Here is a 57,671-nt window from a genome sequence, read left to right on the forward strand (position 1 = left end):
CAAATGCGGCTTCAACTGCATTACCGATACTGTTCGACTGAACACCCGGAAGCAGAACACCACAAGCAAAGATGGTAGCGATAGCGAAAATCCACGCGTACCACTTCTGACCCATCGCTTTTTCGATGTAGTAAGCGGGTCCGCCACGGAACTCACCTTCATCTTCTTCTTTGTATATTTGTGCCAGAGTGGATTCTGCGTACGCAGTTGCTGCGCCTAGGAACGCTACAACCCACATCCAGAATACGGCACCTGGTCCACCAAAACCGATCGCTGCGGCAACACCCGCAATGTTACCAGTACCTACACGACCAGACAGTGATACGGCCAAAGCCTGGAAGGAGGAGATACCCTTAGAAGAGCTTTTCCCTGATAACAGAAGACGCCACATTTCAGCGAAATGGCGTACTTGCACGAAGCGTGTAGTGATGGAATAGAACAGACCTGCACCCAGACACAAATAAATCAGTGCCGGGCTCCATATTATTCCGTTAAGAAAGTCGACGAGTGACTGCATGACTCTTTCCCTATTTTTGATGTTGTGTTTGTGTAAAAAGCGAACAACATATTAATCCCGTATGTAATCCGATTGTTAATATTTTTGGTTTGTTCGTGTTTTTACCGTGAAGTAGAGCACGTACCGCTAGGAATTTGAGTTTTTTTGGCTAAAAATTGCGCGAAATTAGAGCGTGATGTTAATTAATTTTTAATATAAATAAAGTTACCGATAATGATCTTGTAATTGGCAAAGAAAGATTGTTCGACTTTATGCTGATTTGATCGCATTTGGCGGAATTATTGAACATATCTGAAGTAAGAGAGATCATCATGCTGAATATCCGCTTTTTTCTCTGCCACGATATCTGCGAGTAACTTTCCTGAACCACACGCCAGTGTCCATCCTAAAGTGCCATGTCCCGTATTGGTGTATGCATTACTTAACGGTGTTTTACCGATAACTGGCGTGCCATCTGGGGTCATGGGCCTTAGCCCTGTCCAGTATTCTGCTTTTGAAACATTACTGGCCTTTGGAAACAGATCGGTCAGTACCTTGCTTATGGTTCTGGTTCGTTTGTGTGGCAGATCCTGACTAAAGCCTGCGAGTTCAGCTGTACCGGCGACGCGAATCCGATTTTCAAACCGTGTAATCGCGACCTTGTATGTCTCGTCCATCACCGTTGATGTTGGCGCATTATCACTGTCTTCAATAGGTACTGTGAGTGAGTAGCCTTTCACAGGGTAAACCGGCAAATTAATGCCAAGGGTTTTTAACCAAGTGGCGGAGTGGCTTCCCATTGCAAAAACGTATTTGTCGGCAACAAACTTCTGCTTATCCGTGACCACTTTTGTGACCTGTCCGCTTTGGTGCTCTATCTTTTTAACCTGATGGAGGTAGTGAAATTCAATGCCCGCTTTGCGACATTCTTGTTCCAGTTGCTGGCAAAAAAGATAGCAGTCACCAGTTTCATCGTTGGGGAGATACAGCCCCCCGGTCAGCTTTTCTTTTACAGCCGCGAGCCCCGGTTCTTTCTGAATACACTGCTCCACATTGAGTAGATGATGCTCAACACCACTTTGCGCCAGAAGGTGCATGTCTTTGCCAATGGAATCAAGTTGAGAAGCGTGGCGAAATACCTGAAGCGTACCCAGTTCTTTGCCTTCAAAATTCAGAGGGAGACGATCTTTTAACTCGCTGAGGCAACTTTTGCTGTAATTCGCCAGTCGAAGCATTCGGGATTTGTTTTGCTGGTACTTTTCAGTATTACAGTTAGCCAGCATTTTCAGGCTCCAGCCAACCATTTCAGTATTCAAAGGGGGAGAAATCTTGAGAGGAGCATGTGTCTGAACCAGCCACTTCAACGCTTTTTGGGGCACACCGGGCGCTGCCCAGGGCGCTGAGTACCCATAAGACAACTGCCCTGCATTGGCATAACTGGTTTCTAATGCTGCTTGAGCCTGTCTGTCTATTACAGTCACATCAAACCCTGCTTGTCTTAAATACCAAGCACTGGTTAAACCAATTACACCACTACCAATCACAAGCGCTTTCATTGTCTTCTGCACCGCCACAGTTTTCATTTCCAAGAATCGGTGGATAGTGTCTTTTCTTTACATCTGATTAACAATCGATAAATATTACAGCTAGCCTGTAGAAAAACTAAAAGCAATTGATAGAGAAAAGCTAATGGAACTTGTGAAAAGTAATGTGCTAAACCATTTATCAACATTTGAAGTTGCCGCAAGAGAGGGCAGTTTTACTCGCACTGCCAGAGCTCTCCATAAGACCACGGGAGCCGTCAGTCAGCAGATCTCCTTGTTAGAAAATGCTTTGGGAACACCTTTATTTAAAAGGCACTCGCGAGGTATTGAGCTCAATGAGAATGGACAGGTTCTGTTTGAAGCCGTTCAACAGGGATTAAGCCACATTCGTCACGCCATAATAAGCATCCAAACTGATCTCAATCTGGAACAGGAAATTCGTCTTAAGCTTACCCCTTCTTTCGCCTACAAATGGCTGATTCCCAGATTGCAGAAATTCTATAGCGAGTATCCTGAGATTCAAATTCAGAGTTATGCCGAGGCTGCCATTGTTGACGCCTACAGTGGGGATTTTGATCTGGTCATTGACTACGGAACCATTCCTTACAGCGACAGCAAAGCCAAATTATTGATGAGAGAGGCGCTATTGCCAGTAATGTCTCCGGCATTAATGCGTCAGTATGACTGGGGGAATGATCCTGACGTCTGGAAGAAGGTCATGTTGCTTCACGATGCAATGGCTTGGCGAGATGCTGGCAAAGATGTGGAGTGGCAAATGTGGTTAAAACACAACGGGATAAAGACCTCTGAACTTAAAGGGCACTTTTTTAGCCGTGCGGATATGGCAATGGCAGCGGCAGAAGCAGGAGTCGGGGTTGCCATGGGGCGGCGTTCGCTAGTGGATGAAGACTTTAAGCATCAAAGGTTGTGCAGCCCTTTCACTGAAACACCTGTGGATGCGGGCTATTTTCTTATCCAGCATCATAAGAGTGAGATTATCGATAAATTTGTTCACTGGTTAAGACAGGAGGCAGAAACCCAATAAATTAACCTGCCACATTTTGTGACCTCAGAAATCCCCTCCTACACTTAAAAAAGGTGATGCATATCTCGTTTCTTTTGCGAGGCAGGGGTTCCTCGCTTTTTTAAGGCGTATCTCAATGACAAAAAAAAGAACATGTAAGTATTGCAGTCCAGACGGGTGGCAGTGTGACGAACCTGCTGGCGAGTCGGGTCTGTGCTATTGGCATGATCCAGACATTGATAAAAGCAAAGATGAAGATGTTAAATATCGGGTTGAGCAGTGGGCAAAAGATGGCAAACCTCTGGATGGGTTTCAGTTGTCACGAGCCAAACTGGAAGACATTAATCTGGTCAATCGAGGCTGCAGGGAAGGGTATAAGTGTCGGGACGTCGACTTTTATCGTGCCGATCTTCGTAATGCGCATTTCTTTGGGCTCGATCTTAGAGGTTCATCTCTGATGAAAAGCACGTTGGCAGGCGCAAACCTGCATTGTGCCAAACTGGAAAACTGTAATTTGCTCGGTGCCGATCTCAGTCGTGCGCGGTTAGAGAACGTGGAGTGGGGCGAGCAATTGCAACAAGAGCGCAAAGCCATGGATGCGATCAGTGCCAAAGACACCAAGAAAGCGGTTGAATTGTGCCAGGAAGCAGAAGAAGTCGCCCGCTGTATCCGCAAACAGTGTGAAAAAGAGGGGTTGTTTGAAATTGCAGGTCACTTCTTCAAAAAAGAGATGATCTTCAGGCGCTATCAAATGCCGCTATACAGCTCTAAGCGTATTATTTCCAAAGGCGTCGATTTGTTTTGTGGGTATGGTGAATCGCCTATACGTGTGGTGATGTTTTCGGTTTGCCTGATTTTTATGTGTGCCTTGGCCTACTTCTTTTTAGGCACGACGGCTTCAAATCCCATTTACCCAGACGTTCATGGTTATAAAGCGACGTTTTTAGAGTTCCTTAACGCGCTATACTTCAGTGTGGTGACGTTCACAACATTAGGGTACGGTGACATTTCCCCCATAGGACTCGCAAGGTTTATTGCTGCCTTCGAGGCTTTCTTAGGGAGCTTTACCATGGCGCTGTTTGTGGTGGTATTTGTTAAAAAGATGACCCGTTAAAACGCATATTAACAATAGTTAATGAGTCGTAACCCAGCGCCCACTATAGTCCTTTTGGTTTTTATAAGGAGGCACTATGCGCTGGAAAGTCTGTTCATTCGAACAAATTACTAATATTGAGCTCTATCAACTGCTTAAGCTTCGTGTAGACATTTTTATTGTTGAGCAAAATGCACCGTATTCCGATCTAGACGGCAAAGATCATGCGGAAGGCGTGTTGCACGTTTTAGGTATTGAAGGAGACGAAGTGGTTGCCTATGCGCGGCTGCTGCCAGAAGGGGTGGGATACCCAGTTGAAGTGCTTCCTTTTCTAGATGGCAGTGAGAAAGAAACCGCGATTGGGCGTGTGGTGGTGAAAGCCTCACACCGAGGAACAGGTGTTGGACATGAACTGATGCGTGTTTCACTGAACGCGATGAAAGAACATGGTTTTTCTACACCAGTGTTTATTTCTGCACAGTCTTATCTCACCGATTATTACCAGCAGCATGGTTTTTCTGTGTTCACACCAGCTTACAGCGAAGACGGATGCGATATGAGGGGAATGCGCTCCGAATCACTGGTGGTTTAAGGGGTATCAATGCTCGGCATTTGCCCAGCTGTGGTACCAACGTAGCAAACTGTCTACCGGTTTCGGCGTACATATTAAAAATCCCTGAATGTGCATGTCTCGGTAGTTGTGTTCGAGATAATGCAAGTCCTCGATGGTCTCCATTCCTTCAGCAATCAAGGTTACGTTCAGCTTCTTGGAAATGTCAGCCAGCGAATTCACCACCACCTGATTAAATTGATCGCAGTGGATGTCGGTAATCAGACTGCGGTCGATTTTAACTTCGGTGAAAGGCAGGTTTCGCAGTTGCTGAAGGTTGGTAAAGCCCGTTCCAAAATCATCCAGAGACAAACCAAACCCACGAATCCGGAAGCGATTTAGGGACTCCAACTGCTCAGTGCTTTTTAACGCAAATTCTTCAGTGATTTCCAGAATAATCTGAGATTTCTCAACACCACGCGCCGTGACCATATCATTCAGTGTATCGGGGTACTTAGGGTCGATCAGTTGGTTAGGAGAAAGGTTCACACTCACTCGTACGTTGTTACCAAATTCTTTACACAACATGGGCAAATCATCCAGCGCCTTTTCCAGTATCTGGAGAGTTATCTCATCGAGCATGTTGTAGCGCATTGCAGTAGGAATAAACTGCCCCGGAAGAATGGCTTTAGGCACGCCAGGTTTGCAGATTCTTGCCAGCACTTCGACCCCATCGACTTTGTGTTTGTAGATGTTCACTTTTGGCTGGTAGTAAGGCGTGATGAAACGGGCATCGAGACAGGCACGCAACTCCTCTCTGGACATCTTCTTGTAATGGACGAAATTACGTTCTTCCATTTGCTGAAGTTTATCTAAAGCACGTTTTAAGCTGTTGAGATCAATAGGCTTTGAGATATTGCCGAGCAGGCAGACTTCATGCTGCCTGGCAATGTCTGCCGCCAGTTGAATGATGCGCTTCTCCATGTCCGAAATGATGCACACCCCCCCGGAAAACCGGCTTTCTCCTAACTGGCGGATCACTTCCATTCCGTCGATATCCGGCATATTGAGATCGGTGAAAACGGCACTGTATTTTTCGGGATGGTTACGGATTAAATCGAGTGCTTTTCGTGGGTTAGAAGACGTGACTACATTTGCGAATCCCAGTTCCAGCAGCATGGTTTTCATGACCATAAGAATGGCTTGGGAATCGTCGATCACGACAATTTGTTTCTCTTTCATTCACATACCTTTAGCCAACGAGTTAGGTATTCATTGGCTAGAATTATGTTTTTTAGTGCCAATGATAAGTTGTGCGGTCAAATAGCTCAGAGTCTATTCTCCTTATTTTAAAAACCTAGTAGAACTAAGGGAATTATCAAGGAGAGGCTTCCTTTTTGAGCTCTTTTTTTATTCAATCGATGGAGTATTTAGGGCGGCTGGAAAAACAAAAATCTGAAAACGACTCATCAAGGCGTATTAGATGTAAAACTGTCAGCAAGTTGCGAAGCAGTAACGTTGCAGTCATACGGTTTATTGTTCAAGATTAACTAGGGTCAAAGATCTTAGGATGCGATCAGACAACATTCAGGGAAGGATGAGGAAAACAATGCTTAGCTACCAAGTTTGTCGAGACATCGAAATCGACACCACACCAGAATCACTCATTGAATTCATCAGTGACTTTAAAAACTGGCCAGAATGGTCTCCGTGGTTGATCATGGAACGAGGCTGCCCTCTGATATACAGCGGAGAAGCCGGGCAAGTCGATTCAGGCTATGAATGGAGTGGTAACCTGGTCGGCGCTGGTGGCATGGTGCTAACCGAAAAATCGCCGACCAGACTGGTCATGGCATTGAGTTTCTTCCGCCCTTTTAAATCCACAGCAACGGTAAAATTTAACGCCGAAAAGACGGAGACCGGGGCAAAGTTAAGCTGGATTATGGAAAGCAAAGTGCCGTGGTTTTTGTTTTTCTTAAAGAATATGTTTAAGTCGATGATTGGGATGGACTACGATCGCGGTTTATTGATGTTAAAAAGCCAGATTGAAACAGGAGAAGTCCATTCCGAGCTGAAACTGGTAGGGGAGAGCAACCTACCCGAAACTCATTACATTGCTTTGAAAAATGATGCCGGAATGCAGGACATGGGACCGACCATGCAAGATGATATCGTTAAGCTGGATGAGTTTATGACCGAGCGTGGCATTGAACCATCGGGCGCTATGTTTGCGCTTTATGACTCCATGGATATGGCAACCATGCATTTCGATTTTCATACCTGTTACCCGATTTGCGAGCCGATTGACGTGCCCGAGCCGTTTATTTGTGGGCATTTAAAAGCCAGTGACACATACGTCGTCGAGCATATCGGTGCTTACCACTTTCTTGGTAACGCCTGGTCAATGGCGAATATGGCAGCCAGGCATAATAAAGTGCCAGTAAAACGTAAGCCGCTAGGGATCGAGCTTTATGTCGACAACCCTAACGACGTAGAAATTACTCAGTTACGCACTCAGATACTGCTGTTTAAAAAGTAGGGAGGGTTATTGCGTTGCCAGCATGTAGCCCTTGCCACGAATCGTGACCAGAAGTTCGGCATGAGAGCTGTTGGCTTCCAGCTTCTTTCGGAGGCGGCTAATAAGCATATCAATAGAGCGGTCTGTTGGTGACCAGTTCTGGCTTTTTGTTATCTTGACCAATTGTTGGCGGGTGCATACTTTTCCGGCATTTCCTATCAGAAAAAGCAGCGCTTGATTTTCGGCATCCGTCAGGCGGAACTCACGTCCGTCTTTGTGAAGCAGCAGTTTATTTTCCTTGTGTAATCGGATCCCCGGATACACATGAATGTAAATGGATTCCTGATCATGCTCATGGGACGGTATATCGTTTCGACGTAAAACTGCCTGCACTCTCAGCAATACTTCTACCATATTCAACGGTTTAACAACGTAGTCGTCTGCGCCACGAGCAAGTCCCTTAATGCGATCCTCGTCAGACTTTCTACTGGATACCAAAATTACTTTGCATAATTTTTCTCGGGAAAGCGTATGGGCAATTTCCGTTCCATCTGCTTGAGGCAAAACGACATCACACAAAACCAGGTCGATTGGTGGATGGCTATTGGTCACTTGCTGGCAGACGTCTTCCCCCGTGATATTTACGAGGACATCGTAGCCTTGAGATTGTAATGCTTTAACCAGAGATTCACGAGTTGGAGCGTGATCTTCGACAACTAAAATACGGCGATGAGGCATGAGAGCGAATTTAACCCTAGGTTGATATGCAGTTTAGTTCCTATTTGTTAAATATTTATAAGGAGTATTTCCTAAAAAAATGAAACAACCCATCAAATATTTAAATAGTTTATAATAATTCGCTCGAATTAAAAACTATCAATTGTAAAGTTCCATGTCGCACTTTTATTCAATTTTGCTAAAGTTCTGCTGTGTTACATTTGTTTTTCTAATTAGCTCATTCTGGAGCTTGGATGGTTTCGCACATCTAAAGAAAACGAACATTCCAATCAGCGAAGTGAGTGTGCTGGAAGATCAAAATGGCATATTGAATATTGCAGATGTACTTCAGGCGGAAAATTCGCAGTGGCAAGCCTTAGCGCCGTCTCTGGAGAACATCAATATGGGGTATAGTGACTCCACCTACTGGTTAAAAGTGGTGATCGACCAACCTAAGAATGACTGCTGCATTCTGACGGTGGCGTACACGCCTCTGGATTATCTCGATTTCTATCAATTGATTGATGACGCGCGACTGGAACATCAGCAATCCGGTGATCGATATCCGTTTAGTGTTCGACCTTTTCACGATAGAAACAACACGTTCCGAGTTGTGTTAAACCCAGACAGACCAACGGTGTTTTATCTTCGGGCACAAAGTGAAAGTGTTCTGAAGTTGCCGTTAGAGTTGTATAGCGACATTGAATTTGCTCAGACTCTCGGGCAGGAAAATTTCTTTATTGGCTTGTTTTATGGTGGGTTGTTGCTGATTGCAGCTTACAACGCCTTTGTTTTCTTTCGATTGCGAGACAAGGTGTACGCTTACTACCTGTTCTTTGTCATCAGTGCCGCGCACAGTGCCGCCTGCTGGGATGGTCTGGCATTTCACTACCTCTGGCCTAACTCCCCCCTTTGGGCAAGTAAGTCCATTCCCATTTCGACAGGGTTGCTGACCTTCTGTACTTTGTTGTTTAGTCAGGAATTACTCCAAACCAGAAAGAACCTTCCGTGGATAAATGCGATCATTGAGCTGATGAAAGTCGCCGCATTGTCTTTGATTGTCCTGACTTACCTCGTGCCTTATTCCACTGTAGGAAAAATGAGTATTTTCATAGCTTATGGTTACGGAATCATAGGGTTAGTGATTGGGGTCGCCTCGATGCATCGCAAAGTAGAAGGCTCTGGTCTCTATTTGTTTGCCTGGTCGCTGCTCTTTGTTGGGGTGATAAGCAATACCGCTGCGAATATTGGCATTCTTCACAGTAATATGTTTACCAGCCATTTGATTCACGTTGGTGGTGTGGTGGAAGTGTGTCTGTTTTCTGTGGCTCTGGCTAACCGGATCAAGTTGCTTAAGCAGGCAAAGCTGGATGCCGAAACCCGAATGTCTGTCGAACGGCAGATGGCACAGGACAAAGCCAACACATTAGCGGTGATCAGCCACGAATTACGAACTCCTATGAACGCTGTGCTGGGGTTTGTTTACCTCGCGAAACAAGGTAAAGGGCAGCTCAGTACCAGGGATTACCTGACCAAGATAGAGCAGGCATCCTCAAATTTAGTACAGCTGATTAATGACAGTCTGGATTTTTCTAAGCTGGAACAGAAAAAGCTGAGTCTGAAAAGCGAAACTTTCAGTCTGGTTGATGTAGTAGACCATGTAGCTTCTGTTTCCACACCTGCACTCGCAGGTAAGCCAGTTCAAATGTATATTCAGGTCGCCCCAGATGTGCCTTCTCATATTCGGGGAGACAGGGTGCGTTTGGAGCAAGTCATCATCAACCTGACCAACAACGCCATTAAGCACACCGAAACCGGATATGTAGGGCTGGCGATATCCGTCATCCGACAGGCTGGGCATGAAGTGGTACTGGCATTTAACATTTCTGATTCAGGAAGTGGTATTTCCCAACAATATCAGGACAAACTCTTCAAACCTTATTCGCAGCTCGAAGATCATCATAAAGGGACCGGGCTAGGGCTTTCCATCAGTCAGAAAATTGTGCATCTGATGGGGGGCAATATCGAGTGCGTCAGTGAAGTGGGGCGTGGCTCGCTTTTCTCTTTTGATCTGGCATTTCCTCTGGTATCACAGCCAGCGAATAACTCGGACGGTGCTCATATTCTGCTGGTTTGTGAGGATGAGACCTTTGGAGAAAGTGCAAAGCTAACACTGCGCTGGCTTGGCATGGAATGCGATTTGGTTACCGCATCTCAGGCATTGGAGATGACCTGTAATTACGATCTCATTTTGGTGGATCATGCGTTAAAGGGCATTTCTGGTGAAACCTTTATCGATATTTTACGTGCGACCGACTTTTCCCATATTCCGGTTGCCATGCTCTGTGATATCGATGATATCGAAGGATCTGAGAGTCAGGTGGAGCACCTGAGTAAACCGATTCGGGTGGGGGATGTATTCCATCTGGTCAATAAAGTACACGGTAAAGAAGTGTCTGAGCCGGAAACGTCCTCCTTTGCCGACTACGCGCTGAGTGGTTTAAAAGTGCTGGTGGCTGATGACAACAAACTCAATCAGGAATTCATCAGTGACATGCTGACGATGTTTGGCGCAGACACCGACATAGTGGAAAACGGGCGTCAGGCATTAGAAGCCATGAAAAAACACAATTACGATGTGTTGCTGCTGGACTTGCACATGCCTGAAGTCGACGGTATTGAATGCGCCATGACTATTCGCCAGACTCCTGAGCTCCAACAAATTCCAATTTTTTGTACCAGCGCCAGCCCGGGCATTGTTTCTCAGCATATGGATGTGTTTGATGACTGCATTGCCAAGCCGATCATCGCCAGCCGACTGCTTAAGCTACTGACGCCCCTTGCCACGCAAGAGCTTTCGCCACACGCTCTGCCAAAGAAGGGACAGATTCGCTGGTTAGCGGATAAATCGTTGCCTGAGATAGAGGGCATTAATATGTCGTTCCTTTATGAACAGTGTGCTTACTCTGAGACCAGAGTAGAGGGAAAACTGGATGCATTTGTTGCCATGGCAGAAGAGTTTCTCACAGCACTGAATCAGACATCGGAGTCGGATTATCGCGAAAAGCAAAGGTTGTATCATGACTTTGCAGGTACGGCGGGAGCCATCGGAGCGAAAGACATTCAGGAACTGGCGTTAGAGCTGGATCTGGCATGGCAGAATGAGCAGCCCGACGAGTCTGTGGCTGCTGAACTGGAAGAAAAAACTCGGGCTTTGTTAGACCGTATTCACGCTGTGCCCATCTCTTCTACTGTGGTCTGATGAACACTCACAATGTGGCGCAACATGGCTTGCTCGGCAGCGTCTGCGTCCCTTTGATTTAAGGCATTAAAAATGTCCAGATGCTCCATGTAGCTTTGCTCAATGGAGCCTTTCTTGCTCATCACCTGGCGTCGGAACTTCAAGCCAAAAGCATACAGTTCGTCTGAGTAGTTGAGCATTATCGGGTTCGCGGCTATTTCTGCGATTTTGAGATGAAACTGATGATCAGAGAGCTGAAAACGCACCGGATCTGAAAACATGGTTGCTTGTTGCTTCAGCAAAGAGTCCAGTTCTTCCAGCTGTTTGTCGTTAATGTTTAAAGCGGCTTGCCGCGCAATGGCCGACTCAATGATTTTTCGACTTTCAAAAACGGTATCAATGGAATGATTGTTGATTTCGAGGCTGGAGGATTCTGGTAGCCAGTCGTTGCGTTTCAGAATCGCTTCGTCGCGGTTGACCCGAGTCTTTGACCCGTGAGAAACATGGATCATGCCGTATGCCTGAACAATCCCCAATGCACCTCGCACCGTTTCCCGGCTGACGCCAAACATGCTACTGAGCTCGCGTTCACTGGGCAGTTCATCCCCGTCTCTGAGTAGCCCAGTGACGATCATCTCCAGTATTTTTTCCGCAAGAATGTCTTTTTTGGTTTTGTTTTTGAGGGCTTGCTCAAAGGCAAAAGCAGCGCGAGTCATAGGCGCTCCCATTTCAGTGAATTCTGTTAACAATTATGCGGACTGAGCAGAATGGTTACAAGTACGGCAAAATTCTTAAAAATGGGAAGTGGGGAGAAAGCACAAATACTCATGGAAGCAATGGACTTAGCTAACCTAAGCGAGCACTTGTGGGTTTGACGGGCAGACAAACGCTGCCTGCACATCAGAGGGTGGAGGGATAGCTCCACCACTTCCCTAAATCATGGATACGTTAGCCGTAAACCCAGTCCACTAGCCCCAGCGTGATAAACGGAACATAAGTCACCAACAAGAGCAGTGCGATCAGTACGCCAATAAATGGCAGGTTCGCCCGCGTTGTTGACCAAATATCCACCTTGGCAATGGAACAGGCAGTGGCAAGCACGCTCGCCACTGGAGGGGTTTGCTGACCAATGGCAAGGTTCAGTGTCACTATCAGCCCGAAATGGATTGGGTTAATGCCAAACTGAAGTACCAGTGGCAACACCATAGGTACCACTAATATGATGGCGGCAGCGCCATGAAGGAACATACCTAATACAAAAAACAGCACATTCAGCAGCATCAGCACCACAATTTTACTCTCAGTAAAGTTGAGGATGGCTTGCGCCATTTGCTGTGGCAGTCTGACTTCGGTCAGGAATAGCCCAAGTAGCGCAGAGGTAGCAACCAGCAACATAACCGCAGCAGTCTGAACGCTGGCACGCACCATACACTTATAAAGGTGTGCCAGAGTCAGTTCTCGATAAATCACAAAACCAATCACAAGAGCTGCAATCACCGCCAAGCCTGCCCCTTCGGTTGCGGTCACAATGCCACCGAAGATACCGCCCAAGATGATAACGGGTAAGAAAAGTGCCCAAATCGCGTCTTTGAACTTCTGCTTCAGGTTCTTCCAGCTAAACGCTTCTTCACGTGGAAGGTTGTAGCGGATGGCAAAGTAATAAGAAAGCGCCATCATCATCGCACCGCCCAGTACGCCCGGTACGACGCCCGCAAGGAACAGTTTTACGATGGACGTGTCAGCAATGGCACCGTACAAAATCATAGAAATTGAGGGTGGAATGATGATCGCAAGGGAAGCTGAGGAAGACGTAATAGCCGCGACAAAGGTCGGTTTATAACCGCGTTTTTTCATGGCTGGCATCAGTACGCTGCCTGTTGCCGCTACATCGGCAACCGCCGAGCCTGAAATCTCAGCAAAGAACATGGACACCCCAATGTTGACCATAGCAAGACCACCACGCACGAATCCGATCATGGCTGAAACCAAATCGATCAGGCGCTTGGAAATGCTCGAGGTATTCATGAGCTCACCCGCCAGAACAAACAGAGGAATGGCGAGTAATGGGAATTTGGTTGCCCCTTCGTACAGAGTAAGAGGCACGTTGAGCATGGCATCGCTACCAGAGGTCAGAACCATCCCGCCAACTGCAACCACACCAATGGAAACAGCAATAGGGACGTTTATCATCACCAGCGCGAGCAAACCACCAAATAACAACAGGTAAATCATGAGTTTGCCTCCATGCTTTTATTCGAATTTGATTTCTGACCAACAGGGTAGAGTTCGTCGGTATCGATGCCGCATTCTTCGGCGTATTCTTCCAGCTCGGCTCTGTCGTGATCGCGCCCTTCTCGCATATCACTCAATGCCTGAGGGATGGATAAAAGTTCCGCCAGAATGAACAGTAGGGAACCAAAAGGAATAACTGATTGAACAAAAGGCACGGGCACCCAAGGCAGGCTGATTAGCGTTTCGCCTTCAAAATACTCCAGCACGATCCAGCCGTAGTAAGCGACCAGAATAAAAAAGCCGATCACTATGACTTCTGAAAGCCAGAATAAGGCGGTTTGAAGAGATCCCTTTAGGCTGTAAAGCAAACCACTGAAACCGAGGTGGCTACGTTTGATTGCTGCCGTTGCGGCACCGTAGTAGGTAACCCAAACCAGCAAGAGGGAAGCGACTTCGTCATACCAAATTAAGGATGACCCCGTTTTGCGCATGATGACGCCGAATACAATGACAAAAGTCATCGACAACACCAGGAATACAGAGATCCCTTCCAACAGCTTTTCCAGCCAGTTTGCCCATTTTGTAATCATGATACTCCTCCTGAGTGAGGGCATTTCTGCCCTCTCCCTTCACTACACGCTAGTTAGCCAATGACAACGCTTTGTCTAACATGTCTTTACCGCCATCCACTTTGCTGGCGAACTGCTCATAAATGGGTTTACTGGCGTCCACAAAGTCCTGATAGCTGGCTTTGTTTACTTGCATACCGCCGGCTTTCAGTTTGTTTAGCAACTCCTGCTCCTGACTGTCAGACAAGTCGTACATCCAAGGTTTGATCGCATTGGCAGAGTCCTTGATGATGGTCTGAACATCGGCTGGCAATTTATCCCAGGTGCGTTTACCTGCCACCAGATACGACGGGCTATACACGTGATTGGTCAAAGACAGGTATTTCTGTACTTCATTAAATTTAGCGGCATAAATGTTGGTCAGAGGGTTTTCCTGCCCATCAATAACGCCAGTTTGAAGCGCAACAAAGACTTCAGAGAAAGACATTGGGGTAGGGTTACCGCCCCAGTTACGGAACATACTGACGCGCCATGTGCTGTTAGGCGTACGAAGCTTGATGCCTTTTAGGTCCTTTGGTGTCGTGATCGGTTTGACATTGTTCGTGATGTGGCGGAAACCGTTCTCCCACATACTCAATACCTTGTAGCCTTTTTTATCGGCTGTCGGTGCAATGCTTGGCCAGAATACTTCGGATTCAATTTTTGCCAGATGAGCACGGTCTTTAACAAGGAAGGGCATGTCGAACAGCGCGAATTGCGGTGTCACTTTTGCCATGATGGAAGAGGGCTGACTAAAGTGAACCGTGCCTAGCTTGAGTTTCTGCATCAGTTCTTTGTCTTTACCCAGCTGCCCGTCACCAAACAGGCTGATGGAATAATCTGAACCTGCCGATTTAAGAGCCGCATTCGCTTCGTTGGCAAACTTCTCTGCCGTTTTGTACTGCAATGACCCCTGTGCAGCGCCAATGGCGAAAATCAGTTCTTTCGCAATGGTGTGTGGGGCGGCAAAAGCCAGTGAAGCTACGGTTGTACTAATTAACATTTTCCGCATAGTTTTGATGTTCATTTCTGCGTTTCTCCGTTAATTTCAATGGTCGTCATTGACCGTCTATAGTCCTTAAAATCATGCTTACCATCTCAAATCAAAAGACTGGTTGGTGAGCACTTGTGGGGTAGTCTTATTAACGCTGATCACTCAGCGAATTTTCCTCATCGCTGAGGCGGTGGTGCAGTAGACACTGTTGAGGTGATCCATCATGGCTTTTTCTGCCAGCTCCGGATTGCCCTCTTCCAGCGCCCTGTATATCTCCCCGTGTTCTCTGAAGCTTTTTTCTATCGCTCCTTCTTGTTCCAGAACACTTCGTCTGAAATTCAACCCGTAGGTGTAAAGCTCGTCGGCGTAACCTGCCAGAATGTCGTTGTCGCTGTAATCTGAAATCAGCTTATGGAAACGCTGATCGGAAATTTGAAAGTGAGCCGGTTTATCAAACAAAGATGCCTGCTGATCCAGTAAATACTTAAGTTCGTCCAAACCCGCTTGATCGATGTGAATAGCCACACCTCGCGCAATGGCAGATTCGACGACCTTGCGGCTCTGATAAACGGCTTCAATGTCGTAGTTGTTAATGGTGAGGTTTGAAAGCTGTGGCAGCAGTTCAATGCAACGCTTGAGCAGTTCATCATTGCGGTTAACGCGGCTTTTAGCACCGTGCGACACGCTGATCAGCCCATAGGCGGCGATCATCCCGATCGCACCTCGAACCGTTTCCCGGCTTACGCCAAACATGGCACACAGTTCCCTTTCGCTGGGTAATGTGTCTCCGTCTCTCAACAAACCAGAGAAAATCATCTCCAACAGTTTGCTGGCAAGAATGTCTTTCTTGGTTTGGTTTTTAAGCTGCTTTTCAAACGCAAATACATTGGCTGCCATGGTATTCCCTCACCTTGATTTTCAGCTCTGCTGATACTTCCCGTTCACCAACTGCATGCCTGAATGCTCGTCCCTGAGCGATTGAGGAAGCAGCGAAGCGGGTGTGTTTTGATAACAGACTGGGCGTAAAAAGCGTTCAATCGCATTGGAGCCTACAGACGTTGTTCTGGAATCAGAAGTGGCCGGAAACGGACCGCCGTGCACCATGGCATGGGATACTTCAACACCAGTTGGGTAGCCATTAAACAGAACCCGACCCACTCTCAGTTCCAGATGATCCAGAACTTGCTGAGTGTCTTGCGTGGTGTCGTTACTGCCTATGTGAATGGTTCCGGTAAGCTGTCCTTCGAGCGAATCAATCACTTCCAGTAGCTGTGCCGAATCTTTGCAGCGTACGACTAAAGAACTGCTGCCGAAAATTTCTTCACGAGCCTGCTTTTCCTGCAGGAACACATCAGCGCTGGTGCTGAACAGATAAGGCGTACATTGGTTGTGATCCCCAGATATTTCGCCTTCACTTACCATGGCAATGTCCGGATTTTCCACCAGTGCGCCAACGCCATTTTGATAGGCAGCGTGAATGCCCGGTGTCAGCATGGTCTGGCTGGTGGCTGAATTGATGATCTCAGCGCACTGATTAACAAACTCATCCAGTTTTGAAGAGTCGACAGCCAATACCAAACCGGGGTTTGTGCAAAACTGACCGGCACCCATTTGAAGAGAGGTGCAGAACCCGGCAGCCAGCGTACCAATGTCGCTGCCAAGCGCACCCGGCATAATCACCACAGGGTTAATACTGCTCATTTCGGCATAGACTGGAATCGGCTCTGGGCGATTTTGAGCGGTAGACATCAGAGCCAGCCCGCCAGCTCTCGAACCGGTAAATCCAACGGCTTTAATATTGGGATGAGCAACCAGCCCCTGACCAACAAGGCTTCCGGAACCAAACAGGAGTGAAAACACGCCTTCTGGCATATCACAGCGCTTAGCTGCAGTGATGATGGCGCTTGCAACCAGCTCCGCAGTACCCGGATGGGCAGAATGTGCTTTAACGATCACCGGGCAGCCTGCTGCGAGGGCAGAAGCGGTGTCACCCCCTGCAACGGAAAAGGCCAATGGGAAGTTACTGGCTCCGAAAACAGCCACCGGGCCAAGAGGCAGATAAGACAAACGCAAATCCGGTCGTGGTAGCGGTGTACGTTCTGGTAAGGCGGTATCAATTTTGGGTAGCTCAGTCAGCCCGTCACGTAAGTTGGAAGCAAACAGGTTGAGTTGCCCAACGGTTCTCCCTCGTTCACCTTCAATGCGCATTTGAGGCAGCCCGGTCTCTTGCATGGCTCTTTCAACGAGCGCATCACCGAGCGCCATGATCTCTTCCCCGATAGCCTGAAGAAAGTCCGCTCTCTGGTTTGAAGAGGTTTTCCGATAGCGCGCAAAAGCCTGATGGGCGAGAGCACAAGCTTCTTCCAATTGTTCTTGATTGGCTCCCGCGTAGGGTGGGTCGAGCACTTCATTGGTGTGCGGATTGATAGCATGAACGACTTTTTGGTCACCCATGATCTTTTTACTACCAATGGTCATTTTTCCTGTGAGTGTCATGGTAAATGCTCCTATAGCGCCTTGACCGTAATGGATTGCTCTGGTGCTTTGGCTAACGTGTTACGCAGCGAACGACCAAACGCTGGAATGGAAATTTCAAACTGATCACCAACCTGAGTCTGCACTTTGTCGGCAAAGCTGAGTGTGGCTGTGCCCATGTAGTGGACGTGCAAATCGCCGGGTCGACGGAACTGCTCGTACTTAAAGTGGTGGTGTTCCAGATTGGCGATGGTGTGCGCCATATTGGCTTCACCGGTTAAAAAGGTTTTGCTCCACAGACGTTCGCCGTTGCGATGAATGGTACTGATGCCTTCGAGGTTTTTCGGAAGATCACCAATCAAAAGTTCTGGTCCGTAGCTGCAAGAGCGGAGTTTGGAATGTGCCAGCCACAAGTAGTTAAAGTGCTCGGTTACATGGTCGGAAAATTCATTACCTATGGCGAAACCAATTCGGTAAGGCTGACCATCGTTGCCTATCACATAGAGTGCAGTCAGTTCAGGCTCTTCTCCGCCATCTTTGGCGAAATCTGGCATGGTGATTGGCTTTTCCGGTGCAACAACGCATTGACCGTCTCCTTTATAAAACCACTCAGGCTGAGCTCCGGTTTCCCCCGCATTGGGTTTTCCGCCTTCCACACCCAGCTGGAACATTTTCATTGAATCGGAAAGCTCTTCATCGCCTGAAAGTTTGGCGTGCATTTCTGCACGAGCGTCCGCACTGCCCAGATGGGTTAGCCCCGTTCCGGTGACCAGCCAGCGGGATGGATCTTCATGAGTGATGGGCGGCAGCAGTGCCTGACTATCAACAAGAGACTGGTAACTCAGTGTTTCGTCACTCAATCTGGCATCGATCACTGCCGCTAAAGGTTTCCCCGACTCAATGGCTTCCATCACCAGTTGGTAAGTGCCACCGGTGGTGTTAATAACCCGCACCTGATCAATAGATTCGACCACAGCGGCTTTCAGGGTGTTTTTCTGAGTGAATTGTATGACTCTCATGACGTGCCTCACTCAATCACATTGAACTGATCCAGATGCTTGTCGCTGATACTCAGCCCAAGCCCTGGTGTGTTTTCGTCTAGGTCGATTGTGCCGTTAACCGGAGTTGGATCGCCTTCGAAGATGTAGTAGAACAGCTCGTTTCCGATTTCCACGTCATGCACAGGGAAGTATTCCGACATAGGAGAGGCAAGCGTCGACATTGTCAGATGGTAGTTGTGCATCTGACCTGCGTGCGGAATTACCGGAACACCAAATGATTCAGCAATGGCATTAATTTTGTGGGCAGCGGTGATGCCGCCGACGCGGTTGGTGTCGTACTGGATAACCGAAACTGCACGCTTTTCTAGCAGTTGACGGAAACCATAGCTGGTGAACTCGTGCTCACCTCCGGAAATAGGAATGCTGGTCAGTTGGTTGAGTTCTGCGTAGCCGTCGATGTCGTCTGCAATAACAGGCTCTTCAAGCCAGCGAGGCTGAAACTGTTCCAGTTTAGGCAGAATTCGTTTGGTGTATTCGAGATTCCAGCCCATGTAACATTCGAGCATCAGGTCAATATCTTCACCGATCACTTCGCGAACAGCGGCTACACTGTCGAGATTCTTTCTGACCCCCTGCGGTCCATCCTTTGGACCATAACCAAATCGCATTTTCATCGCTGAAAATCCCTGGTCCAGATAGGATTGAGCTTCGCGCTGCATCTCATCCAGATCCGTGCGATAAAGCTTAGAAGCGTAGCAAGGGATCGTTTCTTTCGTGCGTCCACCAAGGAGTTTGAACACAGGTTTATTGGTCGCTTTGCCCATCAAATCCCAAAGGGCGATGTCGATGGCAGAAATCGCCGCCATCCCCACACCCTTACGACCCCATGCTAGGGTAGAGCGGTACATGCGTTGCCATAGGTATTCGTAGTCAAAAGGATCCTGACCAATAACCAGCGGCGCCAGATATTGATCGATGATCTGCTTAGCAATACGGGGCGCGAGTGCCACGTTGCCAATGCCTACTAAACCGTCGTCGGTATACACTTCAACAACAGTCCAGCCGTGGAATCGGAAGGTGCCCATGGAGTCGCCTCTGTCCCAAAGCAGATCCATCGCATTGGAACAAAAGTTGTTCTGAGGCTCTACGGTGTGTCCATTCCACTCAAATACACGGGCTTGAACTTGGGTTATCTTCATTGAAACGTCTCCTGTTATTGAGCTTGCTTGCGATAGTTGGTGCCCATGCGGCAGGCAATATTGAATGCTTGAATGGTGGCACTGACATTGGCCTGATTTTTCCCGGCGATGTCGTAAGCGGTGCCATGTGCTGGCGTGGTAATGGGAACGGGTAAGCCTCCCTGAACCGTAACGCCTTTTTCGAAACCCATCAGCTTGATGGCGATTTGACCTTGATCGTGATACATGGTGACGATCGCATCGACTTCTCCATCACGGGCTTTCAGGAAAATGGTGTCAGCAGGGAAGGGACCCAAAATGGGGTAACCCATCTCGTTCAGTTTTTTCACGGCAGGTTCGATGATCTCTATTTCTTCACGACCACAGACTCCGCCGTCTCCACCATGTGGATTGAGCGCCGCAACCGCAACGCGAGGAGCGTCAAAGTCTGCGGATTTGAGCGCCTGATAAATCAGTTTGCTGGCTTCGATGATTCGTTCTTCACTGAGAAGGCTGACCACATTTTTCAGAGGAATATGCGAAGAGATTCGGGATGTCCATAGCGTGCCTAATGTGTTGAACTCACAGAAAAAAGAGTCAACATTCAGCTTGTCGGCAAAGTAATGCAATTCGTCTTCAAATGGCATCCCCGAGCGAATCATTGCCTGCTTGTTTAAAGGAGCGAAGCAAATGGCATCAATGTGATTCGCCACAACAGCATCGAGGCACAAATCCAATACCGTCAGCACCGAGCGCCCTCCAGCAGCATTGGCTACACCCATTTCTACTTCATCTGAATTCACGGAATCGACAGGGACATACAAAATATCGCCACTGCCTGTGTGTTGGCGTGCCGCACTGAGGCTTTCGATTTCTTTTACATCAATGTCGGTGTTGGCGATGCGCTGTCCCTGCTCCCAAAGCCAGTTGTCGCCAATAAGTACGATGTTGGCTTTTGAGGTGACATCAGGTTGGCTGAGCAGTTTGGCAATAAGCTCTGCGCCGATCCCGGAAGGATCGCCAAGAGTGACGGCAACAGTGGGCAAAGTGCTGGGCATAGGATGTCCTTATTCTGTTTGTATGCTTTTTGGTCTACTGGTTCGGAAACAATACCACTAGACCAGTAATTGACAAGAGTAAAATTAACAATAAAGAAACATAATGAATTAAGGATAGAGCGCGTATCGGCTTCTATCTCTTGTAATTAAAGGAGCTTTGTTGAATTTGACTATGTTTAGAAATGGTTAATATTTGTGATCTTGTTCAATTTTTAATCTCGATTTGTTCATAACTAATGCTTATAAACAAAATAAGTTTCTCCGATTAGATCATTCGTTATCGATGGCGCAAGATGATCTCAAACCCAGTTGCCGAGCAAACTTATGAAAAAATCACGTACATTGATTAAATCAGCGTTAATTGGATTAACTCTGATCAGTCTCGCTGGATGCGCTTCTCCTGAATTTGATTCAGATAATGAAAATGCCGCGCGAAATCGAGGTGCCGCAGGTGGTGCATTGCTCGGTGCGACGGCTGGCTTATTGTTAGGTTCTCCAGAACTGGCGGCAAAAGGTGCCATTGCTGGTGGTGTGGCAGGTGGAGTGAGTGGTTCGATGAAAGATTTGGACGATTCACGAAGTGCAGACAGAAATCAGGTAATGGCAGATGGTGTTTCTCAGGACACTCGATCTGACGCTGAAAAGCGAGCGGCGGAGCTGGAAGCTGAGCTGCGTATTCTGGAACTTGAAAAGCAACTTGCTGAACTGAAAGGCGAGAAAACAGAAGAGAGCTGAATGTTCACCAGCCGTTTTACTAATAAAAAAGGAGCCTAAGGCTCCTTTTTCGTTGCTGAGCAACCGCTATGCCGATTTTTCTTCCATCTCGATACGGTAACGAACCATATCTTCAATCGTTAGTACAGGCATGTTGTGGAGTTTCCCAAAAGCTACAATTTCAGGCGTTTTTGCCATGCTGCCATCTGGGTTAGCTACTTCACACAGAATACCGAAAGGGGATAGCCCCGCCATTTCCATCAGGTCTATTGTTCCTTCGGTATGACCTCGGCGCGTCATGATTCCACCTTTGCGTGCGCGAAGCGGAAAAACGTGTCCCGGTCGCGCCAGATCGCTGGCTTTGGCATTGAAGCGAGATGCAGTTTTAATGGTGGTAACTCGGTCAGCAGCGGAAACGCCAGTGGTCACACCTTCTCTGGCTTCAATAGACACGGTGAAAGCCGTTTGGTTTTTGCTGTCGTTATTCTCCACCATGGGTGGTAACTCTAGCTGATTTGCGTGCTCATCACTCAGACACAGGCAAACAATACCGCTGCATTCGCGAATCATAAGCGCCATTTGTTCATTGGTAAGGTGGTCAACAGAATAGATAAGATCGCCTTCGTTCTCTCGATCTTCATCATCCAGCAGCAAAACGCCGCGACCTTGTTGCAGTGCCTGAAGTGCTTTTTCAACACGTTCGAAAGGTGTGCCAAATTCTTCTAGTAAGGAAGTTTGGTTCTGATTCATGGTAGTGACTCCGTAAAAATTTACCAGAATCAGGGCATACGTGAAGGGGGCTTGCGGATCATGGGTAGCGAAAAGCTTCCTGGTGACCAAATGCAAACCAAAGTAAAACCCACAGCATATCGCAAAGCGAATTTCTGCTGTGTTTTTATCATCCTCTCCCATCCGGACTATTACCGTCGGCTCTGGCTTCTCACCAGATCTGCTGACCTTAAAACGTTATGGTTTTAAGCGCTCGCGGGCTCACCAAAAAAACTGGCATACCGCCGGTGGGGAATTGCACCCCGCCCTGAGAATAATGTTGTTTCACGTTCATGTAGAACGCGGAAGAGATGATATCGTTTTTTTATTTAGAAGGTAATCACTAAGTGATGAAATGGCGTAATTTCGAATACAAAAGGCGCGAAAAATACAATTTTTGCGCCTGATTGGATTCTAGAAAAAGAAACCATTAGGAATAAAGTTGCCCATCTACAACCACTGCCTGGCTGTTATGGTTCCCATCCAAAATGGTCATGGCAGCCAGAAACCCTCTTTTGAGGTAGCCCAGCTTATCCTGATGCATTGCTTTTGCCGGGTAGGTGGATGCCATTTTTAAGGCTTCCTCTTCCGGAATGCCCCATTCAATGAGTTTAGCCACCGACTGGTCCATGCCAATATGTGCGCCAGCAAGGCTACCCTGAGCATTGACCAGCTTGCCGTTGACCACTTGTACGGTCTCATTGTTCAGGGTAAACGTATCGCTTTGGCTGCCAACGGTCGCCATTGCATCCGTAACGACAAACAGCTTGCCAGCAGGTTTACTGCGGTGTGCCAAAAGTGTGCTTTCTTTCGATACATGAATGCCGTCAGTGATGATGGAACACCATGTATTGTCGCTGAGAAGAGCAGTGCCTACGACTCCCGGTTCTCTACCTTCTAGTGGGGACATGGCGTTATATAAATGAGTAAACCCATCTATGTGGCGAATTTTTTCGGCACTGAGCTGTGCCTGACTGGCGTTGCTGTGTCCGCATGAAACGATGATATTTTTCTCTGACAACCAGCCTAGAACTTCTACGGGGATCATTTCCGGTGCGAGCGTAACCAGCGTTGAACCGGAGGTCAGCCACGGCAATTTTTCGAGCTCGGAGATGGATGGGGTGTAAAAATGTTTTGAATCATGTGCCCCTTTTTTATCAGGGTTGAGCCAGGGACCTTCTAAGTGTACGCCCAGTACACCTGTGATTCTGTCGTTTATTGCCGATTGCGTCGCGGCTAGGGCACGCTCTATTTTCTCTTTAGTATCACTAATTAAAGTTGGAAGCAGGTACGCCGTGCCGTGTTTTCGGTGCGCACGACAAATGGTCTGAATTCCTTCCAGATCGGTGTCCTGATTAAACATGACACCGCCTCCGCCATTCACTTGAATATCAATGAAACCCGGGGTGATAGTGCATTGGTTATATTCATGAATTGTCGCTGTGTCGGGGATGTCATTTTGTGCAACGATACTTACGATTTCGTTATCTTGCCAAAGAATGGCGGAGTGTTGGTGAAACTGTTCACCGTCAAAGATTCGCTTCGCTGAAATGGCTTGTAGAGACATAGATTTCCTTACTCGATAAATTGAAAGGCAGCACCCAGTAAGCAGGCGTCGTAGTCGCCTTGAGCACTAAAAAGAGGAATGTGAAATGGAGGAGGTGACTTCTGAATGTAATGGCGAACAGTTTCCAGATAGCCATTTGCCAGCCCGATGCCCCCGCCAATGACGATGGCGTCTAGATCCAGACTGGCTTTTAAGTTTTGACACAGGGTCGCGATGGCTTTTGCGCTGTTGTTTATGATTTCCTGAGCCTGTGGGTTTTCAGATGCAAGTTCGAAGAGTTTGATGTTGCTTATTTCATTGCCAATTTTCTCTTTGACCTGATGCTGAATAGCATTGCCTGACGCTATCGCTTCCACACAGCCATTTTGACCGCAGCCGCAAGGATGACCGTCAATGTTGACCACCGTATGCCCGATGTGCCCGGCAAAATTGGTGGCGCCTTTATGAAGCTTTCCATCCAGAATCAGACCGCCTCCGACACCCGTTGAAATGGTGATGTAAGCAATATTAGAAAGCGGTTGGTCCAGCTGAAGGTATTCATACCAAGCCGCAGCTTGAGCATCGTTGAGCATAGAGGTGGGCTTGTTAGTTAATGCTTCCATTGCCTGACGTAACGGAAATGGGGTCGGAAAAGCCAGAGTATCAGGGTTTGTTGATGTGACACCTGCATGGCTTACCCAACCTGTGGTGGAAATGCCAATTTTTTCTGCTTTCGGTAGCCACTCCTGACAATGCTGGATGATGTGATGGACAAATTGATCAGCAGATTGAGCATCAGGTGTTGGGATTTGCTTACGCTCCGTAAGAGTTTGAGTGGAAAGATCAACCAGTCCGATGGCAATTTTTGTTCCTCCAATATCAATAGCCAGTATTTTCATCTTTGCACTCCTGCTGCTTGAGTTGCGGAAATAAACCAGTCTGTCATCACCTCTAAACGAGTTAACGCAGATCCTACCGTTACGGCGACCGCACCACATTCAATCGCTTTTGCTGCCAGTTCAGGGGTGTGATAACGACCTTCTGCCATCGTAAAGAATCCAGCCTCGGAAAACTGTCTGACGAGTTGCAAATCTGGCTCACTGGGTACTTCGCCTTCCGTATAACCTGACAAAGTGGAACCTATGATGTCGACCTTGTGGTTGTGTGCCCAAAGCCCGTCATCAAAGCAGGAGCAGTCGGCCATGGCGATGCATCCCGCTTTATGAATTGAGTCGATAAGCGCCTCTCTACTTTCGGGGCGGGGTCGGGGCGTGCAATCAAAAGCAATGATTGCAGCTCCGGCTTTTGCCAGAGATTCAACGTCCGATACAAATGGCGTAATGCGTACGGAGCTGTCGGCTAAGTCTCTTTTCACTATGCCTATTATCGGAATGTCTACCGCGGATGAAACGGCTGCAACGTTCTCTATCCCTTCTATTCTAAGCGCCTTTGCCCCCGCCTGCTGCGCAGCCATTGCCATTGCGACAATGATGCTGGTTTTTTCCATTGGGCTGCCAATGACTGGTTGAATTGATACCACCGTCTGACCTTGCAGTAACGCTCTTATTTGATTCATTTTTTTCGTGTTTTTCACAATTGCCCCGAATTAAAGGTTGCTGCGGAACCCGCCTGTTCACTTCCGATAATCATCAAGTCTGTTTAGAAAGTGGCAGTTTTGATGGTTTTTTGCCCGCGCTCACATTTTGTTAAATACCGCTTTGAAAATAATCTTCATTGTCATAATAATTCTTGGTGAATATTTTTTTCAATAAAAAAAGAGATTTTTTTCAAAATGTCGTAAGTATGAAAATCTGACGGCAAAAACAAAAGGGAATAGCGATGAAAGCCATCAATAAATTGACGTTGGCAGTATTGGCAATGGGATGTGCCATGTCTGTTCAAGCTGCCACTACTTTGAAAATGGGTATGCAGGCTTCGGTTGGGTCTGTTGAATACACTTCTGCAAAGCTTCTGGCTGATACCGTTGAGGAGCTGAGTAAAGGGGAATTAAAAATCACCCTGTACCCAAGCGCTCAGTTAGGGGATGACCGCGCCATGCTTCAGCAGTTGTCACTGGGTGATCTGGACATCACTTATGCGGAGTTTGGACGCATGGGGCTTTGGATCCCTCGTGCAGAGGCGGTAACACTTCCGTATGTCGCCAAAGACTACGAACATTTACGCCGTATGTTTGACTCTGAATTTGGTCAGGGTGTGCGCCAGGAAATGTTATCCAAGTTTAACTGGCGTGCACTGGATACCTGGTATAACGGAACCCGACAAACCACATCTAACCGTGCGCTCAAGTCGATAAGTGATTTTAAAGGGTTGAAGCTGCGGGTTCCAAATGCGAAACCTAATCTAAATTACGCCAAACTTTCAGGCGCATCTCCAACGCCGATGGCATTTTCTGAAGTCTATCTGGCACTGCAAACCAACGCGGTAGACGGGCAGGAAAACCCATTGCCAACCATCAAGACGATGAAGTTTTACGAGGTTCAGAGCAATCTTGCGCTAACCAACCATATCGTGAACGACCAGATGGTCATCATTTCAGAAAACACCTGGAAGAAACTGTCTTCAGAACAGAAAGAGATGGTCAATCAGGCAGTCGCAAAAGCGGGTAAAGCGCATACCGCCTCCGTGAAAAAACAAGAAGCGGAACTGGTGTCATTCTTTGAATCGAAAGGCGTTAACGTCACGTACCCAGAACTGTCTCCATTCCGTGACGCGATGCAACCTCTGTACGCTGAATTCGAAGAGAAAATTGGACAGCCTATCGTTAAGCAACTCGCTGCGATGTAAGTGCTCGGTCAGATAGATATTCCGGCTGGCAAAGTGTTACCTGCCAGCCATGGAGCCCTAAATGCTACGTAAAATTACGAGAAATATAGAGGAAATCATCACGGTGCCGCTGATGCTTGTTTTGCTGGTTGTACTGAGCTGGCAAATCGGCACCCGCTGGCTGTTAGATGATCCTTCCCTGTGGAGCGAAGAACTGGCGCGAGTTCTGTTTATGTACATGGCGCTGATAGGGTGTGCGATTGCAATCAAAAACAGCAGCCACGTCAATATCACGTTCTTTTCAGACAAATTACCCCTGAAAGCCCGGCTAATACTGGTGCTCTCTCTGGAGTTAGCGGTACTCGTTTCCATCTTTGCCATTATCTACCTTGGTTATCAGCACGTTCAGCGTACCGCTTTCTTTGAACTGATAACGTTAGAAATTTCAAGCAAATGGATGAATTACAGCTTGCCTCTTGGAGGTGTATTTATGGTTGTTCGTCAACTGCAGAAGATGTTGAAGGTTTTCGCAGAATACCGCCAGGCAAGTTATGCCCAGCATGAAACAGGTATTGAAGGTAGATAAGGAAATAGCATGGCAAGTTCAATTTTCGGCTGGTTAGCTCTGTTATTTGTAGGGATGCCTGTCGGTTTTTCACTCATTTTTGTCGCTCTGGCTTTTCTGGTTTTAACCAGTAGCCCGGGTATTAACTTCGCTGCTCAGCAGATGCTTGGTGGCATCAACAACTTTACGCTTCTTGCGGTGCCTTTTTTTGTTCTGACGGGTCACTTGATGAACAGCGCGGGTATCACCGAACGGATTTTCAATTTTGCTAAAGCCATGGTGGGTCATGTAACTGGCAGCCTCGGGCACGTAAATATTATGGCAAGTTTACTGTTTTCCGGGATGTCGGGTTCTGCGCTTGCCGATGCTGGTGGGCTGGGGCAGTTGGAAATCAAATCGATGCGCGATGCCAAGTATGACGATGACTTTGCGGGAGGATTAACCGCCGCATCATGCATTATTGGTCCTTTGGTTCCGCCTTCGATTCCGTTGGTGATTTACGGCGTTGTCTCAAACACTTCAATTGGTGCCTTGTTTCTGGCAGGAGCCATTCCCGGTCTTCTTTGCTGCATTGCGCTGATGGTCATGAGCTATTTCATCTGCAAGAAACGAGGATACATGACGCTTCCTAAAGCCTCACGTAGGGCTCAACTTACCTCATTTAAAGAAGCATTTTTGTCTCTGCTGACTCCGGTGATCATTATTGGTGGGATTTTCTCTGGCAAATTTACACCAACGGAAGCTGCGGTCGTTTCTTCTTTGTACGCGCTGTTTTTGGGTACTGTGGTTTACAAGCAGCTCACAATTCGTGGTTTTATTGATGTGCTTAAAGATACTGTCAACACAACCGCAGTGGTGGCGTTGATGGTTATGGGGGTAACGGTGTTCGGTTGGATCGTAGCAAGAGAACAACTTCCCCAAATGCTTGCTGAGTACTTTCTGACAATCAGTGATAACCCTCTGGTGCTGTTACTGCTGATTAACTTGCTGCTCCTTTTCCTCGGGACCTTCATTGAGTCACTGGCACTTTTGCTATTGCTTGTTCCGTTTCTGGTCCCTGTAGCGAGCGCGGTAGGAATAGACCCCGTTCACTTTGGTGTCATGGCCATTCTGAACCTGATGATAGGTATTCTGACGCCACCAATGGGGATGGCTCTCTACGTGGTTTCAAGAGTGGGAGATATTCCGTTCCACACCTTAACCCGAGGTGTGATCCCCCTGTTGGTGCCATTATTCATCGTATTGATGTTGGTGGCGGTATTTCCTCAATTCACACTATTTTTGCCAGAACTGATCCTCAACTACGGGCAATAAACAGGACGATTTATAATGAAAAAATTAACAGGGTTGATTGCTGCGCCTCACACACCTTTTGATCAGAATAACGAGGTGAACTTTGACGTTATTGACCAAATTGCTGAACTCCTGATCTTGCAGGGTGTTTCTGGCATTTACATATGTGGTACGACAGGCGAGGGGATTCATTGCTCCGTTGATGAACGTAAGCGCATTGCCGAAAGATGGGTAAAAGCCAGCCGTAACCGATTAGACATTATTGTCCACACCGGAGCGCTCAGTATTGTTGATACGCTGGAACTTACCCGTCATGCGGAAACGTTAGATGTCCTTGCGACCTCTGCGATTGGTCCCTGCTTCTTTAAGCCCGGCAGTGTAGAAGAACTTGTCGATTACTGTGCTCAGGTGGCGAGTGCAGCACCATCAAAAGGCTTTTATTACTACCACTCCGGCATGTCCGGTGTTGATGTCGATCTGGAGCAGTTTCTTATACAGGGCAACGAGCGAATCCCCAATCTTTCTGGAGCAAAGTTCAATCATTCCGATCTTTATGAATACCAGCGTTGTGTTCGGGTTGCAGGCGGCAAATTTGATGTGCCTTTTGGTGTCGACGAGTTTTTGCCAGCAGGGTTGGCAGTCGGTGCCGTTGGGGCGGTGGGCAGTACTTATAACTACGCAGCGCCTTTGTATCTGGAGATCATCAGTGCATTTCAGCAAGGTGATCACCAGAAAGTGGCTAATTTGATGGATTCGGTGATTGCCATTATCCGTGTGCTGGCGGAATACGGTGGAGTAGCCGCAGGGAAAGTAGCTATGCAGCTACACGGTATTGATGTGGGGAACCCGAGAACACCGATCAGAACGTTATCTGAAGGGCAGAAACGAGACGTGCTGGCGAAGCTGCGTGATGCTGGCTTTGTCAGAACAAGTTTGTAAGGAGGGAATAATGGAAGGCATATTTGTTCCTTTGATGACGCCATTCAGTGCCGATGGAGAGTTGGAATACAGCAAACTTGACGCAATGATCGAGTATCACATCTCTCAAGGTGTTCACGGTTTTTATATGGGTGGCAGTTCTTCTGAGTGTTTTATGATGAGCATTTCGGAGCGCCAGAAGGTATTGAAATACGTCAGCCAGGTAGTAAAAAAACGTGTACCGGTTGTTGCGCATGTAGGGGCAATTGCGTTAACCGATGTTCGTTTATTGATAGATACTGCATTGGACGAAAACTACGATGTTATTTCTGCGATACCGCCGTTTTACTATGGGTTCACCAAGCAAGAGGTGACGTATTATTACCAGTCCATTCTGGATTACACCGATCTGCCTCTGCTGCTTTACAACATTCCGGGAACGACAGGGGTTACCTTTACCTATGAGACCTTGCTGAACCTACTGATGATGGACAACATCATTGGAATCAAGCACACAACACCGGACATGTTCTTCATTGAGAGGTTACGACATCTGCAGCAAGACAGCCTGATATTTCATGGTGAAGATTCAATGCTGGTTAACGGCCTGCAAATGGGGGCGAGTGGTGGTATTGGCACCACCTACAACTTAATGCCTGCGCAGTATGTGAAACTCTTCGAAGCCATGAAGCAAGGCGACGTTGATAAAGCGATGGCTCTGCAACATCAGGTTAATCGTGTAACTGAAGTTCTGCTAGAGGTTGGGTTATATCAAAGCATCAAATTTGCGATGGGTGAAATGGGTATCGATTATGGCCACTGCAGAGAGCCTTTCTTACCCCTGTCGAAGGAAGATAAAGGACGGGTTATGGCGTGCTTGGAACGTTACGGTTATCTCTAGGGTAAACAGACCTGTATTTGATATGGTGAGTCTGATACCTTTGTCCAAATCTTCACTAAAGAAAAGAGAGTGTTGTGAGCTTACACAATAATTTACTGGTTCGACTCAGAGCGAACACTACGCCCTTAAGTAAGAAACTGCGTTTAGTAGCGGATTATGTGTTGGATAATGCTCATGACGTCCAATTCCAGACAATTACGGAGTTGGCGCGTAACTCTCAGACCAGTGAAGCTACCGTGGTCCGGTTGTGCCGCGATATGGGTTATAAGGGCTATTCAGATTTCCGTATGGCACTGGCTGTCGATCTGAGTCAAAACCCTCGGGAAAAGCAGGTAGAGATGGAAGGGGACATTTGCCATGTGTCCGCCCAAAGAGCGGTAGCTAGTTTGCAGGATACCGCTCAGATTATAGACCGCAAAGCACTTGAAAGGGTGTGTGAACTGGTTCATAAATCCAGCTACATCAGCTGTGTAGGAGTTGGGGCATCTAGCATTGTGGGGCGTTACCTGACTTTTCGACTATTGCGGATCGGAAAGAAAGTAAACATGTATGAAGACACCCATCTTGCGGCTATGAACGCCGTGCGCAGTACTGAAGGCGACCTTTGGTTTGCCGTCTCCAGTTCCGGGTCGACTAAGGAAGTGGTTCATGCAGTCAGGCAAACCCATGAGCGCAATGTCCCTGTTGTTTCTATTACGAATATCACTCACAGCGCACTGTCTTCAATATCAACGGAATCACTGATTGCTGCCAGACCAGAAGGTCCGTTAACGGGGGGAGCGTTTGCCTCTAAAGTTGGGGCATTGCTATTGGTCGATGTCCTCGTGAATATGCTTCTTGAGCAGTACCCTGAATACAAAGAATCAGTGGTTGAAACTGCTGAGGTTGTTATGCCGTTGATGCTATAGGTCAGCGGCAATCGTATTTTTCTTCCATATCTCTGACGGCTTTTACCAATAAGCTTTCCAGAGCCTCCATGTTGATTTTGCTCAGGTTAGTCAGGTAAAGGCATGACTTGGCGGTTTTGACCTTGCCGATGGCGGCTAGGTCGTCGGCATAATCACTGAATCCCTGCATGATGTAAACCGTCAGATTTTTCTTTCGAGGTGAGAAGCCAGTGATCATCCACGAGTAGGTGCCTTTGGTATTGGTGTACTTGTAACTACCAAACCCGACGATGGAATCTCCCCACATCACGGCTTTTCTTTCTGTGACTCTCTCAAACATTGCCAATAATTCGAATGCGTCCTCACGGCGTTTATCGTGTTTTACTGCATTCAAAAATTTGGTCACGCTTTTTCGGTTTGGACGGGTTTTTATCTCAGACATGGCAGCACCTTAGAAAGGCAAGAGGATAGAGATAAGATAAGATAAGTTTAAGGCATTCAAACATCAAGGTACTCAAATTGAAAGGTGCCATAACGCAAGAAAGGCTAACCGAAGTTAGCCTTTCTTTAGGGGATGTGAATCTGTGTGGCAGTGATTACCAGCCTTTCACAACACCACCTTTAAAGATGTCCATCGCTGCGTTGTACACTTCGTCAGTCTGGTAAGCTTTTACGAAGTTCTGTACGTTTTCAGCTGCTAGGTTTTCTTCACGAGCAACAATCAGGTTAACGTATGGAGATTCTTTGTCTTCTACGAATACACCGTCTTTCTCAGGCGTCAGGTCGATGCTGCTTGCGTAAGTTGTGTTGATGATTGAAAGTGCAACGTCATCCAGAGAACGAGGAAGCTGTGCAGCATCCAGTTCAACGATGGTGATGTTTTTCGGGTTTGCCACGATGTCACGTACAGTTGCCAGTAGACCAACACCTTCACGCAGAGTCAGAAGACCTTGTTGCTCAAGAAGGAGCAGAGAACGACCTAGGTTTGTTGGATCGTTTGGTACTGCGATACGCGCGCCATCCTGAATTTCGTCAACCGATTTTACCTGCTTAGAGTAACCTGCGATTGGGTAAACAAAGGTGTTACCAGCGATAGTCAGTTTGTAGCCACGATCGGTCACTTGCTGATCAAGGTATGGCTTGTGCTGGAATGCATTGATGTCGATAGACTTGTCGTCTAGCGCTGCGTTAGGCGTTACGTAATCGGTGAACGTTACTAGCTCAACATCCAGGTTGTATTTCTCTTTCGCAACTTTAGCTGCTACTTCTGCAACCTGTGCTTCAGCGCCCGCCATTACACCTACTTTGATTTTGCTGGTGTCTGCTTCTTTTTCGCCACAGCCCGTTAGTACAAGTGCTGAAGTCGCTGCCGCGATAGCCAATAGGCCTTTAAGGTTAAATTTCATCTTATTCTCCTTAATTCTAAATCCAAAAATTCGTTCTTATTAGCAGGTAACCTGAGAGTCAAATTACCTGTGGTCAACACGACGTACTAAGGCATCGCCGATTGACTGAATGATTTGTACCAGCACGATAAGCATCACTACAGTCACTGCCATGATGACCACATCGTAACGGTGGAACCCGTAACGAATCGCCACATCGCCAAGACCGCCGCCGCCCACGGTGCCAGCCATTGCTGAATAGCTCACTAGTGTTACCAAAGTGATGGTTACTGAGTTCACAATGGTTGGTAGTGCTTCAGGAAGCAGTACCTTTGTAATAATTTGAGTCGGTGTTGCGCCCATAGACTGAGCTGCTTCAACAAGACCAGTTGGCACTTCAAGCAAAGCGCCTTCAATCAGGCGTGCTACAAATGGAATCGCACCAATGGTCAGTGGAACGATTGCCGCCGTTGTACCGATAAAGGTTCCGACCAGAAGCTTGGTTACTGGGATGATGGCAACCATCAAGACCAGGAAAGGCACCGAGCGACCGATATTGACAATCGCACCCAGCACATTGTTCAGTGCCACGTTTTCAAGTAAGCCGCCTTTCTTAGTGGTGTGAAGAATCACGCCCAAAGGAATACCAACTGCAAAACCAACGATGCCAGCTACCGCAACCATGTAGACGGTTTCCCAAGTAGCACTCAGAAGAAGATCGCCGTTGAGGCTTAACCACTCCGTTACAGACTTAAAGGACATAACCAAGTACCTCAACTTTTACCTTGTGATCGCGGATGAATTGCAGGGAGGCTTTCTCGCCTTCTTCATCACCAAACAGCTCTGCCACCATCATTCCGAATTTCACGCCACCTGCGTAGTCCAGATCCGAGCTAAGAATGCTGACGTCAATGCCGTAGTTACGTGCAATTTGCGTCATCAGCGGAGCATCCACACTGGCACCAGTGAACTCTAGACGCACAAGCGGGTAACTGCCTTCTACACGGGTAGGGTGCAAACGTGCCTGATAGTCTTCAGGAATGGAAAGATCCAAAGTAGAGCGAATAAATTCGTGCGCCAGTTCCGTTTTCGGATGGGCAAAAATTTCACCAACCGTGCCTTTCTCAACCAGCTTGCCACCGCCAATGATGGCGACTTCATGACAGATGCTTTTCACTACATCCATTTCATGAGTAATAAGCAGCATTGTGATGTTCAGCTTGCGGTTAATTTCTTTAAGCAGTTCAAGAATCGACTGAGTGGTTGCTGGATCCAGTGCACTGGTTGCTTCGTCACACAACAATACTTTCGGATCGGACGCCAAGGCTCGGGCAATGGCGACACGTTGCTTCTGACCACCACTCAGGTTGGCTGGGTAGGTTTCTCGTTTTTCTGCCAAGCCTACCAGCGCAAGTAATTCCGTGACTTTTGATTCGATGTGAGCTTTGTCTGCACCAGCCAGTTCCAGAGGGAGTGCGACATTTTCGAACACTGTACGGGAAGATAGCAGGTTAAAGTGCTGAAAGATCATCCCGATGTTGCGGCGCGCTTTGCTGAGCTCTGACTTTGACAGCTTAGTCAAATCAACACCGTCAACAATGACCTCGCCAGAGGTAGGTGCTTCAAGCATATTAACGCAACGAATCAGTGTGCTTTTCCCTGCACCGGATGAGCCAATAACACCAAATATGGCGCCTTGGGGAACAGATAGGTTGATATCTATTAAAGCGTTGATTTCCTTATCGCCTTGATAGAAGACCTTATTTACTTGATTAATTTCAATCATCTAAACAACCGTGCAGAGCTCGCTCAGAATAAAGTGAGCTTACAGAATAATATTTTGAACTTTGTCTCAATTTTCAGTCGATGCTATGGCTTTATGATTTTTAAGTCAATAGATATTTTTACGTCTAGACGTCTAAAGATCTTTATGGATGGACTGTGATATTTGTTCAAAGCAAGGAAAAGTGTGCGCTGGCGGCAAATTGCACCGTTTATTCCTCTATTGAGTCTAAAAAGTAATTGAATAGTGCGAACAGGTATAAAGCATGTAATAATTTGCGCTTATTGAACTCGATAGCCAGTTATCTGTGCTCTCGGAAGGATTGTTGAGGAATCGATTTTGGCTAAACCTGCCGTATTTCTGGATCGCGATGGCGTGATAAACGTAGACCATGGGTACGTCCATGATGAACATGACTTCGAGTTTATTGATGGTGTCTTTGAAGCCACAAAAGCGTTAAAAGACATGGGGTATCTGCTGGTATTGGTGACCAATCAGTCCGGTATTGCCCGAGGCTTATTTACTGAAGATCGCTTCCTGTCGTTGACTCAGTGGATGGATTGGAACTTTGTTGATAACGGTGTCGAGTTCGATGGTTTCTACTACAGCCCTTATCACGAAGAACACGGTATCGGTAAGTACAAGAAAGACAGTGATTGCCGCAAACCCAAGCCGGGTATGCTTATTTCGGCCCGTGACTTTCTGAAAATCGACATGGAAAAATCGGTTATGGTGGGCGATAAAGCGGAAGATATGATGGCCGCGGAAGCCGCAGAAGTTGCAACCCGAATTCTGGTTCGGACCGGCAAACCCATCACGGAAAAAGGCGAAGCGTTGGCGACCACGGTGCTGGATAGCATTAAAGATGTCCCTGAATTTCTGAAAAGCCGTTAAGCCATGACATTAAAGTTCTGGAGCATTTCTCTTTTCGTATTACTGGTCGGGTGCAGCAATCAAGTTGCAACCCCCAATACTTATGTTTGCGGTGATCAGTTAGAGCTTTGGTCGCATCCAATAAATGAGTATGAATTGCAGATCGAGTTGGATAACGAACGTTTCCTGATGACTCGTGTTCCTAGCGCATCTGGTGAGAAGTACGAAAATCGCTATCTCGGTCTGGTGTTCTGGACCAAAGGAAGTGAAGCCAGCTTGTCGATGCCCGATTCCCCATTGCAGATGTGCACTCAGATGAACCCGAATAAGACTTCTCTGTCTTCACAGAAGACGTTGTTTTAATTCTCTCATCACCCTTTGATGTGGGAAAGTTGCAATTTACCCACAGTTTTCGGCACTATTCTTTCACTAACTCCTCAACATAAATGAACGTCTATGAGTAAGAAGCTCACTATTCTGGATATTGCCCGCCTTGCAGGTGTTGGCAAATCGACCGTATCACGTGTCTTGACTAAAGATCCGAAAGTTAAACCCGATACCCGGAAGAAAGTAGAGCAGATCATAGCGGACTCTGGTTACGTTCCTTCTAAATCTGCCCAGTCTATGCGGGGTGGAAGCCAGAAAGTGATTGGTGTGATTATTTCTCGTCTGGATTCACCTTCTGAAAATCTCGTGGTTAGCGCACTATTAAAAGCTTTGTATGCAGAAGGCTACGATGTGGTGATCATGGAAAGTCAGTTTGACTGCGACAAAACGAATGAACATCTGTCGGTGCTTAAACGTCGAAATGTGGATGGGGTGATTGTGTTTGGTTTCTCCGGCTGTGACATGTATGCACTGGAAAACTGGGGACACCGCGCGGTTGTGATTGCGGCAGATTCAACGGAAATCTCTTCGGTAAACTACGATAATCAAGCCGTGATTGAAATGGCGTTAAACCAGCTGAGAGAATCCAACAATTCCAATATTGCATTCATCGGTGTAGACGACAGCGATGTTACAACGGGTTTAATGCGTACTCAGGCTTACCTGTCCTGGTGCGAATCACATGCCATTAAGCCGAATTACCGCTCTGGTGAACTCAACCATGAAAGTGGATACCGGCTGGTGGATGATGTCCTAAAACCAGAAACGGACGCCATTGTTTGCGCCAGCGATTCCATTGCTCTGGGCGTCAATAAACGACTTCAGGAACTGGGGCGAGGTGATGTGACGGTATTTGGTGTTGGTGGCAATCCACTCCTTTCTTTCCTGTTCCCCAATACATTGAGCATTGATCCCGGATATGTGGAAGCGGGCAACCAAGCTGCCAGCTTACTCATTGATCAACTTCAGAATGAGCCGGATGTAAATCACATTACGCTCTCTCCAAGCCTGCCAGGTTAACCTATTGAATCTTATGTAGTATTTAAATGTGTAGTGAAGGTCTTTATGGATTCCACTACATTTTAAATGTGATCATGTTCAATTTGTGGGACTGTTCCCATTTTTATCTAACATTACTGATGGCAATATAAATAATAATAAATGGGAACGGTCCCAAAAATATAACAGAACGTGAATACAAATAGGATGAACAGTTATGAGTAAAGTAGCGAAGCAAGACGTCGCTAAAATCCTCGAACTCGTAGGAGGAAGCGACAATATTGCCAGTGTAAGTCATTGTCTGACGCGCTTACGCTTTGTACTAAATGATACTGAGGCAGCGGATGTTAAAGGTTTAGAGTCGATCTCTATCGTCCGAGGCTGTTTTACCAATGCCGGGCAATTTCAGGTCGTGATTGGTAACGAAGTCGACGAGGTTTACAAGATCCTACTTGAGCTGTCTGGCAAGAGCAGTGCAAGTAAAGACGAAGCTAAACTGGCTGCGCGCCAGAATATGAATATTCTTGAGCGCGGAATTTCCCACCTGGCAGAAATTTTTGTTCCTCTTTTGCCTGCCATTATTACAGGTGGTTTGATTCTTGGTTTCCGCAATGTCATCGGCGACATCAAAATGTTCGACGGCCAGACATTAACCCAAATCAGCCAGTTCTGGGCAACGGTACACTCTTTCCTATGGCTTATTGGCGAGGCGATCTTCTTCTTCCTGCCAGTAGGGGTCTGCTGGTCAACAGTTCGAAAGCTCGGTGGTACACCTATTCTGGGTATCACCTTGGGTGTCACGTTGGTATCTCCTCAGTTAATGAACGCTTATCTGATTGGTAAAGAAGTGCCGGAAGTGTGGGATTTCGGTTTGTTTGTGATTGAGAAGGTAGGCTATCAGGCTCAGGTGATTCCTGCGATGTTAGCGGGTATGGCGCTCGCCTTTATTGAAACGAACCTGAAACGCATCGTACCAGGATACTTATATCTGGTGGTGGTGCCATTTGTATCCATCCTGCTTTCTGTGATTTTGGCTCACTCGTTGATCGGACCGTTTGGTCGTATGCTGGGCGATGGTGTGGCATTTGCTGCTAAAGCTGCGATGACAGGTGACTTCGCCATTGTTGGCGCAACCATCTTCGGTTTCCTTTACGCTCCATTGGTGATTACTGGTGTGCACCACACGACCAACGCAGTAGATCTTCAACTGATGCAGGAATTAGGTGGTACGCCTATCTGGCCTTTGATTGCGCTTTCTAACATTGCTCAGGCATCGGCGGTTGTAGGTATCATTCTTATTAGCCGAAAAGAAGGTGAGCGAGACATCTCCGTACCTGCGGCAATCTCTGCTTATCTGGGTGTGACTGAACCTGCAATGTACGGTATCAACCTGAAGTATAAGTTCCCAATGCTCAGTGCAATGGCTGGGTCTGCAATTGCCGCGGCTATCTGTGGCAGCGCAGGGGTGATGGCAAACGGAATTGGTGTCGGTGGTCTGCCGGGCATTCTTTCTATTCAACCTCAATACTGGACCATTTTTGGTGTGGCTATGCTGGTGGCTATCTTCGTTCCAGCCATGCTGACGCTGTTCTTCTACAAGCGTGCCCAACAAAAAGGCGAGCTGGTTGCTGCAGCCGCTTAACATTATGCAGGCAGCCTGCTTTCTCCCCCTTGTCGGCTGCCTGCGCTTTACTCTGAGATCAAAGCAATGACAATTCATAAAGATTGGTGGCGCAAAGCGTCGGTTTACCAAATCTATCCAAAAAGTTTTTGTGACAGCGGAAGTTCTGGCACGGGTGATATTCAGGGAATCATTTCAAAGTTAGGGTATTTGAAAGCGCTGGGTATTGATGCCATTTGGCTGACGCCTGTTTATGCTTCTCCCATGGTAGACAATGGTTACGACATTTCGGACTACTATGCGATCAATCCTGATTTCGGCACTATGGCGGACTTTGACCAGCTTTTGGAAGAAGCGCATGACAAAGGTATCCGGATTATTATGGATATTGTGGTCAACCATACCTCAACTGAGCATCACTGGTTTCAGTCCGCGCTAGGCGACAAAAATAGCCCATACCGTGATTACTACATCTGGCGTGATCCGGTAAATGAAAGTGTGCCAAACAACTGGCAATCCAAGTTTGGTGGTTCAGCCTGGGAGATGGACGAAGCTACAGGACAGTATTATCTTCACCTGTTTGCCAAAGAGCAGGCAGATTTGAATTGGGAGAATCCGAAAGTAAGGGAAGAAGTGAAGTCGGTGATCAGCTTTTGGGCTGAAAAAGGGGTCGATGGGTTCCGACTTGACGTGATTAACCTGATTTCGAAGCAGCAGGATTTTCCGTCGGATGAGGAGGGAGATGGTCGCCGCTTTTATACTGATGGACCTCGCGTGCATGAGTATTTACAGGAAATCAGTGAATCGGTATTTCAGAAATACGACAGCGTAACCGTGGGGGAAATGTCGTCCACAACGCTGGATCATTGTCAGCAGTACTCGTCTTTAGATGGCAAAGAGCTCTCCATGGTCTTCAACTTTCATCATCTTAAAGTGGATTACCCCAATGGTGAGAAATGGAGCCTGGCGCCACTCGACTTTCTGCAACTCAAATCCATTTTTAATCACTGGCAACAAGGGCTAAATGGAAAAGGGTGGGGAGCTCTGTTTTGGTGTAACCACGATCAGCCGCGTATAGTGAGCCGGTTGGGGAACGACTCTGAGTTTCGAGTTGAGTCAGCCAAAATGCTGGCTGCCTCTGTTCATTTTATGCAGGGCACGCCATACATCTATCAAGGGGAAGAGATTGGCATGACCAATCCTCATTTTGATTCGCTTGGGCAATATCGCGATGTCGAAAGTACCAATATGTACGACATTATGGTGAATCAGCAGGGTGTAGAGCACGATAAAATGATGAAGATTCTGGCGAGTAAATCCCGAGATAATTCGCGAACGCCAATGCAATGGGATGCCACTTCACACGCTGGATTTACTCAGGGGACCCCGTGGATAGATGTTGCCAGCAACTATACCGAGATTAACGCTGTCGCGGCTTTTGAAGACAAGAACTCAGTTTTTTACTTCTATCAGTCTTTGATAAAACTAAGAAAAGCGATACCGGTGATAACGGATGGGGATTACAAAGACCTGATACCAACTCACCCGTCGATATTTGCCTATTCTAGAAGTAACGCGAGTCAGACTTTGATTAGCCTTAATAACTACTATGGTGAAAACGTTGAATTTGATTTGCCATTCGAAGTAAACATAGATAACGCCAGAGTTATTCTTGGTAACTATGAGGGGCACGTAGAACAGCCTTTATCTCAGCCGCTTAGACCTTATGAGACAAGGACAATTTTGGTTGAGCACTAGCGCAGCAGATACAAGTAATAAGAAGCCGGGTCGTTATGCCTGGCTTCTCGTTTTAAGATTGCATTGAACGTTTGCTCACGCTGTATCGAGTCGGCTTGTGATTCATGGCAAGCACTAAGTTCAGTGCGACTGCACCTAAAATAGACAAGCCAATGACTTCCAGAGAAACAAAGAAGAAAGAAGCGATAAGGATAGCGCAGTCGATGATCATCTGGCTTTTACCCACGGAAAAACCTGTTTTGTCCTGAATGAACAGGCAAAGCACATTGAAGCCCCCCAGACTGGTGTGATGTCTGAACAAAATCAGCATTCCTAACCCCATTAACAGTCCACCCGAGATAGCGCAGTAGATGGGATTAATGTGGTCAATCTGAATCAGCCACTGTAGGTTGTCGGCAAAAATGGCGACAAGTGCACCCGAAATGGTACTGGTTATCGCGAAAGATAATCCAAAACGCTTCCAGGCCAGTATATAGAATGGAATATTTGAACCAAAATACAGCATACCGAAGCTAACAGGCACTAATTGGCTGACTAACAATGCCAGGCCAGTGGTTCCACCTGTCAGTAAGGCTGCGTTTTGTAAGAAGAATACGCCCTGAGCGACCAAAAATGTGCCCGTGAGAATGGCTATCCAATCTTCTTTGCGTGTGTGTTTTTCCATCAATTTGAATGTTAACTTACCGAAATTGATGCGAATACTAGTGAAAAACTGTTGTTTTCGATAGCTTGGTTACTAATTTGGTATGTAACTTATGTAACCTTAGATTTACATGGTGTAAACCTTTAAGTTGACAGTAATATCGTAAAGCTCAATCATATGTGCCACCACTATGATGCGGGCTCACATGGATCATGAAGAATCTACATAAAGAAAGTTGCAAAAGTCACTTTATGACGCAGATCAAATTATGTAGAATGCACCCCATCAAATACGGTGACGAAAACGTTTGCTTTTGGTCGTTGTGTGGTTTTTTTGAAACTTTCAGTCAATCTGAGTCAGGAGATACAGATGCTAAAGCGTGATATGAATATCGCTGATTACGATGCGGACTTGTTCGCAGCTATCCAAGAAGAAACTCTTCGCCAGGAAGAGCACATTGAGCTTATCGCTTCAGAAAACTACACCAGCCCACGTGTAATGGAAGCTCAAGGTTCTCAGCTTACAAACAAGTACGCTGAAGGCTACCCAGGCAAGCGTTACTACGGCGGTTGTGAGTACGTAGACAAGGTAGAAGCTTTGGCCATTGACCGCGCTTGTGAGTTGTTCGGCGCAGAATACGCGAACGTTCAGCCACACTCTGGTTCTCAGGCAAACAGCGCAGTATATATGGCGCTTCTAAATCCAGGCGACACAGTTCTGGGTATGAGCCTTGCACACGGTGGTCACCTGACTCACGGTTCTCCTGTAAACTTCTCTGGTAAGCACTACAACGTTATTCCTTACGGTATCGACGAAGCGGGTCAGATCAACTACGACGAAATGGAAGCTTTGGCTGTAGAGCACAAGCCTAAGATGATCATCGGTGGTTTCTCTGCTTACTCTCAGGTTTGTGATTGGGCGCGCATGCGTGAAATCGCGGACAAAGTAGGTGCTTACTTCTTCGTAGATATGGCGCACGTTGCGGGTCTTATTGCGGCTGGCGTATACCCGAACCCAGTGCCACACGCACACATCGTAACGACAACAACGCACAAAACTCTGGCTGGTCCACGTGGCGGTCTGATCCTGTCTAGTGCGGGCGAAGATTTCTACAAGAAGCTAAACTCAGCAGTATTCCCAGGCGGTCAGGGTGGTCCTCTGATGCACGTTATCGCTGGTAAAGCGGTAGCATTCAAAGAAGCTCTGGAACCTGAGTTCAAAGAATACCAACAACGTGTTGTTGCTAACGCAAAAGCAATGGTTGCGGAATTCCTGGAGCGTGGTTACAACATCGTTTCTGGCTCTACAGAAAACCACCTGTTCCTAGTTGATCTCATCGACAAAGACATCACAGGTAAAGACGCAGATGCAGCACTGGGTGCCGCTAACATCACGGTAAACAAGAACTCTGTACCAAACGATCCTCGCAGCCCGTTTGTTACATCTGGTATCCGTGTAGGTACGCCTTCTATCACTCGTCGTGGCTTCACTGAAGAAGATGCGAAGAACCTGGCTGGCTGGATGTGTGACATCCTTGACAACATGGGTGATGAAGCAGTGATCGAAGCAACGAAAGCAAAAGTGCTTGAGATCTGTAAGCGTCTACCTGTTTACGCTTAATTTCTTCACTACTCACTAGACTGTATGCTTGTTGAAGCGCACCTTTAGCGCTTCCTCATGTGGTAACAGTGGAATATAAAAACGCAGCTTTGATGGCTGCGTTTTTTTGTGCCGACTGAAGCAGATTCCTAGTTTTTCGCTTTTTAGAATTTCATCTTTTAAGCATGCTATCCGTAAGGTTAAATGACTTTATTTTTAATGAAAACTAGGATGTTTGTTTCCTGAGCAGTAAATGACTTAACTTACTGACCCTGTTTGTTTTTAGATTTTTGTTTCAAGGAAGGTGGAAAATATTGGATTAAATTTTGTGAAGTTCATTGTGATATTTTTGTTAATAGTGCCTTTTATTTGTAAATTCAGTGTGTATTATTCCTGCCCTCTGCCTCAATTGATGCAGTAAATAACTATCAAAACATTATATGCAAGCATAAACAACTGGAGTGAAACGATGAATAAATCGCTTTCAACAAAAATTTTTATAGGCCTCTTTGCTGGTCTGATGATTGGTACTGCAATTCAGTACCTGTTTAATGGCATTGCCATCATGGATACCTACGTTCTCGGTGCCGCAGAAGGCGCTGGTGGAATGTTCGTTTCACTGATCAAGTTATTGGTTGTGCCATTGGTATACGTATCGATTGTTTGCGGTATCGTAGAACTGAAAGACATCACCGCATTTGGTCGTCTTGGTGGTAAAACTTTTGCCCTTTACATTTTCAATACCATCATCGCGATTACTGCGGCGCTTACCATTGGTATGATTGTTCAGCCTGGTGCTGGTGCAAACCTCGCGGGTACAGTGTCAGAAACCATCGCTCTGACCACAACCGATACCCCAGACATTTTCTCTCTGGTCGTAAATATTGTCCCAAGTAACCCTGTTCAGGCGTTTGCGAATGGCGACATGCTACAAATCATCTTTATGGCGATTTTGACTGGTCTGGCGATTCAGGCTCTGGATTCACGTGGTGGTCCTGCGATTCGTACCTTCAAGATGGCGAATGAAATCATGATGAAGCTGGTAGGGCTGGTGATGAGCCTGGCGCCATATGGTGTATTTGCACTTATGATTCAGCTTGGTGCGACACTGGATGCCAATACTCTTGCCTCTGTGGCGGGTTATGTTGCGCTGGTTGTCGCAATGCTGGTGTTTTGGATCTTCTTCTTCTACCCAACCGTGGTGGGTCTGGCGACAGGCATTTCTCCGAAACAGTTCATGCGTGCGACACGTGAGCAGGTTTTGTTCTCACTATCGACAGCAAGCTCGAACGCGACGATTCCTGTCACCATGCGTACTCTGACTGAAAAACTGGATGTATCCAAGTCGGTTGCAGGCTTTGGAGTTCCGCTGGGCGCAACCATGAACATGTCTGGTGTGTCTATTTACATTGCGCTGGCTACTATCTTTGTGGCGAACGCTTTCGGTCAGCCAATCAATTCAGCCGATATCTTTACTCTCGGTCTGACAATCCTTCTTCTTTCTATTGGCGCGGGTGGTGTTCCTGGTGGCGGCGTGGTAATGGTAGGCGTGTTGCTTCACCAACTGGGTCTTCCACCTGAAGGTTTGGCTATTATTGCTGCTGTTGACCGTATCAATGATATGTTCTGTACGTCTTCAAACGTAGTGGGCGATACCGCTGTAAATACGATTGTTGCTAAGTCAGAAAATGAAATTGGTGTAGAAGAGAAATCGGAACCCGCTCAGGTGAGCTAAATACGACGTAAATCTCATAGAATTAGCGGAGCCTCAGGGCTCCGTTTTTGTTAGCAATAACAAGGGTTCAGCTTGAATCGAAAAAAAACGTAACTTTTTTTATCGAGTCCCCTTGAAAAGGTATTCCATGCCCTTATCTATTGGGCATAGACGAAGCAAAGTGATTTGCACACATATTTTGTGAGTAGGGGTTGAATCCCCATTCCTCATCCCCACTTAAAGGGGATATAGCAAAAAGATAATTGATTTAATCGGAGATAGCCTGATGGGTAAAATCATTGGTATTGACTTAGGTACTACTAACTCTTGTGTTTCTGTACTGGACGGCGACAAGCCACGTGTTATTGAAAATGCTGAAGGTGAGCGTACAACAGCATCGGTAATCGCATACACAGACGGTGAAACGCTGGTAGGTCAACCTGCAAAACGTCAAGCAGTTACAAACCCTGAAAATACGCTATTTGCAATCAAGCGTTTGATCGGTCGTCGTTTTGAAGACGAAGAAGTTCAGCGCGACATCGAAATCATGCCTTACAAAATCATTAAGGCTGACAACGGCGATGCTTGGGTAGAAGCGAAAGGTCAAAAAATGGCAGCTCCTCAGGTTTCTGCTGAAGTTCTTAAAAAGATGAAGAAGACTGCAGAAGACTTCCTGGGTGAAGAAGTAACAGGTGCTGTTGTTACTGTTCCTGCATACTTCAACGACGCACAGCGCCAGGCAACTAAAGATGCTGGTCGTATCGCTGGTCTTGATGTTAAGCGTATCATCAACGAACCAACTGCTGCTGCTCTGGCTTACGGTCTGGACAAGCAAGAAGGTGACCGCACAATCGCTGTATACGACCTTGGTGGTGGTACATTCGATATCTCTATCATCGAAATCGACAATGTTGATGGCGAGCAGACTTTCGAAGTACTAGCAACTAACGGTGATACTCACCTCGGTGGTGAAGACTTTGATAACCGTCTAATCAACTACTTGGTTGACGAGTTCAAGAAAGAGCAGGGCATCGATCTTAAGACTGACCCTCTAGCAATGCAGCGTGTTAAAGAAGCTGCAGAGAAAGCGAAAATCGAACTGTCTTCTGCACAGCAAACTGACGTAAACCTACCTTACGTAACAGCTGACGCAACTGGTCCTAAGCACATGAACGTTAAAGTAACGCGTGCGAAGCTGGAAGCACTGGTTGAAGACCTGGTACAACGTTCTCTAGAGCCTCTAAAAGTTGCTCTTGCAGACTCAGATCTATCAGTAAGCGAAATTACAGACGTAATTCTTGTTGGTGGTCAGACTCGTATGCCAATGGTTCAGGCTAAAGTGGCTGAATTCTTCGGTAAAGAAGCTCGTAAAGACGTAAACCCTGATGAAGCAGTAGCAATGGGTGCTGCGGTTCAAGGTGGTGTACTAGCGGGTGACGTGAAAGACGTACTGCTTCTGGACGTTACACCTCTGTCTCTGGGTATCGAAACAATGGGCGGTGTAATGACTGCTCTAGTTGAGAAGAACACAACGGTTCCAACAAAAGCGAACCAAGTATTCTCTACAGCAGAAGACAACCAGAACGCAGTAACTATCCACGTTCTTCAAGGTGAGCGTAAGCAAGCGATGCATAACAAATCTCTAGGTCAATTCAACCTAGAAGGCATCCAGCCTGCACCACGTGGCATGCCACAAATCGAAGTAACTTTCGACCTTGATGCGGATGGTATTCTTCACGTATCTGCGAAAGACAAGTCGACGGGTAAAGAGCAGAAGATCACTATCCAGGCATCTGGCGGTCTGAGCGACGACGAAATCGAGAAAATGGTACAAGAAGCAGAAGCAAACAAAGAAGCGGACAAGAAGTTCGAAGAGTTAGCATCTGCACGTAACCAAGCTGACCAAATGATTCACGGTACTCAGAAGCAGGTAGAAGAAGCAGGTGATGCACTACCAGCTGACGAGAAAGAGAAAATCGAAGCAGCAATCAAAGAGCTGGAAGAAGCGAAGAAAGGCGAAGACAAAGAAGCCATCGACGCGAAAGTTCAGGCTCTGATGGCAGCATCTCAAAAGCTGATGGAAATTGCACAGCAGAAAGCACAAGCTGCACAAGGCGGTGCTGAAGCAGGCGAACAACCTCAGCAAGATGACGATGTGGTAGACGCTGAGTTCGAAGAAGTTAAAGACGAGAAGAAATAATTTCTCTGCCTGAGTCGCTGAGCTCAACAGATAATCAGTGACTCAGTATTGAAAATCTTCTATGCTGCGGGCGTTCGAGGTATCTCTTACGCCCGCAAATTTGTAAACGAGGAATCAATCCAGATAAAGAGACTGTAAACCTAGGTGTCCCGCAAGACTAGCCAGTTGTGCTATTCATACATATGCTTTTCTCATAACCTTTGGTTCAGCCTTCTTATCTAGATTGATACAAACACCAAGCGGAACTCTCCGTTTGCAGTAATAAATTGGTGACGAAGAACATGTCAAAACGTGATTTTTACGAAGTATTAGGCGTCGGCCGTGATGCATCAGAACGTGATATTAAGAAGGCGTATAAGCGCCTTGCAATGAAGTTTCACCCAGACCGTAACCAGGGTGATGAATCTGCTGCCGAAAAGTTTAAAGAAGTAAAAGAAGCGTACGAAATTCTGCTCGACCCTCAAAAGAAAGCCGCATACGACCAGTACGGTCATGCAGCCTTTGAACAAGGTGGTATGGGCGGAGGCGGTGGCTTCGGTGGAGGCGGCGCTGATTTTGGTGACATTTTCGGTGATGTATTTGGTGATATCTTTGGCGGCGGTCGCCGTGGTGGCGGTCAGGCACGTGCACAGCGTGGTGCGGATTTACGTTACAACATGGAGCTGTCGCTAGAAGAAGCGGTTCGCGGTGTTGAGAAAGAGATTGAAGTTCCGACATTGGTTGAATGTGATACGTGTGATGGCTCTGGTGCTAAACGAGGAACTAAGCCTCAGACATGTGGAACCTGTCATGGTCACGGTCAAGTTCAGATGCGTCAGGGTTTCTTTGCGGTTCAGCAAACGTGTCCAACCTGTCATGGAACAGGCAAAATCATTAAAGATCCTTGTGTTGAATGTCATGGACAAGGTCGCAAGCAAAAAACGAAAACACTCAATGTTAAGATCCCTGCTGGTGTAGATACTGGTGATCGCATTCGTCTTTCAGGTGAAGGTGAAGCGGGTGAAATGGGGGCTCCAGCCGGTGACTTGTACGTTCAGGTACACGTTCGTGAGCACAACATCTTTGAGCGTGATGGCAACAACCTATACTGTGAAGTACCAGTTAGCTTTGCAATGGCTGCATTAGGTGGTGAAGTTGAAGTTCCAACTCTTGATGGTCGTGTAAACCTGAAAGTGCCAGAAGAAACACAAACGGGTCGTATGTTCCGTATGCGTGGCAAAGGTGTGAAAGGGGTTCGCGGCGGCGGTATCGGTGACTTGATTGTTAAGCTGGTTGTAGAAACACCGGTTAAGCTAAGTTCTCGCCAGAAAGAGCTATTGCGTGAATTTGAAGAAACCTGTGGTGGAGAAGCGGCAAATAAGCATAAGCCGAAATCTGAAGGTTTCTTCAACGGTGTTAAGAAGTTCTTTGATGACCTGACCAGTTAAGAATTAATAGAATGAAAAAACGACAGCCTTGGCTGTCGTTTTTTTGTATCTGAAATAAGCCAGTGACTTATTTGTTGATGCTGATGGTTTCACCAGACTTACAACGGAATTGGTAGTAACGCTGGCTTTCGTTAAATTTCGACAGACCTTCACCACTACAGTAGTCAGCATTGATGTTACGCATGGTCTCTAATGTGGCTTCTGAACGAAGAGCGAATTTAGAACCATCAGCACATACGATACGAACACGACCGTCGTCACTCACTGAGTAGACTTTAACTTCGGTATTACATAGTTCGAAAGACGCGTCCATGTAGTTATCTTGTTGAGTAGGTGCTGAACCACAACCTACCAGCGTAAGTGCCATTAGACCTGCTGCTGCAAATAATTTCATCTGTAGTTTCCAACTGGTTGATGTAAGTTTGATGCTGAACTATAAGTCGAAAGCATTGTAATGTAAAAAGATCCCTTTACGTGTTTCGTCAATACTCAGCAGAAATTAAGTATGTACGCATCTTAGCGCAAAGCCTAAGGTGAGTAAAATTCTGGTATAAAAAACGCCCCGGTTTTATTAAACCGGGGCACATTATAAAAACAGTAGTAATAATAGAAGCTTAAGCTCTATTTTACTTCCACACCTTTTGCCTGAAGATCTGCATGGTAGGAAGAACGAACAAACGGTCCGCAAGCGGCATGTGTAAAGCCAAGGTCCAGAGCGATGTCTTTCAGTTCATCAAATTCAGAAGGCGGAACGTAACGCTCTACCGCCAGGTGGTGACGGCTTGGAGCTAGGTACTGACCAAGTGTCAGCATGGTGACGCCATGAGCGCGAAGGTCTTTCAATACTTCGACAATCTCTTCTTTGGTTTCGCCAAGACCCATCATTAAACCGGATTTGGTTGGCACATCAGGATGCTGTTCTTTAAATTTGCGAAGCAGATCCAAAGACCACTTGTAGTTCGCCCCCGGACGTACCTTACGATACAGGCGAGGTGCAGTTTCCAGGTTGTGGTTGAACACATCTGGTGGATTGTCTTTTAGCAGTTCTAGAGCGGTATCCATACGACCACGGAAGTCTGGAACCAGCGTCTCAATTCGGATGTGCGGATTCATTGCGCGAATCTCGCGGTTACAGTCTGCAAAGTGCTGAGCACCACCATCACGAAGATCGTCTCGGTCTACTGACGTGATAACCACGTATTTCAGTTTCATGTCCTTAATCGTTTGCGCAAGATGCTGAGGTTCATTCGCATCCGGAGTAACAGGACGACCATGGGCTACGTCACAGAAAGGACAACGGCGAGTACAGATAGCACCCAGAATCATGAAGGTTGCCGTACCGTGGTTAAAACACTCTGCCAGGTTTGGGCAAGACGCTTCTTCACATACCGAGTGAAGATTGTTCTTACGCATTGCTGCCTTGATGTCCTGAATACGTTGGCTATCAGCAGGCAGTTTGATTTTCATCCATTCCGGCTTGCGCAACACTTCCTTCTGTTCCACGGGCATATTCTTGACCGGAATTAGTGCCATTTTGTCGGCGTCGCGATACTTAACGCCTTTTTCCATCTGGATTGGTTTGCTCATGATGATTTGCTTTCTGTAATTATTTCTACGTGCTTGTAGCCCAGAAGCGTGACAAGCTCTTCGACCAGCGTATCTTCGACGCTGCTTACTTCAGTGTTTCTATTAAAATCGTTTAACTGCACCATCTCCATTCCCTGGTAACCACATGGGTTAATACGAAGAAATGGGGTAAGGTCCATGTTTACGTTTAAGGCTAGCCCATGAAAAGAGCACCCTTTGCGGATCCTAAGCCCTAACGAGCAAATTTTCCTGTCTTCTACGTAAACGCCCGGAGCATCCGGCTTGGCTGAGGAGTCGATTCCATAACGGGAAAGCGTATTGATAACTAAATTTTCAATATGAGTGACCAGATCTCGTACACCCAGCTTACGCCTTCTCAGGTTCAAAAGGAAATACGCCACGATTTGACCCGGACCATGATAGGTCACTTGCCCTCCGCGATCGCTTTGAACGACTGGAATATCGCCTGTATTCAAAAGGTGTTCGGTTTTACCTGCTTGTCCTTGAGTGAATACCGGGTTGTGCTCAACCAGCCAGACTTCGTCAACCGTATCTTCATCACGGTTGTCGGTGAAATCATGCATGGATTGCCAAACGGGTAGGTAATCTTGTCGACCTAGTTTTTTAACAACTAACTGGTCCTGGACATCGAGCAATGTGAGAATTCCTTTGGAGTACGAGCGATTTAGTAAACGGATTATAAACGTCTTTAACCAATCTAACTACACATAAGCGACATGGATTTTACATCTGAGCCAGAATAATGTGCTGAGATTCGAGGTGAGGCATTGTCATTAACAAAAACAGCGACATGACGTCGCTGCTTGTTTTATCGGGTATCGCGTGGATCAAAGTACCATGCGTACGATGTCGATTTCGCCCAGCTCTTTGTACAGGGTTTCAACCTGCTCGATAGAAGTGGCGGTAATAGTAACCGATACAGAGTTATAGGTGCCTTTACCACTTGGTTTAACTGATGGGCTGTAGTCGCCTGGAGCGTGACGCTGAATCACCTCTAGCACAAGCTCTGGCAGTTCTGGCTTTGCGTAGCCCATTACCTTGTAAGTGAACTGACAAGGGAACTCCAGCAGGTCTTTTAGTTTTGCATCTGAGTTGATAGTCAACATTGCTAGGACTCCGTTTTTATATTCGATATAGCGGTGCGAAATAGTACTGATAAATGTGATGGAACTCAAGTCACATAGAAGCGTACTTTAATTGTATGAACTTATGTCTGGCGGCGAAACAAAAAATGCCGCTGAATACAGCGGCATTTTAGATATCAAGTGATGTGTAACGGTTTAGCTGAACCAGCTTTTGAACAGTAACACAATGTAATCAATTAGACGGCTGAACAGACTACCTTCTTCAACATCTTCTAATGCCAGAAGTGGGTATTCCGCAATGTCTTCGTTTTCGATCTGGTAGAACAAACGACCTACGACATCACCTTTGCGAATAGGAGCCTGCAGTTCTTTTTCCAGAACAAAGTTGGCTGTCATGTTTTTCGCCTGACCACGAGGAAGGGTAACGTAGGTGTCTTCGGCAACACCGAGAGCAACTGCATCTTTGTCGCCCATCCAGATCTTTTCACTTACGAATGTTTCACCTGCTTTGTGTGGAGAAACTGTCTCAAAGAAGCGGAATCCGTAGTTCAGCAGCTTTTTGCTTTCTGCTTTACGAGTGTTGGCATTCTTGGTACCCATGACCACTGCCACCAAACGCATCTTACCTTCGGTCGCAGAACTCACCAGGCTGTAGCCCGCTTTGCTGGTGTGCCCGGTTTTGATGCCGTCCACGTTCATGCTCTTGTCCCACAACAGACCGTTACGGTTGTACTGGGTAATGCCGTTATAAGTAAATTGCTTTTCCGCGTAGATGCGGTATTCGTCTGGTACGTCACGAATAAGAGCCTGACCCAATAGAGCCATATCGTAAGGCGTTGAGTAAAGGTTCGGATTGTCCAGACCGTGTACGTTGGCAAAGTTGGTATTGTCCATACCAATCGACTTCGCCCATGCATTCATAAGGTCTACAAATGCGTCTTCAGAACCAGCAACATGCTCTGCCATAGCAACACAAGCATCATTACCTGACTGGATGATGATGCCTCGGTTTAGGTCATCAACGGTTACTGTGGTGCCCACTTCAATGAACATTTTTGATGAATCAGGGAAGTTTTTCGCCCAGGCATTTTTACTGATAACAACTTTGTCAGACAACGAAATGTTACCGCGCTCAAGCTCTTGACCGATGACATAGCTGGTCATCATTTTTGTCAGACTGGCTGGTGATAACTGAGTGTGCATCTCTTTTTCTGCCAGAACCTTACCTGAATGGTAATCCATCAGCACAAAACCTTTAGCGGCGATTTCAGGAGCGTCAGGAACAACAATTGGAGCAGAGAATGCTGGAGAAGCGAATGATGCTGACACGATAGCAGAAGTGACAAACAAAGATTTTATAGATTTCACTGATTTTTTCATTGGTATTAGTTGTTAGTCTGAATGTTTTAATGCTTAAACGTTCGTATCTTAGCAGAATCAATCTGATAAGTCAGAAGCTTACTGTTGCACAAATTAACCCATTTGTCCTTAAGGATTCTGTTTCACTTGTTTAATGAATGCTGTGGGATAACCTTGCGAGTGTACTTGAGCCAGTGTTTTTTGCGTTAATTCCTGGTCAGTAAACGGACCTAAGAAGATGCGATGAATCTTTTTAGTACCTTCAGTGTAACTGCGCACTGATAAGCTTTGACCTAAAGATTGCGCCAAAGTTCTCGCTTTATCTTCGTCTTTTGATGCGGCAACCTGAATCACAAACTTGGGTAGCTTTTTATTGGCTACCGGAGAGGTGGTATCTCGGTCGACCGTGATGTATTCAATCTTAACGTTCGCGGTTCCGGTATTCACCACGCCGAGTTTGTAGGCTGCGGCGTAGCTCAGGTCAATAATGCGCCCTTCATGGAAAGGTCCACGGTCATTCACACGAACCACTGCCGTTCTTCCGTTGTCTTTGTTCAAGACCCGAACGTAACTTGGAAGTGGAAGGGTTTTATGAGCCGCCGACATGGAGTACATGTCATAAATTTCACCATTGGACGTGAGGTGTCCGTGAAATTTCTTGCCATACCAGGATGCAATGCCTTCTTGCGTAAAACCATCGGGCTCTTTGATGATTTTGTAGGAGCCTCCTCGCAGCTCATAATCACGATTTCCACCCAGGCTTATGGGCTCATAAACAGGGTGAGCATCTTCAATATGTTCGACTGAAAGTGGTTTTTCTGGTGCGATGTCATCATCAATACTGTAGCGACCTTGATCTGGTGTGGTACACCCTGTCAGACCAAGCATGAGTACTAGTATAAGTGCGTAAATTCGAACTGCCATTAGGTCGCCTTAGAAAGCATTTTCCGGTGTGTGTGAATAGACATTAAGATGCCAAAACCTGCCATAAGTGTCACCATGGACGTCCCACCATAGCTAATCAGAGGCAAAGGTACGCCAACTACTGGCAAGATACCACTCACCATTCCGATGTTCACAAATACGTAAACGAAGAAGCTTAAAACAACACTGCCTGCCATCATACGACCAAACGCCGTTTGTGCCTGACTGGCAAGGTACAAGCCTCTACCGATAATAAATAAGTAAATACTGAGTAGGGCAATAACACCCAGCATGCCCCATTCTTCGGCAACGACGGCAAAGATAAAGTCGGTATGACGCTCAGGTAAGAATTCCAACTGAGATTGGGTCCCCTGAAGCCAGCCTTTTCCTGATAAGCCTCCAGAGCCAATCGCAATCTTACTTTGGATAATGTGGTAGCCCGCGCCTAGTGGATCGGATTCAGGATCGAATAGAGTTCTCACACGAACCTTCTGGTATTCGCGCATCAGGAAGAACCACAATACGGGAATAAAGGCGCCTAGTGCGACCGCTGCACCCGTGATGATTTTCCAGCTGATTCCAGCAAGGAAAATAACAAATATCCCAGATGCTGCGATAAGAATAGAGGTGCCTAAATCAGGCTGTTTGGCGATCAGAATGGTGGGGATGAACACCATCAGAAGCGAGACAATCAGGGTTTTAAATGTTGGAGGAAGTGAGCGCTTACCTATGTATCTTGCAACCATCAAAGGTACTGCGAGCTTGAGCAGTTCAGAGGGCTGAAAGCGTACAAAACCTAAGTTTAGCCAGCGTTGCGCGCCTTTAGAGGCTTCCCCAAAAAAGAGTACGCCTAAAAGCAAAAATATTCCGACGACGAACAGCAGTGGTGCGGCGGTCTCGTATGTTCTTGGCGGGATCTGAGCGAGCAATAGCATAACCACCAAAGACAAGCCCATACGCATTGCCTGCCTGTCCATCATCGCCATGCTTTGACCGCTGGCGCTGTACATGACCACTAAGCCAAAACACATCAACAGCAACAAACCAAGAAGCATTGGCAGGTCGATGTGCAACTTATCGAAAAAAGAGCGGTTCCTACCAGTAGAAGGGTCAAATCGCATCGGTCTTAGTTCCCCTCTTTACTTTTAATTAAAACGTGATCGAAAATGCGTCGCGCAACAGGCGCACCGTGTGTAGAACCACCACCTGCATTTTCTAGCACAATAGTTAATATCACTTCTGGATTTTCAAATGGAGCGAAGCCGGTATATAGAGCGTGATCTCGCAAATGCTCTGCCAGTTCCTCTGCGTTGTATTCTTCGTCTTCTTTCAGACCGAATACCTGCGCTGTCCCTGACTTGCCACCCGTCACGTATTTCGCTGTGGTGAATGCACGCCTTGCGGTGCCTTTTTTACCATGGTTCGCGAGTCTCATTCCTTCAAGTGCTACATCCCAGTAGCGTTTAGATACCCCTTGAATAGGAGGGTACGTCTCAATAGGCGCTGCTGTTGTCACGTGAGGTTCTTGTGACTTATCAATGGTCGCTCGTAGCAAATGAGGGGCAATTACCTCACCTCGGTTAATTAATACGGATGTGGCTTTAGCAATCTGCATTGGCGTTGCGGTCCAGTAGCCCTGACCAATACCTACTGGGATGGTGTCACCCTGATACCAAGGTTGGCGGTGTCTTGCCATTTTCCATTCCCGGGTTGGCATGTTGGCTTTACTTTCTTCGTGGATATCAATACCAGTGAAGTCACCAAAACCAAACAGCATCATCCAGGTGGAAATGCGGTCGATGCCCATGTCATAAGCAATTTGGTAGAAGAAGGTATCTACCGATTCTTCAATGGATTTGAGAATGTCTACCCGGCCGTGCCCCCATCTCAGCCAGTCACGAAACGGACGAGTTTTGGAATTAGGGATACGCCAGTAACCCGGGTCATTACGCGTGGTTTTGGTGGTAATGACTTTCTCTTGCAGCGCGGCAACAGAAATAAAAGGCTTAACCGTTGAGGCTGGAGGGTAGATCCCCAAAGTGGCGCGGTTGACCAATGGGCGGTCTTTGTCGTTAAGCAGCGCCCGATAATCTTTGCCAGAAATACCGTGCACAAATGCGTTCGGATCGTAGCTTGGGCTGGATAACATTGCCAGAACCCCATTGTCACTAGGATCGAGCAAAATCGCAGAGCCACGACGACCATCAAGCAGCTTGTACAGATATTGCTGAAGTCTGATATCCAGGTTTAAAACGATATCTTTACCTGGGATGGGCGGCACGTATTTTAGCGTTCGGATTATGCGTCCACGGCTGTTTACTTCGACTTCCTGATAGCCGGCAGTCCCGTGCAGAACATCTTCGTAAAAGCGTTCAATACCAAGCTTGCCAATATCACGAGTCGCCTGGTAGTTAGCGGCTTTATCCTCACGTTCTAAGCGCTGTAAATCTCGATCGTTAATTCGAGAAACGTAGCCAAGCACATGAGTTAATACTTTTCCATATGGGTAGAACCGCTTCAGAGTGGCATTTACTTCAACGCCTGGAAAACGATGCTGGTTCACTGAGAAGAGTGCGACCTGTTCTTCGGTTAGCTGGTTCAGTAAGGGGACGGACTTAAAGCGTCGGGTGCGCTTTCGCTCCTTGTGGAAGCGTTCTACACGCTCATCGCTTATATCCAGAAAGGTGCGCAGCTGGACGATTGTTTCATCAATGTTTTTGATCTTTTCAGGCGTGATTTCCAAGCTAAAAATCGGGCGGTTCTCAGCCAGCAAAATTCCGTTCCTATCGTATATAAGCCCACGGTTTGGGGCGATAGGGACTACCTTGATGCGATTGTCATTGGAGCGGGTTTTATAATCCTGAAACTGGTTAACCTGAATATTGTAGAGGTTAGCCAGTAGCACACCCATTAAAATCACGATGCCTGCAAATGCAACCAGTGCGCGACGGGAAAATAAGGCGGACTCGGCGGTGTAATCTCTGATTTGGGTGCGCTGACGTCTCATCTAGCGTTATTCTCGATGATAAGGGTGATTTGCCGTAATACTCCAGGCTCGGTATAGGCTTTCAGCCATAACAACCCGAACCAATGGATGAGGAAGCGTAAGTGGCGAAAGAGACCAGCTTTGGTCAGCCGCCGCTTTACAGGCAGGAGCTAAGCCTTCAGGACCTCCAATCAGTATGGATACATCACGCGCATCTAGCTTCCACGCTTCAAGCTGACCGGCCAATTGTTCGGTGTCCCAACGCTTACCCGGAATATCGAGGGTAACAATTCGATTACCTTTTGGCACGGCAGCCAGCATGGCTTCGCCTTCTTTTTGCAGAATTCTTGCAATGTCCGCATTTTTACCGCGTTTACCTGCCGGAATTTCCACCAGTTCCAGTGGCATATCATGAGGGAAACGACGCTTGTACTCTTGGAAGCCTTCTTCAACCCATTTCGGCATTTTAGTGCCTACGGCGATCAGCTGAATCTTCAACAGTTAGCTCCAGAGTTTTTCAAGTTGATAGAGTTCACGCTGCTCTTCCTGCATGACATGAACCATGGTAGAACCCATATCAACGACAACCCATTCGCCTTCCTGTTCGCCATCCACTCCTAAAGGCTCCAGTCCTGCTTTCTTGGCTTCGCTGGCAACGTGGTCAGCGATGGACGCTACGTGACGCTTGGAATTACCCGTGCAGATGACCATGTAATCGGTAACGCTGGATTTGCCTTGAACATCGAGAGTCACGATGTCTTCTGCTTTCATGTCGTCTGCCTTATCGGCTAAAAAATCACGTAGATCTTGAACTTGCAATGTTATTTACCTCGAAAAAATTTAAAAAGTATTATACCCAAGTTAATTCAAGATGCTCGCTTCTGCACGAATTAGTTCGTCACCTTGTGACGCTTTGGCTAGTAAAGGAGCATCTGGTCTGAAAGAGTGAGTATTAGGCGCTTCCAAACGCCGCTTTTGGCTCACAAAATTGCAGCGAAATTTGTGCCATTGAAAGCCAGACAGGTTTGTCATAACTGGTTTTTGCATCGCGCTCTGTCTGGGCAGTCAAAGACAGAAGCTTGTTTATGTCTTGTGCCTGAAGCCTTTGAAGTGCAGCAGAGTATAGCGGGCGCTTGTTTTGCCACACACGGCGGGTATCGAAGACTCTTCCTACAGGTTGGGTGACACACTCTTTTTGCATTTCCAGAAGCAGTAACAACTCTTTTTGAACCGTTCTTAGCAAGATGATGGCTTCAGTGCCTTCTGCTTCTAACTGACGGAGAATTCTTTGGGCTCGTTTGCCTTTACCTGCTAAGAGAGCATCCATCCATTGAAATGGCGTGAAATGGTTATGGCGGCTCAGAGCCTCTTCTACACGGGGTAGAGTGAGTTGACCATCTGGGTAAAGCAGAGTGAGCTTTTCCAGGCTCTGCGACAGTGCCAGTAAGTTGCCCTCGTGCCATTGAGCGAGAAGTTGGACTGCCTGAGTATCTGGCATCAGGTTGAGCTTGCGACAGCGTTGCTGAACAAATTGCGGTAGCCTTTGTGTGTCAGGCGTTAAACAGTTTACGACACAACCGCTAGCGGCTAAGGTTTTGAACCACTTAGCGTTCTCTTGCTGCTTCGTTAGTTTGTGCCCGATGAGTACAAGCAAAATGTCCGGGTGTAACATCTCAGAAAGGTTGATCAGCTCTTTGCCGGCTGCGGCATTTACGCCAGTTTCTGGCACTTCCAGCTCGATGATTTGCCTTGCCGAGAACAGGCTCAATGCCTGACAGCAGTCGAAGACCAGATTCCAATCCAACTGAGCATCCATAGCAAAGCGGTGTCGCTCTTCAAACCCCTGAATTTTCGCGTGTGCCTGAATTGCTTCTCGACTTTCCTGAAGAAGCAGTGGTTCGTTACCGAATATCAGGTAGATACCATGTTGAGCGTGTGGTAGATGATCGGCAAGTTTGTCGGCAAATAAACGCATTACTGACTCTCTGCAGTAGTGTTTTCAGTTGTCGTTGTCTGGGTTACACCAAGGTCTAACGTTACGCTCTCTTCTTGAGTGTCTTCCACGTTCTTTGCGTCGTCTAATTTCGCTTTCAATCGCGCCATTTGCCTTAGGATCTGTCTTGATGCCTGCTTGCGCATTTCATCAATGATCATTTCTTTTTCCGTCGACTTCGCCAGCGCGGTGAGCGGGTTATCTAGAAAGCTTCGGTTAACC

General features: G+C 46.9%; 55 protein-coding genes and 1 riboswitch (2 of these 56 only partly in view). Of the genes, 21 read left to right on the forward strand and 34 right to left on the reverse strand.

Annotated elements, in window-relative coordinates; all coding sequences use genetic code 11:
- A protein-coding gene (locus QMG91_RS03610) for an alanine/glycine:cation symporter family protein (RefSeq protein ID WP_022590164.1) crosses the window boundary here: on the reverse strand, positions 1-517 show its beginning. 1,028 nt of this gene lie to the left of the window's left edge; 517 of the gene's 1,545 nt are visible here — the first part of the coding sequence; its start codon is at positions 515-517; its stop codon lies off the left edge, out of view.
- A 278-nt stretch (positions 518-795) separates the two neighbouring features.
- Positions 796-2,052: a D-amino acid dehydrogenase gene (locus QMG91_RS03615; protein WP_281828950.1), complete on the reverse strand. Its 1,257-nt coding sequence runs from the start codon at positions 2,050-2,052 to the stop codon at positions 796-798.
- Between the two features lie 133 nt (positions 2,053-2,185).
- On the opposite strand from QMG91_RS03615, the gene QMG91_RS03620 reads away from it, so the two are divergent.
- From QMG91_RS03620 to QMG91_RS03630, 3 genes are all read left to right on the forward strand, one after another.
- Positions 2,186-3,085, forward strand: coding sequence for a LysR family transcriptional regulator (locus QMG91_RS03620; protein ID WP_281828952.1), 900 nt, complete (start codon positions 2,186-2,188; stop codon positions 3,083-3,085).
- 115 nt (positions 3,086-3,200) lie between these two features.
- Complete coding sequence (locus tag QMG91_RS03625) at positions 3,201-4,178, forward strand: ion channel (RefSeq protein ID WP_281828953.1); 978 nt, start codon at positions 3,201-3,203, stop codon at positions 4,176-4,178.
- A gap of 76 nt (positions 4,179-4,254) precedes the next feature.
- The gene (locus QMG91_RS03630; RefSeq protein WP_281828955.1) at positions 4,255-4,749 is read left to right on the forward strand and encodes a GNAT family N-acetyltransferase; all 495 of its coding nucleotides are present in this window, start codon (positions 4,255-4,257) and stop codon (positions 4,747-4,749) included.
- A gap of 6 nt (positions 4,750-4,755) precedes the next feature.
- On the opposite strand, the gene QMG91_RS03635 is transcribed toward QMG91_RS03630, so the two are convergent.
- On the reverse strand, positions 4,756-5,949 hold the full coding sequence (locus QMG91_RS03635; protein ID WP_200766723.1) for an EAL domain-containing response regulator: 1,194 nt from the start codon (positions 5,947-5,949) through the stop codon (positions 4,756-4,758).
- 367 nt (positions 5,950-6,316) lie between these two features.
- On the opposite strand from QMG91_RS03635, the gene QMG91_RS03640 reads away from it, so the two are divergent.
- Positions 6,317-7,246, forward strand: a complete 930-nt coding sequence (locus QMG91_RS03640) for an SRPBCC family protein (protein ID WP_022590168.1) — start codon at positions 6,317-6,319, stop codon at positions 7,244-7,246.
- 6 nt (positions 7,247-7,252) lie between these two features.
- Here the strand turns inward: QMG91_RS03640 and QMG91_RS03645 are convergent, their stop codons facing one another.
- Positions 7,253-7,963, reverse strand: a complete 711-nt coding sequence (locus QMG91_RS03645) for a response regulator transcription factor (RefSeq protein ID WP_004400774.1) — start codon at positions 7,961-7,963, stop codon at positions 7,253-7,255.
- A gap of 229 nt (positions 7,964-8,192) precedes the next feature.
- On the opposite strand from QMG91_RS03645, the gene QMG91_RS03650 reads away from it, so the two are divergent.
- The gene (locus QMG91_RS03650) at positions 8,193-11,204 is read left to right on the forward strand and encodes a 7TM diverse intracellular signaling domain-containing protein (RefSeq protein ID WP_281828959.1); all 3,012 of its coding nucleotides are present in this window, start codon (positions 8,193-8,195) and stop codon (positions 11,202-11,204) included.
- Here QMG91_RS03650 and QMG91_RS03655 read toward each other — a convergent pair.
- From QMG91_RS03655 to QMG91_RS03695, 9 genes are all read right to left on the reverse strand, one after another.
- Positions 11,171-11,899 carry a FadR/GntR family transcriptional regulator gene (locus tag QMG91_RS03655; protein WP_281828961.1) on the reverse strand — a complete coding sequence of 243 codons (729 nt, stop codon included), beginning with the start codon at positions 11,897-11,899 and terminating at the stop codon, positions 11,171-11,173. The two genes, QMG91_RS03650 and QMG91_RS03655, sit on opposite strands and share 34 nt — an antisense overlap.
- A 232-nt stretch (positions 11,900-12,131) precedes the next feature.
- Complete coding sequence (locus QMG91_RS03660; RefSeq protein ID WP_022551445.1) at positions 12,132-13,415, reverse strand: TRAP transporter large permease; 1,284 nt, start codon at positions 13,413-13,415, stop codon at positions 12,132-12,134.
- Complete coding sequence (locus tag QMG91_RS03665; RefSeq protein ID WP_004400781.1) at positions 13,412-14,005, reverse strand: TRAP transporter small permease; 594 nt, start codon at positions 14,003-14,005, stop codon at positions 13,412-13,414. Before QMG91_RS03665 ends, QMG91_RS03660 begins: the two co-directional genes overlap by 4 nt.
- Positions 14,006-14,054: 49 nt before the next feature.
- Positions 14,055-15,050 (reverse strand): TRAP transporter substrate-binding protein, encoded by a 996-nt coding sequence (locus tag QMG91_RS03670; RefSeq protein ID WP_004400782.1) that lies wholly within the window; start codon positions 15,048-15,050, stop codon positions 14,055-14,057.
- A gap of 129 nt (positions 15,051-15,179) precedes the next feature.
- Entirely contained in the window at positions 15,180-15,914 is a 735-nt protein-coding gene (locus tag QMG91_RS03675; protein WP_004400783.1) for a FadR/GntR family transcriptional regulator, read from the reverse strand.
- A gap of 21 nt (positions 15,915-15,935) precedes the next feature.
- Entirely contained in the window at positions 15,936-17,513 is a 1,578-nt protein-coding gene (locus QMG91_RS03680) for an aldehyde dehydrogenase (NADP(+)) (protein WP_281828965.1), read from the reverse strand.
- Between the two features lie 11 nt (positions 17,514-17,524).
- Positions 17,525-18,511, reverse strand: coding sequence for an AraD1 family protein (araD1, locus tag QMG91_RS03685; RefSeq protein WP_281828967.1), 987 nt, complete (start codon positions 18,509-18,511; stop codon positions 17,525-17,527).
- Positions 18,512-18,519: 8 nt separating this feature from the next.
- Positions 18,520-19,692 carry an L-rhamnonate dehydratase gene (locus tag QMG91_RS03690; protein ID WP_281828969.1) on the reverse strand — a complete coding sequence of 391 codons (1,173 nt, stop codon included), beginning with the start codon at positions 19,690-19,692 and terminating at the stop codon, positions 18,520-18,522.
- A gap of 14 nt (positions 19,693-19,706) precedes the next feature.
- Positions 19,707-20,729: a 4-hydroxythreonine-4-phosphate dehydrogenase PdxA gene (locus QMG91_RS03695; RefSeq protein ID WP_281828971.1), complete on the reverse strand. Its 1,023-nt coding sequence runs from the start codon at positions 20,727-20,729 to the stop codon at positions 19,707-19,709.
- 324 nt (positions 20,730-21,053) lie between these two features.
- On the opposite strand from QMG91_RS03695, the gene QMG91_RS03700 reads away from it, so the two are divergent.
- On the forward strand, positions 21,054-21,464 hold the full coding sequence (locus QMG91_RS03700) for a hypothetical protein (protein ID WP_022601580.1): 411 nt from the start codon (positions 21,054-21,056) through the stop codon (positions 21,462-21,464).
- Between the two features lie 66 nt (positions 21,465-21,530).
- Here QMG91_RS03700 and ribB read toward each other — a convergent pair whose 3' ends face one another.
- The 4 genes from ribB to QMG91_RS03720 all read right to left on the reverse strand — a co-directional run bounded on the left by ribB (position 21,531) and on the right by QMG91_RS03720 (position 25,333).
- Positions 21,531-22,193 (reverse strand): 3,4-dihydroxy-2-butanone-4-phosphate synthase, encoded by a 663-nt coding sequence (gene ribB / locus QMG91_RS03705; RefSeq protein WP_022551438.1) that lies wholly within the window; start codon positions 22,191-22,193, stop codon positions 21,531-21,533.
- Between the two features lie 146 nt (positions 22,194-22,339).
- A riboswitch (FMN riboswitch) is annotated at positions 22,340-22,491 on the reverse strand.
- A 150-nt stretch (positions 22,492-22,641) separates the two neighbouring features.
- Positions 22,642-23,778, reverse strand: coding sequence for an N-acetylglucosamine-6-phosphate deacetylase (nagA, locus tag QMG91_RS03710; protein ID WP_281828974.1), 1,137 nt, complete (start codon positions 23,776-23,778; stop codon positions 22,642-22,644).
- Positions 23,779-23,786: 8 nt separating this feature from the next.
- Entirely contained in the window at positions 23,787-24,656 is an 870-nt protein-coding gene (locus QMG91_RS03715) for an N-acetylmannosamine kinase (protein ID WP_281828976.1), read from the reverse strand.
- On the reverse strand, positions 24,653-25,333 hold the full coding sequence (locus QMG91_RS03720) for a putative N-acetylmannosamine-6-phosphate 2-epimerase (protein ID WP_281828978.1): 681 nt from the start codon (positions 25,331-25,333) through the stop codon (positions 24,653-24,655). The genes QMG91_RS03715 and QMG91_RS03720 overlap by 4 nt, the downstream gene beginning before the upstream one ends.
- Before the next feature lie 263 nt (positions 25,334-25,596).
- On the opposite strand from QMG91_RS03720, the gene QMG91_RS03725 reads away from it, so the two are divergent.
- From QMG91_RS03725 to QMG91_RS03750, 6 genes are all read left to right on the forward strand, one after another.
- Entirely contained in the window at positions 25,597-26,562 is a 966-nt protein-coding gene (locus QMG91_RS03725) for a sialic acid TRAP transporter substrate-binding protein SiaP (RefSeq protein WP_200766732.1), read from the forward strand.
- Between the two features lie 61 nt (positions 26,563-26,623).
- Positions 26,624-27,127 (forward strand): TRAP transporter small permease, encoded by a 504-nt coding sequence (locus tag QMG91_RS03730; RefSeq protein ID WP_281828981.1) that lies wholly within the window; start codon positions 26,624-26,626, stop codon positions 27,125-27,127.
- Positions 27,128-27,136: 9 nt separating this feature from the next.
- Positions 27,137-28,420: a TRAP transporter large permease gene (locus QMG91_RS03735; RefSeq protein WP_281828983.1), complete on the forward strand. Its 1,284-nt coding sequence runs from the start codon at positions 27,137-27,139 to the stop codon at positions 28,418-28,420.
- Positions 28,421-28,435: 15 nt separating this feature from the next.
- On the forward strand, positions 28,436-29,338 hold the full coding sequence (locus QMG91_RS03740) for a dihydrodipicolinate synthase family protein (RefSeq protein WP_281828985.1): 903 nt from the start codon (positions 28,436-28,438) through the stop codon (positions 29,336-29,338).
- 10 nt (positions 29,339-29,348) lie between these two features.
- Positions 29,349-30,218: an N-acetylneuraminate lyase gene (locus tag QMG91_RS03745; protein WP_281828987.1), complete on the forward strand. Its 870-nt coding sequence runs from the start codon at positions 29,349-29,351 to the stop codon at positions 30,216-30,218.
- Between the two features lie 74 nt (positions 30,219-30,292).
- Entirely contained in the window at positions 30,293-31,126 is an 834-nt protein-coding gene (locus QMG91_RS03750) for a MurR/RpiR family transcriptional regulator (RefSeq protein WP_281828989.1), read from the forward strand.
- Position 31,127: 1 nt separating this feature from the next.
- On the opposite strand, the gene QMG91_RS03755 is transcribed toward QMG91_RS03750, so the two are convergent.
- The 4 genes from QMG91_RS03755 to metN all read right to left on the reverse strand — a co-directional run bounded on the left by QMG91_RS03755 (position 31,128) and on the right by metN (position 34,276).
- A complete protein-coding gene (locus tag QMG91_RS03755; protein ID WP_281828991.1) occupies positions 31,128-31,547 on the reverse strand; it encodes a DUF1801 domain-containing protein in 420 nt (139 codons plus the stop codon).
- 154 nt (positions 31,548-31,701) lie between these two features.
- Entirely contained in the window at positions 31,702-32,511 is an 810-nt protein-coding gene (locus QMG91_RS03760) for a MetQ/NlpA family lipoprotein (protein ID WP_281828993.1), read from the reverse strand.
- A 63-nt stretch (positions 32,512-32,574) separates the two neighbouring features.
- Positions 32,575-33,252 (reverse strand): methionine ABC transporter permease, encoded by a 678-nt coding sequence (locus QMG91_RS03765; protein WP_004400809.1) that lies wholly within the window; start codon positions 33,250-33,252, stop codon positions 32,575-32,577.
- Positions 33,242-34,276, reverse strand: coding sequence for a methionine ABC transporter ATP-binding protein MetN (gene metN / locus QMG91_RS03770; RefSeq protein ID WP_022590183.1), 1,035 nt, complete (start codon positions 34,274-34,276; stop codon positions 33,242-33,244). Before metN ends, QMG91_RS03765 begins: the two co-directional genes overlap by 11 nt.
- A 336-nt stretch (positions 34,277-34,612) precedes the next feature.
- Between metN and gmhB the strand changes: the two genes are divergently transcribed.
- The 5 genes from gmhB (at position 34,613) to treC (ending at position 39,911) form a co-directional block, all read left to right on the forward strand.
- Positions 34,613-35,167, forward strand: coding sequence for a D-glycero-beta-D-manno-heptose 1,7-bisphosphate 7-phosphatase (gmhB, locus tag QMG91_RS03775; protein ID WP_004400812.1), 555 nt, complete (start codon positions 34,613-34,615; stop codon positions 35,165-35,167).
- 3 nt (positions 35,168-35,170) lie between these two features.
- Positions 35,171-35,509: an MliC family protein gene (locus tag QMG91_RS03780; protein ID WP_281828996.1), complete on the forward strand. Its 339-nt coding sequence runs from the start codon at positions 35,171-35,173 to the stop codon at positions 35,507-35,509.
- Between the two features lie 93 nt (positions 35,510-35,602).
- Positions 35,603-36,553, forward strand: a complete 951-nt coding sequence (treR, locus tag QMG91_RS03785) for a trehalose operon repressor TreR (RefSeq protein ID WP_281828998.1) — start codon at positions 35,603-35,605, stop codon at positions 36,551-36,553.
- A 196-nt stretch (positions 36,554-36,749) separates the two neighbouring features.
- Entirely contained in the window at positions 36,750-38,174 is a 1,425-nt protein-coding gene (gene treB, locus QMG91_RS03790; protein WP_004400815.1) for a PTS trehalose transporter subunit IIBC, read from the forward strand.
- Between the two features lie 66 nt (positions 38,175-38,240).
- Positions 38,241-39,911, forward strand: a complete 1,671-nt coding sequence (treC, locus tag QMG91_RS03795) for an alpha,alpha-phosphotrehalase (RefSeq protein ID WP_281828999.1) — start codon at positions 38,241-38,243, stop codon at positions 39,909-39,911.
- A gap of 52 nt (positions 39,912-39,963) precedes the next feature.
- On the opposite strand, the gene QMG91_RS03800 is transcribed toward treC, so the two are convergent.
- A complete protein-coding gene (locus QMG91_RS03800) occupies positions 39,964-40,575 on the reverse strand; it encodes a YitT family protein (RefSeq protein ID WP_004400819.1) in 612 nt (203 codons plus the stop codon).
- A 348-nt stretch (positions 40,576-40,923) separates the two neighbouring features.
- Here QMG91_RS03800 and glyA point away from each other — a divergent pair, with 348 nt between their 5' ends.
- From glyA to dnaJ, 4 genes are all read left to right on the forward strand, one after another.
- A complete protein-coding gene (gene glyA / locus QMG91_RS03805) occupies positions 40,924-42,174 on the forward strand; it encodes a serine hydroxymethyltransferase (RefSeq protein WP_004400820.1) in 1,251 nt (416 codons plus the stop codon).
- A gap of 448 nt (positions 42,175-42,622) precedes the next feature.
- A complete protein-coding gene (locus tag QMG91_RS03810) occupies positions 42,623-43,888 on the forward strand; it encodes a dicarboxylate/amino acid:cation symporter (RefSeq protein WP_281829002.1) in 1,266 nt (421 codons plus the stop codon).
- A gap of 265 nt (positions 43,889-44,153) precedes the next feature.
- On the forward strand, positions 44,154-46,067 hold the full coding sequence (dnaK, locus tag QMG91_RS03815; protein WP_281829003.1) for a molecular chaperone DnaK: 1,914 nt from the start codon (positions 44,154-44,156) through the stop codon (positions 46,065-46,067).
- A 281-nt stretch (positions 46,068-46,348) separates the two neighbouring features.
- The gene (gene dnaJ / locus QMG91_RS03820; RefSeq protein ID WP_004400825.1) at positions 46,349-47,494 is read left to right on the forward strand and encodes a molecular chaperone DnaJ; all 1,146 of its coding nucleotides are present in this window, start codon (positions 46,349-46,351) and stop codon (positions 47,492-47,494) included.
- A gap of 67 nt (positions 47,495-47,561) precedes the next feature.
- Here the strand turns inward: dnaJ and QMG91_RS03825 are convergent, their stop codons facing one another.
- The 12 genes from QMG91_RS03825 to QMG91_RS03880 all read right to left on the reverse strand — a co-directional run.
- Complete coding sequence (locus QMG91_RS03825; RefSeq protein WP_004400827.1) at positions 47,562-47,888, reverse strand: hypothetical protein; 327 nt, start codon at positions 47,886-47,888, stop codon at positions 47,562-47,564.
- Between the two features lie 227 nt (positions 47,889-48,115).
- Entirely contained in the window at positions 48,116-49,081 is a 966-nt protein-coding gene (lipA, locus tag QMG91_RS03830) for a lipoyl synthase (protein ID WP_022551423.1), read from the reverse strand.
- Entirely contained in the window at positions 49,078-49,737 is a 660-nt protein-coding gene (gene lipB / locus QMG91_RS03835; protein ID WP_281829006.1) for a lipoyl(octanoyl) transferase LipB, read from the reverse strand. Before lipB ends, lipA begins: the two co-directional genes overlap by 4 nt.
- Before the next feature lie 192 nt (positions 49,738-49,929).
- The gene (gene ybeD / locus QMG91_RS03840) at positions 49,930-50,208 is read right to left on the reverse strand and encodes a DUF493 family protein YbeD (RefSeq protein ID WP_004400833.1); all 279 of its coding nucleotides are present in this window, start codon (positions 50,206-50,208) and stop codon (positions 49,930-49,932) included.
- A 174-nt stretch (positions 50,209-50,382) separates the two neighbouring features.
- Positions 50,383-51,567, reverse strand: coding sequence for a serine hydrolase (locus tag QMG91_RS03845; RefSeq protein WP_022551421.1), 1,185 nt, complete (start codon positions 51,565-51,567; stop codon positions 50,383-50,385).
- Positions 51,568-51,675: 108 nt separating this feature from the next.
- Positions 51,676-52,470, reverse strand: a complete 795-nt coding sequence (locus QMG91_RS03850) for a septal ring lytic transglycosylase RlpA family protein (protein ID WP_022551420.1) — start codon at positions 52,468-52,470, stop codon at positions 51,676-51,678.
- On the reverse strand, positions 52,470-53,591 hold the full coding sequence (gene rodA / locus QMG91_RS03855; RefSeq protein ID WP_281829009.1) for a rod shape-determining protein RodA: 1,122 nt from the start codon (positions 53,589-53,591) through the stop codon (positions 52,470-52,472). The genes QMG91_RS03850 and rodA overlap by 1 nt, the downstream gene beginning before the upstream one ends.
- A 5-nt stretch (positions 53,592-53,596) precedes the next feature.
- On the reverse strand, positions 53,597-55,477 hold the full coding sequence (gene mrdA, locus QMG91_RS03860; protein WP_022613387.1) for a penicillin-binding protein 2: 1,881 nt from the start codon (positions 55,475-55,477) through the stop codon (positions 53,597-53,599).
- A gap of 6 nt (positions 55,478-55,483) precedes the next feature.
- Positions 55,484-55,954: a 23S rRNA (pseudouridine(1915)-N(3))-methyltransferase RlmH gene (gene rlmH / locus QMG91_RS03865; RefSeq protein ID WP_004400840.1), complete on the reverse strand. Its 471-nt coding sequence runs from the start codon at positions 55,952-55,954 to the stop codon at positions 55,484-55,486.
- A gap of 3 nt (positions 55,955-55,957) precedes the next feature.
- Positions 55,958-56,275, reverse strand: coding sequence for a ribosome silencing factor (gene rsfS / locus QMG91_RS03870; protein WP_004400843.1), 318 nt, complete (start codon positions 56,273-56,275; stop codon positions 55,958-55,960).
- A gap of 133 nt (positions 56,276-56,408) precedes the next feature.
- Positions 56,409-57,431, reverse strand: coding sequence for a DNA polymerase III subunit delta (gene holA, locus QMG91_RS03875; RefSeq protein ID WP_281829014.1), 1,023 nt, complete (start codon positions 57,429-57,431; stop codon positions 56,409-56,411).
- On the reverse strand, positions 57,431-57,671 hold the 3' end of the coding sequence (locus tag QMG91_RS03880) for an LPS-assembly lipoprotein LptE (protein WP_022590191.1). The gene runs 371 nt beyond the window's last position; only the last 241 of its 612 coding nucleotides appear in the window; the start codon falls outside the window, past its right edge; it ends in the stop codon at positions 57,431-57,433. Before QMG91_RS03880 ends, holA begins: the two co-directional genes overlap by 1 nt.

This window comes from Vibrio nigripulchritudo, from assembly GCF_027924785.1.
Taxonomy (GTDB): Bacteria; Pseudomonadota; Gammaproteobacteria; order Enterobacterales; family Vibrionaceae; genus Vibrio; species Vibrio nigripulchritudo.

Coding starts and splice junctions, on each gene's coding strand:
- QMG91_RS03615 (WP_281828950.1), bottom strand. CDS start 2,052: ATGAAAGCGCTTGTGATTGGTAGTGGTGTAATTGGTTTAACCAGTGCT.
- QMG91_RS03620 (WP_281828952.1), top strand. CDS start 2,186: ATGGAACTTGTGAAAAGTAATGTGCTAAACCATTTATCAACATTTGAA.
- QMG91_RS03625 (WP_281828953.1), top strand. CDS start 3,201: ATGACAAAAAAAAGAACATGTAAGTATTGCAGTCCAGACGGGTGGCAG.
- QMG91_RS03630 (WP_281828955.1), top strand. CDS start 4,255: ATGCGCTGGAAAGTCTGTTCATTCGAACAAATTACTAATATTGAGCTC.
- QMG91_RS03635 (WP_200766723.1), bottom strand. CDS start 5,949: ATGAAAGAGAAACAAATTGTCGTGATCGACGATTCCCAAGCCATTCTT.
- QMG91_RS03640 (WP_022590168.1), top strand. CDS start 6,317: ATGCTTAGCTACCAAGTTTGTCGAGACATCGAAATCGACACCACACCA.
- QMG91_RS03645 (WP_004400774.1), bottom strand. CDS start 7,963: ATGCCTCATCGCCGTATTTTAGTTGTCGAAGATCACGCTCCAACTCGT.
- QMG91_RS03655 (WP_281828961.1), bottom strand. CDS start 11,899: ATGACTCGCGCTGCTTTTGCCTTTGAGCAAGCCCTCAAAAACAAAACC.
- QMG91_RS03660 (WP_022551445.1), bottom strand. CDS start 13,415: ATGATTTACCTGTTGTTATTTGGTGGTTTGCTCGCGCTGGTGATGATA.
- QMG91_RS03665 (WP_004400781.1), bottom strand. CDS start 14,005: ATGATTACAAAATGGGCAAACTGGCTGGAAAAGCTGTTGGAAGGGATC.
- QMG91_RS03670 (WP_004400782.1), bottom strand. CDS start 15,050: ATGAACATCAAAACTATGCGGAAAATGTTAATTAGTACAACCGTAGCT.
- QMG91_RS03675 (WP_004400783.1), bottom strand. CDS start 15,914: ATGGCAGCCAATGTATTTGCGTTTGAAAAGCAGCTTAAAAACCAAACC.
- QMG91_RS03680 (WP_281828965.1), bottom strand. CDS start 17,513: ATGACACTCACAGGAAAAATGACCATTGGTAGTAAAAAGATCATGGGT.
- araD1 (WP_281828967.1), bottom strand. CDS start 18,511: ATGAGAGTCATACAATTCACTCAGAAAAACACCCTGAAAGCCGCTGTG.
- QMG91_RS03690 (WP_281828969.1), bottom strand. CDS start 19,692: ATGAAGATAACCCAAGTTCAAGCCCGTGTATTTGAGTGGAATGGACAC.
- QMG91_RS03695 (WP_281828971.1), bottom strand. CDS start 20,729: ATGCCCAGCACTTTGCCCACTGTTGCCGTCACTCTTGGCGATCCTTCC.
- QMG91_RS03700 (WP_022601580.1), top strand. CDS start 21,054: ATGAAAAAATCACGTACATTGATTAAATCAGCGTTAATTGGATTAACT.
- ribB (WP_022551438.1), bottom strand. CDS start 22,193: ATGAATCAGAACCAAACTTCCTTACTAGAAGAATTTGGCACACCTTTC.
- nagA (WP_281828974.1), bottom strand. CDS start 23,778: ATGTCTCTACAAGCCATTTCAGCGAAGCGAATCTTTGACGGTGAACAG.
- QMG91_RS03715 (WP_281828976.1), bottom strand. CDS start 24,656: ATGAAAATACTGGCTATTGATATTGGAGGAACAAAAATTGCCATCGGA.
- QMG91_RS03720 (WP_281828978.1), bottom strand. CDS start 25,333: ATGAATCAAATAAGAGCGTTACTGCAAGGTCAGACGGTGGTATCAATT.
- QMG91_RS03725 (WP_200766732.1), top strand. CDS start 25,597: ATGAAAGCCATCAATAAATTGACGTTGGCAGTATTGGCAATGGGATGT.
- QMG91_RS03730 (WP_281828981.1), top strand. CDS start 26,624: ATGCTACGTAAAATTACGAGAAATATAGAGGAAATCATCACGGTGCCG.
- QMG91_RS03735 (WP_281828983.1), top strand. CDS start 27,137: ATGGCAAGTTCAATTTTCGGCTGGTTAGCTCTGTTATTTGTAGGGATG.
- QMG91_RS03740 (WP_281828985.1), top strand. CDS start 28,436: ATGAAAAAATTAACAGGGTTGATTGCTGCGCCTCACACACCTTTTGAT.
- QMG91_RS03745 (WP_281828987.1), top strand. CDS start 29,349: ATGGAAGGCATATTTGTTCCTTTGATGACGCCATTCAGTGCCGATGGA.
- QMG91_RS03755 (WP_281828991.1), bottom strand. CDS start 31,547: ATGTCTGAGATAAAAACCCGTCCAAACCGAAAAAGCGTGACCAAATTT.
- QMG91_RS03760 (WP_281828993.1), bottom strand. CDS start 32,511: ATGAAATTTAACCTTAAAGGCCTATTGGCTATCGCGGCAGCGACTTCA.
- QMG91_RS03765 (WP_004400809.1), bottom strand. CDS start 33,252: ATGTCCTTTAAGTCTGTAACGGAGTGGTTAAGCCTCAACGGCGATCTT.
- metN (WP_022590183.1), bottom strand. CDS start 34,276: ATGATTGAAATTAATCAAGTAAATAAGGTCTTCTATCAAGGCGATAAG.
- QMG91_RS03780 (WP_281828996.1), top strand. CDS start 35,171: ATGACATTAAAGTTCTGGAGCATTTCTCTTTTCGTATTACTGGTCGGG.
- treR (WP_281828998.1), top strand. CDS start 35,603: ATGAGTAAGAAGCTCACTATTCTGGATATTGCCCGCCTTGCAGGTGTT.
- treB (WP_004400815.1), top strand. CDS start 36,750: ATGAGTAAAGTAGCGAAGCAAGACGTCGCTAAAATCCTCGAACTCGTA.
- treC (WP_281828999.1), top strand. CDS start 38,241: ATGACAATTCATAAAGATTGGTGGCGCAAAGCGTCGGTTTACCAAATC.
- QMG91_RS03800 (WP_004400819.1), bottom strand. CDS start 40,575: ATGGAAAAACACACACGCAAAGAAGATTGGATAGCCATTCTCACGGGC.
- glyA (WP_004400820.1), top strand. CDS start 40,924: ATGCTAAAGCGTGATATGAATATCGCTGATTACGATGCGGACTTGTTC.
- QMG91_RS03810 (WP_281829002.1), top strand. CDS start 42,623: ATGAATAAATCGCTTTCAACAAAAATTTTTATAGGCCTCTTTGCTGGT.
- dnaK (WP_281829003.1), top strand. CDS start 44,154: ATGGGTAAAATCATTGGTATTGACTTAGGTACTACTAACTCTTGTGTT.
- dnaJ (WP_004400825.1), top strand. CDS start 46,349: ATGTCAAAACGTGATTTTTACGAAGTATTAGGCGTCGGCCGTGATGCA.
- QMG91_RS03825 (WP_004400827.1), bottom strand. CDS start 47,888: ATGAAATTATTTGCAGCAGCAGGTCTAATGGCACTTACGCTGGTAGGT.
- lipA (WP_022551423.1), bottom strand. CDS start 49,081: ATGAGCAAACCAATCCAGATGGAAAAAGGCGTTAAGTATCGCGACGCC.
- ybeD (WP_004400833.1), bottom strand. CDS start 50,208: ATGTTGACTATCAACTCAGATGCAAAACTAAAAGACCTGCTGGAGTTC.
- QMG91_RS03845 (WP_022551421.1), bottom strand. CDS start 51,567: ATGAAAAAATCAGTGAAATCTATAAAATCTTTGTTTGTCACTTCTGCT.
- QMG91_RS03850 (WP_022551420.1), bottom strand. CDS start 52,470: ATGGCAGTTCGAATTTACGCACTTATACTAGTACTCATGCTTGGTCTG.
- rodA (WP_281829009.1), bottom strand. CDS start 53,591: ATGCGATTTGACCCTTCTACTGGTAGGAACCGCTCTTTTTTCGATAAG.
- mrdA (WP_022613387.1), bottom strand. CDS start 55,477: ATGAGACGTCAGCGCACCCAAATCAGAGATTACACCGCCGAGTCCGCC.
- holA (WP_281829014.1), bottom strand. CDS start 57,431: ATGCGTTTATTTGCCGACAAACTTGCCGATCATCTACCACACGCTCAA.